At 56.8% G+C, this 57,671-nt stretch carries 51 protein-coding genes, 3 tRNA genes, 1 other RNA gene and 1 pseudogene (1 of these 56 running past the window's edge); 40 read left to right on the top strand and 16 right to left on the bottom strand.

All coding sequences use genetic code 11. The features are described from left to right. A protein-coding gene (locus VN577_11395) for a chemotaxis protein CheB (protein HWR15424.1) crosses the window boundary here: on the top strand, nt 1-1,354 show its end. Its footprint begins 2,360 nt before the window's first position; only the last 1,354 of its 3,714 coding nucleotides appear in the window; its start codon lies beyond the left edge, outside the window; the stop codon is at nt 1,352-1,354. 518 nt (nt 1,355-1,872) lie between these two features. On the opposite strand, the gene VN577_11390 is transcribed toward VN577_11395, so the two are convergent. Further along, the gene (locus VN577_11390; GenBank protein HWR15423.1) at nt 1,873-2,730 is read right to left on the bottom strand and encodes a vanadium-dependent haloperoxidase; all 858 of its coding nucleotides are present in this window, start codon (nt 2,728-2,730) and stop codon (nt 1,873-1,875) included. Between VN577_11390 and VN577_11385 the strand changes: the two genes are divergently transcribed. Beyond that, nucleotides 2,724-3,107 (top strand): hypothetical protein, encoded by a 384-nt coding sequence (locus VN577_11385; GenBank protein ID HWR15422.1) that lies wholly within the window; start codon nt 2,724-2,726, stop codon nt 3,105-3,107. The genes VN577_11390 and VN577_11385 overlap by 7 nt on opposite strands. A gap of 766 nt (nt 3,108-3,873) precedes the next feature. On the opposite strand, the gene VN577_11380 is transcribed toward VN577_11385, so the two are convergent. After that, a complete protein-coding gene (locus tag VN577_11380) occupies nt 3,874-4,470 on the bottom strand; it encodes an ABATE domain-containing protein (GenBank protein ID HWR15421.1) in 597 nt (198 codons plus the stop codon). 97 nt (nt 4,471-4,567) lie between these two features. Here VN577_11380 and VN577_11375 point away from each other — a divergent pair, with 97 nt between their 5' ends. The 6 genes from VN577_11375 (at nt 4,568) to rph (ending at nt 10,894) form a co-directional block, all read left to right on the top strand. Further along, nucleotides 4,568-5,842, top strand: coding sequence for a hypothetical protein (locus tag VN577_11375; GenBank protein HWR15420.1), 1,275 nt, complete (start codon nt 4,568-4,570; stop codon nt 5,840-5,842). A 271-nt stretch (nt 5,843-6,113) separates the two neighbouring features. Next, complete coding sequence (locus VN577_11370) at nt 6,114-7,157, top strand: ABC transporter substrate-binding protein (protein HWR15419.1); 1,044 nt, start codon at nt 6,114-6,116, stop codon at nt 7,155-7,157. Beyond that, on the top strand, nt 7,129-8,358 hold the full coding sequence (locus VN577_11365; GenBank protein ID HWR15418.1) for an STAS domain-containing protein: 1,230 nt from the start codon (nt 7,129-7,131) through the stop codon (nt 8,356-8,358). The genes VN577_11370 and VN577_11365 overlap by 29 nt, the downstream gene beginning before the upstream one ends. Beyond that, nucleotides 8,355-9,293 carry a hypothetical protein gene (locus VN577_11360; GenBank protein ID HWR15417.1) on the top strand — a complete coding sequence of 313 codons (939 nt, stop codon included), beginning with the start codon at nt 8,355-8,357 and terminating at the stop codon, nt 9,291-9,293. Before VN577_11365 ends, VN577_11360 begins: the two co-directional genes overlap by 4 nt. Continuing rightward, on the top strand, nt 9,286-10,098 hold the full coding sequence (locus VN577_11355) for an ATP-binding cassette domain-containing protein (protein HWR15416.1): 813 nt from the start codon (nt 9,286-9,288) through the stop codon (nt 10,096-10,098). The genes VN577_11360 and VN577_11355 overlap by 8 nt, the downstream gene beginning before the upstream one ends. A 58-nt stretch (nt 10,099-10,156) precedes the next feature. Next, nucleotides 10,157-10,894, top strand: a complete 738-nt coding sequence (gene rph, locus VN577_11350) for a ribonuclease PH (GenBank protein ID HWR15415.1) — start codon at nt 10,157-10,159, stop codon at nt 10,892-10,894. A gap of 52 nt (nt 10,895-10,946) precedes the next feature. Here rph and fba read toward each other — a convergent pair whose 3' ends face one another. Then, entirely contained in the window at nt 10,947-11,975 is a 1,029-nt protein-coding gene (fba, locus tag VN577_11345; GenBank protein ID HWR15414.1) for a class II fructose-bisphosphate aldolase, read from the bottom strand. 775 nt (nt 11,976-12,750) lie between these two features. Here fba and VN577_11340 point away from each other — a divergent pair. Together VN577_11340 and VN577_11335 are read left to right on the top strand one after the other, a co-directional pair. Beyond that, complete coding sequence (locus VN577_11340) at nt 12,751-13,077, top strand: antibiotic biosynthesis monooxygenase (GenBank protein ID HWR15413.1); 327 nt, start codon at nt 12,751-12,753, stop codon at nt 13,075-13,077. A 25-nt stretch (nt 13,078-13,102) separates the two neighbouring features. After that, entirely contained in the window at nt 13,103-13,753 is a 651-nt protein-coding gene (locus VN577_11335) for a DUF1287 domain-containing protein (protein ID HWR15412.1), read from the top strand. Here the strand turns inward: VN577_11335 and VN577_11330 are convergent. From VN577_11330 to VN577_11315, 4 genes are all read right to left on the bottom strand, one after another. Then, complete coding sequence (locus tag VN577_11330) at nt 13,750-14,529, bottom strand: ATP-binding cassette domain-containing protein (GenBank protein HWR15411.1); 780 nt, start codon at nt 14,527-14,529, stop codon at nt 13,750-13,752. The two genes, VN577_11335 and VN577_11330, sit on opposite strands and share 4 nt — an antisense overlap. Next, nucleotides 14,529-15,131, bottom strand: a complete 603-nt coding sequence (locus tag VN577_11325) for a molybdenum cofactor guanylyltransferase (GenBank protein HWR15410.1) — start codon at nt 15,129-15,131, stop codon at nt 14,529-14,531. The genes VN577_11330 and VN577_11325 overlap by 1 nt, the downstream gene beginning before the upstream one ends. A gap of 33 nt (nt 15,132-15,164) precedes the next feature. Then, entirely contained in the window at nt 15,165-16,070 is a 906-nt protein-coding gene (murQ, locus tag VN577_11320) for an N-acetylmuramic acid 6-phosphate etherase (protein HWR15409.1), read from the bottom strand. A 97-nt stretch (nt 16,071-16,167) separates the two neighbouring features. Continuing rightward, nucleotides 16,168-17,355 carry a serine hydrolase domain-containing protein gene (locus tag VN577_11315; protein ID HWR15408.1) on the bottom strand — a complete coding sequence of 396 codons (1,188 nt, stop codon included), beginning with the start codon at nt 17,353-17,355 and terminating at the stop codon, nt 16,168-16,170. Between the two features lie 8 nt (nt 17,356-17,363). Between VN577_11315 and VN577_11310 the strand changes: the two genes are divergently transcribed. The 5 genes from VN577_11310 to VN577_11290 all read left to right on the top strand — a co-directional run bounded on the left by VN577_11310 (nt 17,364) and on the right by VN577_11290 (nt 24,518). Next, nucleotides 17,364-19,778 (top strand): exo-beta-N-acetylmuramidase NamZ domain-containing protein, encoded by a 2,415-nt coding sequence (locus VN577_11310; GenBank protein ID HWR15407.1) that lies wholly within the window; start codon nt 17,364-17,366, stop codon nt 19,776-19,778. A 121-nt stretch (nt 19,779-19,899) separates the two neighbouring features. Then, complete coding sequence (locus VN577_11305; protein HWR15406.1) at nt 19,900-20,601, top strand: TrbI/VirB10 family protein; 702 nt, start codon at nt 19,900-19,902, stop codon at nt 20,599-20,601. Between the two features lie 73 nt (nt 20,602-20,674). Further along, entirely contained in the window at nt 20,675-21,901 is a 1,227-nt protein-coding gene (locus VN577_11300) for a threonine synthase (protein ID HWR15405.1), read from the top strand. Between the two features lie 18 nt (nt 21,902-21,919). Next, nucleotides 21,920-23,131: an alanine--tRNA ligase-related protein gene (locus tag VN577_11295; GenBank protein ID HWR15404.1), complete on the top strand. Its 1,212-nt coding sequence runs from the start codon at nt 21,920-21,922 to the stop codon at nt 23,129-23,131. Between the two features lie 22 nt (nt 23,132-23,153). Beyond that, the gene (locus VN577_11290) at nt 23,154-24,518 is read left to right on the top strand and encodes a histidine kinase (protein ID HWR15403.1); all 1,365 of its coding nucleotides are present in this window, start codon (nt 23,154-23,156) and stop codon (nt 24,516-24,518) included. Here VN577_11290 and bshA read toward each other — a convergent pair. From bshA to VN577_11275, 3 genes are all read right to left on the bottom strand, one after another. Next, nucleotides 24,488-25,633 carry an N-acetyl-alpha-D-glucosaminyl L-malate synthase BshA gene (bshA, locus tag VN577_11285; GenBank protein HWR15402.1) on the bottom strand — a complete coding sequence of 382 codons (1,146 nt, stop codon included), beginning with the start codon at nt 25,631-25,633 and terminating at the stop codon, nt 24,488-24,490. The two genes, VN577_11290 and bshA, sit on opposite strands and share 31 nt — an antisense overlap. A 183-nt stretch (nt 25,634-25,816) precedes the next feature. Next, nucleotides 25,817-26,758: a ChbG/HpnK family deacetylase gene (locus tag VN577_11280; GenBank protein ID HWR15401.1), complete on the bottom strand. Its 942-nt coding sequence runs from the start codon at nt 26,756-26,758 to the stop codon at nt 25,817-25,819. A 43-nt stretch (nt 26,759-26,801) separates the two neighbouring features. Continuing rightward, the gene (locus VN577_11275; GenBank protein ID HWR15400.1) at nt 26,802-27,188 is read right to left on the bottom strand and encodes a response regulator; all 387 of its coding nucleotides are present in this window, start codon (nt 27,186-27,188) and stop codon (nt 26,802-26,804) included. Nucleotides 27,189-27,413: 225 nt separating this feature from the next. On the opposite strand from VN577_11275, the gene VN577_11270 reads away from it, so the two are divergent. The 8 genes from VN577_11270 to VN577_11235 all read left to right on the top strand — a co-directional run bounded on the left by VN577_11270 (nt 27,414) and on the right by VN577_11235 (nt 32,711). Then, nucleotides 27,414-27,490: transfer RNA gene (locus VN577_11270), tRNA-Val, on the top strand. 28 nt (nt 27,491-27,518) lie between these two features. After that, nucleotides 27,519-27,595, top strand: a tRNA-Asp gene (locus VN577_11265). Between the two features lie 124 nt (nt 27,596-27,719). Further along, complete coding sequence (locus tag VN577_11260) at nt 27,720-27,968, top strand: hypothetical protein (protein HWR15399.1); 249 nt, start codon at nt 27,720-27,722, stop codon at nt 27,966-27,968. 85 nt (nt 27,969-28,053) lie between these two features. Further along, the gene (locus VN577_11255; GenBank protein HWR15398.1) at nt 28,054-28,575 is read left to right on the top strand and encodes an Lrp/AsnC family transcriptional regulator; all 522 of its coding nucleotides are present in this window, start codon (nt 28,054-28,056) and stop codon (nt 28,573-28,575) included. A 111-nt stretch (nt 28,576-28,686) separates the two neighbouring features. Continuing rightward, nucleotides 28,687-29,895, top strand: a complete 1,209-nt coding sequence (locus tag VN577_11250; GenBank protein ID HWR15397.1) for an aminotransferase class V-fold PLP-dependent enzyme — start codon at nt 28,687-28,689, stop codon at nt 29,893-29,895. A 4-nt stretch (nt 29,896-29,899) separates the two neighbouring features. After that, on the top strand, nt 29,900-30,769 hold the full coding sequence (locus VN577_11245) for a respiratory nitrate reductase subunit gamma (protein HWR15396.1): 870 nt from the start codon (nt 29,900-29,902) through the stop codon (nt 30,767-30,769). Then, the gene (locus VN577_11240; protein HWR15395.1) at nt 30,766-32,370 is read left to right on the top strand and encodes a (Fe-S)-binding protein; all 1,605 of its coding nucleotides are present in this window, start codon (nt 30,766-30,768) and stop codon (nt 32,368-32,370) included. Before VN577_11245 ends, VN577_11240 begins: the two co-directional genes overlap by 4 nt. Continuing rightward, complete coding sequence (locus VN577_11235; protein ID HWR15394.1) at nt 32,361-32,711, top strand: TusE/DsrC/DsvC family sulfur relay protein; 351 nt, start codon at nt 32,361-32,363, stop codon at nt 32,709-32,711. The genes VN577_11240 and VN577_11235 overlap by 10 nt, the downstream gene beginning before the upstream one ends. Nucleotides 32,712-32,786: 75 nt before the next feature. Here the strand turns inward: VN577_11235 and VN577_11230 are convergent, their stop codons facing one another. Further along, complete coding sequence (locus VN577_11230) at nt 32,787-34,469, bottom strand: 30S ribosomal protein S1 (protein ID HWR15393.1); 1,683 nt, start codon at nt 34,467-34,469, stop codon at nt 32,787-32,789. Nucleotides 34,470-34,602: 133 nt separating this feature from the next. Here VN577_11230 and VN577_11225 point away from each other — a divergent pair, with 133 nt between their 5' ends. From VN577_11225 to VN577_11210, 4 genes are all read left to right on the top strand, one after another. Beyond that, nucleotides 34,603-36,060 carry an aldehyde dehydrogenase family protein gene (locus VN577_11225; protein ID HWR15392.1) on the top strand — a complete coding sequence of 486 codons (1,458 nt, stop codon included), beginning with the start codon at nt 34,603-34,605 and terminating at the stop codon, nt 36,058-36,060. Between the two features lie 87 nt (nt 36,061-36,147). Next, nucleotides 36,148-37,152, top strand: coding sequence for a radical SAM protein (locus tag VN577_11220; protein HWR15391.1), 1,005 nt, complete (start codon nt 36,148-36,150; stop codon nt 37,150-37,152). A 256-nt stretch (nt 37,153-37,408) separates the two neighbouring features. Next, a complete protein-coding gene (locus VN577_11215) occupies nt 37,409-38,839 on the top strand; it encodes a glutamine synthetase family protein (protein ID HWR15390.1) in 1,431 nt (476 codons plus the stop codon). Between the two features lie 128 nt (nt 38,840-38,967). Beyond that, nucleotides 38,968-40,203: a PQQ-dependent sugar dehydrogenase gene (locus VN577_11210; GenBank protein HWR15389.1), complete on the top strand. Its 1,236-nt coding sequence runs from the start codon at nt 38,968-38,970 to the stop codon at nt 40,201-40,203. 3 nt (nt 40,204-40,206) lie between these two features. On the opposite strand, the gene VN577_11205 is transcribed toward VN577_11210, so the two are convergent. Next, nucleotides 40,207-42,387: a DUF3488 and transglutaminase-like domain-containing protein gene (locus VN577_11205; protein HWR15388.1), complete on the bottom strand. Its 2,181-nt coding sequence runs from the start codon at nt 42,385-42,387 to the stop codon at nt 40,207-40,209. 117 nt (nt 42,388-42,504) lie between these two features. On the opposite strand from VN577_11205, the gene ffs reads away from it, so the two are divergent. The 4 genes from ffs to VN577_11185 all read left to right on the top strand — a co-directional run bounded on the left by ffs (nt 42,505) and on the right by VN577_11185 (nt 44,318). Further along, nucleotides 42,505-42,603: signal recognition particle sRNA small type (ffs, locus tag VN577_11200), an RNA gene on the top strand. A gap of 93 nt (nt 42,604-42,696) precedes the next feature. After that, complete coding sequence (locus VN577_11195; protein HWR15387.1) at nt 42,697-43,074, top strand: hypothetical protein; 378 nt, start codon at nt 42,697-42,699, stop codon at nt 43,072-43,074. 121 nt (nt 43,075-43,195) lie between these two features. Continuing rightward, complete coding sequence (locus VN577_11190) at nt 43,196-44,191, top strand: beta-ketoacyl-ACP synthase III (GenBank protein HWR15386.1); 996 nt, start codon at nt 43,196-43,198, stop codon at nt 44,189-44,191. Between the two features lie 38 nt (nt 44,192-44,229). After that, a tRNA-Leu gene (locus tag VN577_11185) sits at nt 44,230-44,318 on the top strand. 303 nt (nt 44,319-44,621) lie between these two features. Here VN577_11185 and VN577_11180 read toward each other — a convergent pair. Next, nucleotides 44,622-45,821 carry a hypothetical protein gene (locus tag VN577_11180; GenBank protein ID HWR15385.1) on the bottom strand — a complete coding sequence of 400 codons (1,200 nt, stop codon included), beginning with the start codon at nt 45,819-45,821 and terminating at the stop codon, nt 44,622-44,624. Nucleotides 45,822-46,025: 204 nt separating this feature from the next. Between VN577_11180 and VN577_11175 the strand changes: the two genes are divergently transcribed. The 6 genes and pseudogenes from VN577_11175 (at nt 46,026) to VN577_11150 (ending at nt 49,535) form a co-directional block, all read left to right on the top strand. Continuing rightward, entirely contained in the window at nt 46,026-46,805 is a 780-nt protein-coding gene (locus tag VN577_11175) for a hypothetical protein (protein HWR15384.1), read from the top strand. Between the two features lie 649 nt (nt 46,806-47,454). Further along, the gene (locus VN577_11170; protein HWR15383.1) at nt 47,455-47,628 is read left to right on the top strand and encodes a hypothetical protein; all 174 of its coding nucleotides are present in this window, start codon (nt 47,455-47,457) and stop codon (nt 47,626-47,628) included. A 139-nt stretch (nt 47,629-47,767) separates the two neighbouring features. Continuing rightward, nucleotides 47,768-48,139: a LysM peptidoglycan-binding domain-containing protein gene (locus VN577_11165; protein HWR15382.1), complete on the top strand. Its 372-nt coding sequence runs from the start codon at nt 47,768-47,770 to the stop codon at nt 48,137-48,139. A gap of 153 nt (nt 48,140-48,292) precedes the next feature. Next, nucleotides 48,293-48,439, top strand: coding sequence for a hypothetical protein (locus VN577_11160; protein HWR15381.1), 147 nt, complete (start codon nt 48,293-48,295; stop codon nt 48,437-48,439). Between the two features lie 12 nt (nt 48,440-48,451). Then, nucleotides 48,452-48,796: pseudogene (locus VN577_11155) on the top strand (redoxin family protein). Between the two features lie 25 nt (nt 48,797-48,821). Then, nucleotides 48,822-49,535 (top strand): hypothetical protein, encoded by a 714-nt coding sequence (locus VN577_11150; GenBank protein HWR15380.1) that lies wholly within the window; start codon nt 48,822-48,824, stop codon nt 49,533-49,535. A gap of 57 nt (nt 49,536-49,592) precedes the next feature. Here the strand turns inward: VN577_11150 and VN577_11145 are convergent, their stop codons facing one another. Then, nucleotides 49,593-51,812, bottom strand: a complete 2,220-nt coding sequence (locus VN577_11145) for a glycoside hydrolase family 57 protein (GenBank protein HWR15379.1) — start codon at nt 51,810-51,812, stop codon at nt 49,593-49,595. Between the two features lie 210 nt (nt 51,813-52,022). Here VN577_11145 and VN577_11140 point away from each other — a divergent pair, with 210 nt between their 5' ends. Next, complete coding sequence (locus VN577_11140) at nt 52,023-52,700, top strand: PilZ domain-containing protein (GenBank protein ID HWR15378.1); 678 nt, start codon at nt 52,023-52,025, stop codon at nt 52,698-52,700. A gap of 70 nt (nt 52,701-52,770) precedes the next feature. On the opposite strand, the gene VN577_11135 is transcribed toward VN577_11140, so the two are convergent. Further along, nucleotides 52,771-53,898: a M48 family metallopeptidase gene (locus tag VN577_11135; GenBank protein ID HWR15377.1), complete on the bottom strand. Its 1,128-nt coding sequence runs from the start codon at nt 53,896-53,898 to the stop codon at nt 52,771-52,773. A 333-nt stretch (nt 53,899-54,231) separates the two neighbouring features. On the opposite strand from VN577_11135, the gene VN577_11130 reads away from it, so the two are divergent. Next, complete coding sequence (locus VN577_11130; GenBank protein ID HWR15376.1) at nt 54,232-55,527, top strand: divalent metal cation transporter; 1,296 nt, start codon at nt 54,232-54,234, stop codon at nt 55,525-55,527. 20 nt (nt 55,528-55,547) lie between these two features. Here the strand turns inward: VN577_11130 and VN577_11125 are convergent, their stop codons facing one another. Continuing rightward, entirely contained in the window at nt 55,548-56,312 is a 765-nt protein-coding gene (locus tag VN577_11125) for a response regulator (GenBank protein ID HWR15375.1), read from the bottom strand. Between the two features lie 216 nt (nt 56,313-56,528). Here VN577_11125 and VN577_11120 point away from each other — a divergent pair, with 216 nt between their 5' ends. After that, a complete protein-coding gene (locus VN577_11120) occupies nt 56,529-56,774 on the top strand; it encodes a helix-turn-helix transcriptional regulator (GenBank protein ID HWR15374.1) in 246 nt (81 codons plus the stop codon). Nucleotides 56,775-57,671 lie beyond the last annotated feature (897 nt).

Below are 57,671 nucleotides of genomic sequence, written 5' to 3'. Positions count from 1 at the left end.
AATTGCTCCCAGCGATGTGGGGCGGCAAGTTTCAGACATCCGGCTGAACATTAGAGTCCCCGATCTGGACCAAATGATCCGTGTCGTCCTCGATAAATTGCAGCCTGCAGAACGCGAAGTTGAAGACGAGGAAGGACGCTGGCATGCATTGCAAATTCATCCTTACAGGACGCTGGAGAACAAAATTGACGGAGTGGTGCTCGTTTTAATGGATATCGACATAGCCAAGAAAGCAAACGAGCAGCTCAAGCAATCAGGTGCTTTTCTCCGGGAAGTTATGGACACAATACGGGAACCGTTGTTAGTACTTGATTCTAATTTTCGAGTCGTCGACGCAAACCACTCGTATATAAAGGTATTCGATTTGTCGACTGAGAAGGTTATCGGTGCCTCGCTGTACAGTCTGAGCAGTGGTTTGTGGAACACTCCTGAACTGCGAACAGCGCTCGAAGAGCTGCTGCACAGCAAGAGCGAGATAAGCGACTTTCTAGTGGAGTCGAATCGGCCCAACGTCGGCCGGAGGTCAATGCTGCTCAATGCTCGCATGCTACTTGGGTCTCATGATCGTTCACCGATGATCCTGCTAGCAATAGAGGACATTTCGGAGCGCAAGCGAGCAGAAGCGGCCTTAATTAAATCGGAAAAGTTAGCGGTCGCCGGACGAATGGCGGCATCTTTGGCCCACGAGATTAATAATCCCTTGCAGGCGATGTCGAATCTGCTGATGTTAATGTCGTCTTCGACAGAACTCAACGAGCAAAACCGGCAGCACATCCTGGAAGCCGAGAAGCTGCTCTCACGCGTTGTTTATCTGACCAAACAGTCCTTGAGCTTCTATCGTGACTCAGACAAACCACTGGAGGTTGGTGTCAGAGAAGTGCTGGATGGAGTATCGGAACTCTACGCCGGGCTGATCCGGACAAAGCACATCACTTTGACCAAGCAGTACCTGTTCGATGGTACCTTGCAGAGTTATCCGGGCGAACTCCGTCAGGTATTTGCAACTTTACTCATCAACGCAATTGACTCCATTGAAGATCATGGAACAATCACCGTGCGTATTAGCAGTTCGCAAGCTTGGAGTGACTTTTCGTTATACGGCATTCGCGTTACCGTCGCTGATAATGGCAGAGGGATGGCTCCCCATCATCTTTCTCACATCTTCGATCCATTCTTTACGACAAAAGGGGAACAGGGTGTGGGACTCGGTCTGTGGATAACCAACGTGATCGTTAGCCGCCTTCGAGGGACGATTCGCGTTCGCAGCAAGACACACGGCAACAGCGGAACGTGTTTTTCAGTATTTTTTCCAAACAACATTTTCCACACACAACCACCCAAAGAAGCCCCGTAGATAGACCTGATCTGGTCCGGTCCAACGACGTTATGACCCGCTCCATCTCATCCGTTAGCATCTTCTCGCGTAAAGCCGTTGATATCCAGTTTCGGATTCAAACAAATGCCCGTGGTAGAGACGCGAAGTCCAGTGTGTCGCACTGCCCAAAACCGTCCCTGGCCACCGTTACTCCTAAATATTTTCTCCATGGGATATCTACTCGCATCTTCCTTGAGTTCCCAGACCTCAAGTAGAGTTGGCGCCCTGGGGGACAATGTTAGAAATTTGCTTTGTCTCTAAACTCGTCACAGTTATCTTCTCCATACTTGCTTGCACGAAACAATACCGACAGCGATCGAATAATGGCATTGGAGTTGTAGGCCGCACTCCGCGAGCCTCTCCCCTCACGTGTTGGGGTTACGAGGCGATCACGGTCGTAGGTAAATGTGACAGGCGAATCAGGGGCATGAGCGTTCTGTTGATGTTACGAGACTAAGGGTGCGTGGCTGGACTGCTGCACTGCAGGGATCAACGCACTAGCGACCACCTTCATCCTTTACTATGTTGCCGCGAGTCATTAGTTGTTGCTGGACGAGTGGTTTTGCTGTTCCGTCGAAATAGCTCGGTGCTCGCGTCCAGGCTTTTCCCGCCACCAGTCGTCCCAGTTGGCGACCGGCAAGATCGGCACGCCGAAAGTGAATGCCGCCATAGCGGCGCGACATGCCGGCTTCATCCGCTGCCGCGGTGAAGGCGCGCCATTCGAGGGTGATTGGACGCGCAGGTGTTACCCCTGGTTCTATTATTGAACTGCCGGAGGGTAGGGTTACCGAATAACCGAAACGGTCACTGCCGGTCCAAGCATTGAGAACATACGCAGCGGCGGCGCTGTAAGTGCTATGCCCAGAAACGTAGTCAGGGAATGGCGGAGTCGGAAATGTTGCCAGTTGATAAGGAAGCCATTGCGAGCCGTCCATCTCGACCGTTCCTTTGCCCGGCCCTCCCCAAGCGCGAATGGTCTTGCCTTTATACAATAATGGAATGGCGGTAATCGGGCGTATTGAATCGTAGGCTCGCTTCATATCCCATGCGGCTATGCCGGCGTCGAACATTGCGTTCGAAAGGGCGAAGAACATCTTCACATCATCATCGAGTGTGTGATGATCACGGGCAGAAACCCACTCGGCCAGTCGAATCCAGTGTCCGGGCGGTTGTTCGGTGTAGGGGCCGTCGGACCAATATTCGACAATCATCTTCTGCTGGTCGGTCAGGTTTGCGCTCAAATCCACAAGTTCCTGCGCCTGCGCGACGTATTCTGGGGCGCAATAAACCGCCGGAGGCAGACCCTCCGCTACTTTGCGAAATTCATCTCCTGCAGAAAGTGCAAACGGTGTCACAAAGCACCAATGCGGCGCCACTACTCGGCGTTAATCCGGTTATTGTCGGTAAGGTCCGAACTTCATGGCTCAGTGGTGGTGCCGAGGTGGAGGCGGTGCAGGTAGAGTCTCCGCCATATGAGGCGGTTATGTTATGCACGCCAATCGTCAAGGCACTGATCACGAGTGTGGCGGTACCGTTGCTTACACTTCCAGTTCCCAGGGACGCGGCTCCATCTCTAAATGTCACTGGACCGGTACACATTATCGGGGTGATCGTGGCAGTAAAAGTCGCAGGACTACCAACACCTGAAGGATTTGGGTTCGATGTAAGAGATATCGACGAACTTGCCAACACAAACGTGAATGTCGGAGATGTCGCTTGGGCGAGGCACTAGCTTCTCAAATCCTGCCATTGTGGCGTGACTCGATTCGCATAGCTCAAGAGAATTTGAGTTTCGATCGAATAGACAAGTCGCATTTCGAGAGCTTGAAATCGGCTGCGGGAGCTTAGGGACCTAAGAGCTCATTGGGAGGGGCAGCGGGATCGCGAACAGTTTCACGATTGCTCTGTCCGCCTGTGTGGCAAGCCCGTAACAAAGGAATCCACAATGCGGCACAAAAGAAAAGCGCCTGGCCAGAAAAGCTGGCGATGAGAAGTTAGAAAACCAGGCGTTATTGTCGCGACCACCCGCTGAGCCTCGAATTCGGGGCAGTTCGCATCACTCGCTTCGAGGAACATAACAAGACTTCGGAATCTCAAGCAGAGGCGTTGCTGCTGTACGCGGACTGTAGCGTTGAACTAGATGACAAGAAATTTGAGCTCGTAAGTTACTTGGCTTGCAGAGCCCCCGCCCATGCAGCCCGCATTCATCTCACGTTTTAGATTTGGCCGGAAATTGGCCGGAAATACCGCCGAATATACCGGTTTCCGGCCAATCCTCCAGTTGCTAACCACTTGAAAATAAACCCCCGGCTGCCTTTCCGACGCCATGGCATGGAAGAGGTCGTCGGTTCGATCCCGACCAGGTCCACCATTTCTTTTCTGTGGCTTACCCAGCCTGACCTTCTCGGCAGTTATTCTTCCAGTGCTCTCTGCCTCCTGGCGGCAGTTGCCAATTTGGCGAACTACTCTGCCGATCCCTACTCCGATGATCTGGACCGCTAGATCAAACCAGCCTCGCGCCGGTAGTGTTTTCGTGCCTTATTACGGTTCCCGCAGTCAGCCATGCTGCACCACCGCCTTTTGCGGGCGTTGGAACGGTCCAAAAACAGCCAGCCGCAACCTGCGTCCTCGCACTGACGAACCAGACCGCGCGCATCCGAGATGAGAAGATCGGTTGCTGCCGTGAGGACGGGATAGAGCAAATAGTCCGTGCCGCGCGCACTAGGTCGCCAGGTCCAGCGAACCTCCGCCCCCTCAATGGACAAACATCGTCTGGCGCAACAATCGCGTAAGGCATCACCAACCCGGGCAAGTATGTCCGCCGGGATCGGGTCATTGCTCGCCACTGCATGGAAAACTGCAAAAAGCTGTTCGCGGACGGCGCGGATGCGCCGCAATTCCCTAGGCGCAAGGGGACCGGAGGTGATTGCATCCCGGTCTGGTAACCGAGCCTGATTAGCCCACCGTCGCACATCCTCGCTATGTTGCAGGCGGTCCTTTTTCTTCACGGGATCCGCTCGATATGCGACTGTGTTGACGAAATCGAGCGCAAGGTTTCCGGCGACAAATTGATATTGGTAGTTTCCGCTGTCCATGGCGGCCGTCCAACATAACCCTAAGATTGTATTTTATGCGGTTATGAAGTCTAACCGTATAATACGACGTCATATGGTTATAACGACAGCGACCTCCATGGACACAACACAGCGCAAACTGATTTTCGGCATCGTTGCAGCGACGTTATTGGCATTGGCCATCGTGATTGCCGCGTTGGCGAGCGGTGGCCGCCCTGATCCGCCGGCGCTCCGCGCCACAGCTACTCTGCTCGATGGCCCTTGGCGCTTTCATACGGGCGATGACCCACACTGGGCGGACGTCAACGCAGACGATAGCGCTTGGCAGACAATTGATATGACCGCCTCGCCGGGCAGCCACGATGGCGACGTGGGTCTGCCCGATTACGTCGGTGGGTGGATGGCGGAGGGTCATCCCGGCTACCAAGGCTACGCTTGGTACCGGCGCACCGTGACAGTACCGGCCGGCCGCGAGTCGTGGGAGATCCTCGGGCCGACGCTCGTCGAGGACGGCTACGAACTGTATTGGAATGGCCAATTGCTGGGCGGATCGGGCAGGCTCGGCCCGGACCCGCGCCTGGTCGGCACACGGCCGCTGAGGTTCGCCCTACCCGCCGATGCGGCCGGTACTCGTGGCGTTCTCGCCGTCCGCGCGTACATGCTTCCCGGTTCCGGGCGCAGTGCAGACAGTGGCGGCATGCACAGCCCGCCCATACTGGCTCCGCGGCCACTAGGCGAGGCACTTCACCGCGTGCAATGGAACAGAACCATCGCCGGTTACATCGTCGATCTGATCGAGCCGATCGCCATGTTGGCGGTCATCGGCTTGGCACTCTGGTGCAGGTCCCGCAGCAGCCAAAAGAGTTTCCTGATCTTTGCCAGCATCGCGCTTGCACTCATGGCAGCCAGGAGGCTCAACAACGCGATCGTCGCATGGACTGACCTGATGGATATTGTTACCTATAGCTGGCTGGCGACAGTGATGTGGGTGCCTGCGGTGGCTGCCTGGACGCTAGCCTGGAACCGATGGCCCCTGCGTCCGTGGCGAACTGTCGATGTGACGGCTGTGCTGCTGGCGGTGGTCGGGGCTATCGGCGCCACGATTGAATCGGCGACTTTCACAAGCGCCAGTCGGATCGGGTCGATCATGCTGTTTGTCGTGATAGCCGCGCGCATTATTCGCAGCGGACCGATGCGGACTCTGGCGCTCCTTACGTTAGCCTCGATCACGACGGCATTATTCGGCGGCGAACTCGACCCGATCGGCGTGCCGGGCATCTGGTTTCCATTCGGCATTGGCGTCTCGCGTACACAGTACATTTACGCGATTGCTGTCCCGCTCGTGGCCTTGTTGATCGTACGAACCTTGCCTTCAAAGACAACGCGTCCCTAGGTGATGCTCTGATTTTGCGCAGGTGATCACTGCTCAACCCGATCAGCACGAGGCAATGATGGACGGAGTTGCGCGTCCCATTTCGGGACTCCACTCCTGCCAAAGCAACGCTCTTGTGCTGCACACGGCTGAGATATCGCTACAATCGTGCTGATTTGCAGAGTGCGAAGGCGAGTCCCGTTTCTCGCACGCCTGCGCGCAGTTCCGGCCCATTTTTCTACCCCTCAAGTTTTCGGGACCTCGTGTTTCGCACATACGGCGAGGAGGGACCGTGGCGGCAAAGCTGCACCGCAATCTACTACTCGGCACCGTTCTCATCCTGGCTGCGTCCACCGTCTTGCTTCTATCGGATATGGGCCAGCGCACACGCACTTCTTCCGGGCCCGGCAAACGCTGGAAGATTTTCCTGATCCAGTACAACAACGTGGTGGATGTGCAGGAGTCGGAAGACGGTGTGCTTGAAGGTCTGCGCAATAGCGGACTCACGGAAGGCCGTGATTACGAAGCCCGGGTCGTCAATGCGCAGGGCGATATGGCAACCGTAAGCGCTTTAGTCGACGCCGCAGTCAACGACCATGCCGACCTGTTAGTTACGTTCTCAACTCCTACCTTGCAGGCCGCCATTCGGCGCGCACCCTCGTCGACACCGATTGTCTTCACATACGTTGCCAGTGCTGTTGCTGCCGGCGCAGGCCGTAGCGAGAAAGACCATTTGCCCAACGTGACCGGCGTCAGCACGGGCGCCGCATACGACGACCTCATTGCAGCGATCAAGCGTTGGTTTCCGCACGTCCGCACTCTTGGAACGCTGTTCGTGCCGGCGGAGTCGAACATGGTGTTCCACACCACCAACTTGGAGGCCGCGGCGCGCCGGGCCGGATACAAGTTAGAGGTGGTACCGGTGAGCACAGCGACTGAGATTGCGGACGCGGCCACGGCTTTGACGGCCAGGGATGTGGATGCGATCTGCCAGGTGCCCGGAAACCTAACCGCGGCTGGTTTTGGAAGTATCAGCCGGGCGGCGCAGCGGGCGCACATTCCCGTGTTCGCTTTCCAGCAGGCACAGGCCAAAGATGGCGCTCTGCTCGTCGCTGCCCGCGATTACCGCGATGCGGGTCGTGAGGCCGCACGCCTCGCGGTTGCCATCGTTCGTGGCGATACGCCTGCGAAGACCCCGTTCCAAAATTTCAACCGGACGAAGTTCGTCGTCAATCTGGATGCGGCGCGTGCATTGGATCTGAGTTTGCCGCCGGATCTGGTGCAATCGGCACAGGAGCTAATCGAAGATGGAGTTATCCGTTCATCCTCTCGGTGACACCATCGGTGTTCACGTAAGTGGACGTCTCGACAACAACTGGTCTGGTCTTTTTGCCCAGAATCTGGACCAGATCGTCGCAGACGGAGCGCGCGACCTGCGGATGGATTTGGCGGACGTGAACTACATCAGTTCCGCCGGCATCGGCGTATTGGTGCGCTGCTACAACCAACTGCGCTCGATTGGTGGATCTTTCGTTGTAGTGCGCATGTCGCGGCGCGTGACCGACGTACTCAGGCAGGTAAATCTGGTGCCGGTACTATGCGCTGAGAGTACTCTCGCAGTGCCAGTCAGCGCTGTTGTCCCGCGACGCGTGGAAACCGAAGTTGCAGATTACGAGATATACGACGTGGCCTCCGTCGCGAATCTGCAATGCCGTTTGTATGGTGAGACCGACCCGCTTTTCGCATCCGCTTTCTCAAGCCGCCAATGCCGGCCTTTAGCACCTTGCCGGTTTGCGCTTGGCCTCGGCGCTTTGGGCAGCGATTTCGATGATTGTCATGACCGTTTCGGGGAATTCATCGCTGTCGGCCACGGGGCAGCGTACCAGCCCACCGAAGCCGCGAGCGCTCCCGACTATCTGATTTGTACCCATGAGGATCGACCCGAAGTACAGGTCCTCTACGGAATTTCCTGCGAAGGGGACTTTGGCCACCTGCTCCGGTTTGAAGCGCGACGCAACCGGGGACCGCTTCCTCTGGCAGAACTTGTCCGTTATGTCGTGTCACTGAACCAGGACCGGTTGGTCGGGATGGTAATGATCGCCGAGGTAGCCGGAATTGTTGGTGCTGCTTTGAGGCAATCCCCGGTCAATGCAGGTGCGAACAGGTTCAGGTATCCGGAGATCGGGGATTGGCTGTCGTTCACACCGGAACGCGCATTCAACCGTACTGTCGCTATCGTTGCCGGTGTGGCGTGCGCTCAAGAGTGCTCTAAGTTGGAGCCAATGCTTCGCGCGCTGAGCAGTGACTCCGACTTGTTCGGTCACTTTCACGCGGCGGTGTTCTCATATCGGCCGATGCAACGCGGCCACTTATCGCTGAACGAGGCCATCAGTCACGTCTTTGAAACCCAAACTTTACTTGCTGTTGCGCACTTGTTGAACGACACGCGACCCATGATGGGTGCCGGACAGAGTGAATTTGAACGAGGCGCCTGTTGGGTATCTCCGATTTCCGACGTCGGAGGTGACGCCTTATGACTTTGCTGATCGCTGCCTGGACCATCGGCTTGATTCTGTCGTTGCTGGCATTGGGCGTGTACATAAGCTTTCGCTTATTTCACTTTCCCGATATCACGGTGGATGGTTCTGTAACGTTGGGCGCAGCGGTGGCAGCCGTGCTCATCGTAGGTGGCACAGGCGCTGGCTGGGCCATCGCGGTGGCGTTTGTGGCGGGTTGTGTTGCCGGTGCGGTTACGGGCATCGTGCATACGAAGTTTGGCGTACACAAACTGCTGTCGGGCATTCTGGTGATGACGGCGCTCTATTCCATCAACCTGCACCTGATGGGGAAGAGCAACGTGCCGCTACTCTCGGAGCGAACGCTGCCCATCTGGGCGGAAGGTTTGGCCCGACGCTGGTGGGCAACGGACTCGCTGAATGTGGCCGGATGGAGAATCAATATCGGCGATCTGGCAACCCTGCTTGTGAGTGGAATCGTTGTTGCAGCTGTGTGTGTGGCCATGTTCTGGTTCTTCCGTACGAATCTAGGCACGGCGATGCGCGCTACCGGCGACAACGATCAGATGATGCGGGCACTCGCAGTCAACACCAAGAACATGACGATCTTGGGCCTGGCTTTGTCGAATGGACTGGTCGCGATCTCCGGAGCATTGCTGGCGCAATATCAGGGATTCGCGGACGTACAGATGGGCATTGGCATGATCGTGTGGGGATTGGCCAGTGTCATCATCGGGCAGGCTTTGGTCGGCCCAGGATCGTTAGGTCTTGCGATCGTGGGCACGGTGATGGGTTCCGTTCTCTTTCGGTTGATCGTCGCACTCGCGTTGCGGTGGGGTTTGAACCCGAACGACCTGAAATTGGTGACCGCGACGTTTGTGTTCGTCGCGCTGGTTCTGCCTGGCGTTCTGAAGCGCGTGCGCCTCGGCAAGAAAGTCCAGGTTGCTCATGCTTGAACTCCTCGGAGTCACGAAGGAGTTCTGCGGCGACACGACCGATCGTGTCCGCGCGCTCGATGAGATCACCTTGCGGGTCGAGGAAGGCTCCTTCGTGACGACGATAGGCACGAATGGGTCCGGAAAGTCCACCTTGCTGAATGCCATTGCCGGCGCCATGGAAATCGATGCCGGACAGATTCGCATTGCAGAGCAGGATGTAACACGCTGGCCGGAACATGCGCGCGCCCGACTCGTTGGGCGGGTGTTCCAGAATCCATTTTCGGGCACAGCGCCCAATATGACCCTGGTGGAAAATCTCTCACTTGCTGCGCGTCGCGGTCAGCGACGCGGGCTTGGTTGGGCAGTTGGCGGACACTTGCGGGATGAGTTACGCGACCGAGTTGCTTCGCTCGGCATGGGCCTCGAAGACCGAATGGACACGCCGATTGGTTTGCTGTCCGGCGGTCAGCGACAGGCGTTGACCTTGTTGATGGCAACGTGGAATAGGCCTGAACTCCTTTTGCTGGATGAGCACACGGCTGCGCTGGACCCGAAAACGGCTGACCTGGTGATGCGTCTTACGCAGCAGATCGTCGCCAGCGAACGGCTTACGACCTTAATGGTGACTCATTCCATGCAGCAGGCCGCAAGCGTGGGCGACCGCTTATTGATGATGCATAGAGGCCGCATCGTCTACGACATCGCCGGCGCGGACAAACGGCGCGTGCGTAGCGACGAACTGTTGCGGCGGTTTGAGGAACTGCGCCGTTCCGAACTGCTGGATGCAACCGCAGCAGAGATGTTGCTCTCAACTTACGTGTAGCGGCGCATCGTTCGTAAGGATGGTGCATCGCTACCTGTTACACTTGCACACTCAAACCATGTTCTATCGTTCTGATAATCGCGCTCCGGAGCAGATGCGTCCGGTGAATATCGTCAAGGACTTCATTTCAACCGCGGAAGGTTCCGCGCTCATCGAGATCGGCAATACTCGCGTGATTTGCACGGCTTCGGTGGAAGATTCCGTTCCGGCGTGGATGCGCAACCTCGGCAAAGGCTGGGTGACTTGCGAATACGGGATGATTCCGCGCTCGACGCTGACGCGAACTCCGCGTGAGGCGGCGAGAGGGAAGCAGACCGGACGCACACAAGAGATCCAGCGATTGATCGGCCGCGCGCTGCGCGCCGTGATTGACCTGAAGCGTCTCGGCGAACGCACGATCTGGATCGACTGCGACGTGATCCAAGCTGACGGCGGAACTCGAACCGCTTCGATTACCGGTGCTTTCGTTGCACTTGGCGTGGCGCTGCAAAAGCTGGTCGAAGCCGGAACGCTGACTTCGGTCCCGATCCGCGAATACGTCGCCGCAACCAGCGTCGGAATCGTGGACGGCGAAATCCTGCTCGACCTCGCGTACGAAGAAGATTCGCGAGCCGAGGTGGACATGAATTTCGTCATGACCGGAAGCAAGAAGATGATCGAGATCCAGGCGACAGCCGAACAGGTTCCGTTTGATGACGCTCAGTTGCAGCGCATGCTGGAACTGGCGCGAAAGGGAGTCGCTGAGCTTATCGCTAAGCAGCAGGCGGCGCTCGGAACGATGATGCTTCGCCAGTAAAAGAAAAACGGCCACGAAGTCGAAAGACTCGTGGCCGTCCTGCCTTGCAAAGCTAAACAGTTACTGCATTCTTCTCGTACATTTTTGCCATTTCGCTGAGCGAAATTGGCTTGTAGTCGCCAGCGTGTCCGGCCTGGCCGAACTGGGTCATGCGCAGGGCGACGACCTTCTTCATGGCGTCGCGTGCCGGCTTCAGGTAATCGCGAGGATCGAACTTCTCCGGGGTCTCGGCGAATACCTTGCGGATGGCGCCGGTGATCGCGAGGCGATTATCGGTGTCCACGTTGATCTTGCGAACGCCATTGCGGATGCCGAGCTGAATTTCTTCGACGGGCACGCCCCAGGTCTGCTTCAGTTTTCCACCGAACTGGTTGATGACGTCCTGAAGATCCTTCGGAACGCTCGAGGAACCGTGCATGACGAGGTGCGTCTTCGGTAAGCGCTTGTGAATCTCGATGAGGCGGTCCATCTTCAGAACGGACCCATCGGGCTTTTTGGTGAACTTGTACGCGCCGTGGCTGGTGCCGATGGCAATGGCGAGGGCGTCGACGCCGGTTTTCTCGACAAACTCGACGGCCTGGTCGGGATCGGTGACGTGCTCGAGGCCGGTGCCGCCAGCGCCGTGACCATCTTCGATGCCGCCTAGAACGCCGATTTCGCCTTCGACGGTCACGCCGCGCGAGTGGGCGAGTTCCACAACCTTGCGGGTGACTTCGACGTTGTACTCGAAGCTGGAGGGCGTTTTGCCGTCTTCCATAAGAGAGCCGTCCATCATGACGGAGGTAAATCCGAGTTCGATGGCCGACTTACAGGTTTCGAAGCTGTTGCCGTGGTCCTGATGAAGGGCCATGGGGATTTCGGGGTACAGGTCGGCCGCTGCGAGCATCAGGTGGTACAGGAACTTGTCTTGCGAGTAGCTGCGAGCGCCACGGCTGGCCTGGACGATCACGGGCGACTTGGTTTCGCGTGCGGCTTCCATGATCGACTGGATCTGTTCCATGTTGTTGACGTTGAAAGCACCAACGCCATAGCCGCCTTTGGCTGCTTCGTCGAGCAGTTGGCGCATTGAAACTAGTGGCATGATTTCTATCCTCCGAAAGCTCTTTAAATTATCCCATAAGGATGATATCGAAGCTTGCCATCGAGGGTTGTGACGGGCCGCACGACGGGCGGTTTGAGAGGTTGCACTATTTGAGTTGCTTCAGGGTGATATCGATCATCCGAGGTAGAGACAAGATTCGTTCCATCCGAGTGCCCATCATGCGTTTTCATGAACCACAGGCTTAGTGCTGTTTACCCCCCTCCCCATGGCTCCAATGGAATCAATGAGTTATCTCCTGGGATCTCTCGATCGGCGTTGCAAACAAAGGTATTTAGATCAAAAGATCACAAAATTTGTCAGTTGCTGGTGAAAGCAAGTTCAAAAGCACAGAAAAAGAGAAGGTGGTGAGACGGATTTCTCGTCTTCACCACCTACATTTTTAGAGTAGCAAATTGGCAGGTAGGAACATGCCAACAATTTGCAAAGTATATTTCGAGTTAAATCAGGAACTTACGTTGGCAAGAGGACGACGACCCACTTGACATGGAATTTCCCGAAATGGGAAGCAGATTCTACGTAGAGACCGCGAAGGAAACGGAGATGCGAAGTTTCGGGGTGATCATGGCCGAGTTGACGCGAGCAGACAGGGATGCCTGCGCCACCGTTACGTCTGAAAGTTTTGAACATCGATGAGGTGTTTGTTGACACGTTCTAAGGAATCGCACGTCACATCAAAGTCCGCACTGGTCGACATAAGCTGCGTCACGCAGTTACGGCGCAAGTGAATCGGCGTCGGTCGAAAAAGGAGTGAAGCGTGTTCGCCAGGATGGTGTCACTGGTTACGTTGCCCGCTAAACAAGCCGAATTGACCGACATTATCGAGCGCAAAGTCGCCCCCTTGATTAACCGCCGTAAAGGATTCGTCGATTATCTGACGCTTATCTCGGACGCCGAACCCCGCCTGGTAGTAGCGATTTCGATATGGAGAGACAGGGAATCGGCGGAGAGCTTCGGAAATGAAACGGCGCCGACCATCTACGAGTACCTGAAGCCCCTTTTACAGGACGAACCGCAGATCAGAACTTTCGAGTGCTTCTCCATCCATTCGCATAAAGCCAAAAAAGCCACGACTAGAGCCTAGAGCCGGAGCATAAACGGCAATCCCGGTGTCTAAGAAGGATATGCAGCGCTGTGCGCATTGTTTGAGTGTGCTGTTGTGTGCCGCACTATATGTGGCGGCACAGTCGCCGGCGACGGACAGTTTTGTCTCGCGGCTGGTAGCGGCGGCGAATGACAGGCCGAACCATCCGGTCCGGTACGATCCCGGCTATGTGAGGTTGGAGTATCCGAATGGAGACGTTCCGGCCGACACGGGTGTCTGCACGGACGAGATCATCCGCATCTATCGCGCCGTCGGAGTGGACTTGCAGAAGGAAGTTCATGAGGACATGACGGGGAACCCGTCGGCATATCCGCATAAACGAAAGTGGGGGCAGACGCGGCTGGACCGGAACATCGATCATCGGCGAGTGCCAAATTTGGCGGTGTTCTTCGCGAGAAAAGGGAAGAAATTGGCGGTGACGAATGCGGCTTCTGATTTTTCCCCCGGAGACATTGTGGTGTGGCTGCTGCCGAGTGGGCGAGACCATATCGGCATGGTGGTCGATAAAAGGGGAGCATCAGGCGCATACATGATCGAGCACAACATCGGTGAGGGGCCGAAGATCGAAGACGTGCTCTTTGAGTGGAAGGTGATGGGGCACTATCGTTACAGACCGGCAACCAGTGCCCAAGCCCAAAGCGCTCCGCGGTCTTAAGCCGATTCACGGAAGCGGTCGAGGCCGTTTTCGTCGAGCAGCATAAATTCGCGAACGATCTCGATGTCGCTGTTCAGCATGTCCGTGGGCTTGCCGAAGAAGACGACTTTGGCTTCGTGCAGGAATACGACGCGGTCGGCGACCTTCTGGGCCAGGTGCATATCGTGAGTGACCACGATGCTGGTCAACTTCAACTGGTACTTTAACTTCTTAATCAAATCCCCTAGCAATTGCGCCATCAAGGGGTCGACGTTCGTCGTCGGCTCGTCATAGAGGACCGCTTCCGGTTGGGCGGCGAGGGCGCGGGCGATGGCGACGGACCGCTTCATTCCCGTAGAGAGATCAGATGGAACCAGCTCTCGCATGGCGCGGACGCCGACCATTTCGAGCAGGCCATCTACGATCTGGTAAATCTGGACTTCGTCGAGATCGCCGCGCTCGCGGAGGGGGAAGGCGACGTTTTCGCCGACGCTGAGCGAGTCAAAGAGGGCGCCGCTCTGGAACACCATGGTTACTTTTTTACGGATACGCTCGAGTTCATTTTCCGGGTAATCGGTGATGTCTTCATTGGCGACGATGACGCGCCCGGAGTCGGCCTTGAGGAAGCCCATGATGTGGTAGAGGGACACGGATTTGCCCACGCCGCTGCGTCCTAGGATTGCGACAGTCTCGCCGGGCATGACATCGAAGCTGACGTCGTCAAGGACGACGCGGGTGCCGAACGCCTTATGGACGTGCTGGAACTCGATATAAGGTTTGGTTGCGCCGTCGCTCATCAGTGAGTCGCCCCGAGTTTTTGTCGCATGCGCTGCCAGTCCTCCGGCGTGTTCACATTATCAAAGATGTCGTCGTTGAAGCCCAGATGTTTCCACTGGGCAGGCTCGATGAAGGTAGTGGGGACTTCGTCGAAGACGCGATCAATCTTATTGCGCCCGGCCTCAAGGGCCCTAGCGGCGTGACTGGCGAATTCGGAGCGGTAGACGGCACAGAGAGACTGGGTGAATCCCCCGACGCGGGGAACAGTCACCGATGCTCTTGAGCTCTCGGCGGCAGAGACAAGGAAATCGAGAAATTCCGCGGGAAGCGCGGGAGTGTCCACGGCCAGCATGAGATTTAGCTCCCGGCACGCCGTGGAGGTAAGAGCCGCATGGATGCCCGCGAGAGGGCCGTGGCCGGGGAAAGTGTCCTGAACGACGGAACCGTAAGGGCTGAGGCGCTGCTTATCTCCGATGAGAACGACGGCTTCGCAGACTCCTTTGGCAGTGGCGATCATGTGCTCGAGGAGAGTGAGGCGTCCGAGGCGAAGGAAGGCTTTGTCTTCGCCCATGCGGGAGGAGCGGCCTCCGGCGAGGATGAACGCTGTGGTGTTGCGGTGCAAGCCACAGATGATATCGGGAAAGTATTGCGTTCGCTACTTTGCGTTCATGGCCTTGCGAACGTTGCCGTTGGATTTCTTCAGGCGCTTTTCAGCTTCCCGGCGCGAAACTTCGGCCTTGAGCATTACGAGGGCGACGGGGACACGATTGCTCGATTCTTTCAGGGCTGCCATGGCATCTTCGCGGGAGGCGCCGGTGGCTTTCTGGACGATGCCGATTCCGCGCTCGACCAACTTCTCATTCTTCAGGTGAACGTTGACCATCAGGTTGCCATAGACATAACCGAGACGTGTCATGGCTCCGGTGGTGATCATGTTGAGGACGAGCTTTTGGGCCGTTCCGGCCTTGAGGCGCGTGGATCCGGCGAGGACTTCGGGTCCGACATTCACTTCGATCGGGATGTCGACGGCGGCAGCGAGAGGAGAGCTGATATTGCAGACGACGCAGGCGGTGCGAGCGCCTTTCTTGCGAGCGTACTCGCAGGCCGCAATGGTGTAGGGAGTGCGTCCGCTGGCGGCGATGCCGATGACCACGTCACGTTTGCCGGGCTTGAGTTTGGCGATATCGCGCCGACCGAGGACGGGAGAGTCTTCGTTGGCTTCCGCGGCGGAGGCAAGAGCCTTGGGACCTCCGGCGATGACGTACTGGACGGACCTGGGGTCGGTGTTGAAGGTCGGAGGGCACTCGGAGGAGTCGAGCGCGCCGAGGCGTCCGCTGGTTCCGGCACCGACATAGATGAGGCGTCCCTTGCGGGAGAGGGCGTCGGCAACCGCGTCGATGGCCTTGGCGATCTGCGGAAGGGCTTCGGAAACAGCAGCGGGGACCTTGGCGTCCTCGGCGTTCATGATGCGAGCGATCTCGAGGGCAGAGCGGGTATCGAGATCGAGAGAAGAGACGTTCTGCTGTTCGGTGCCGAGGCGATGGATGTTTTCGGTGGTCATATGCGGTCCAGTTCACGATAGAGAAACGAACGTGTGGAGAGCAAGTATGTTTGGGGCGCAGGCGGTCCGTCTTCGCACTGCTGGCAAGATGAACGCGCTACAAAGATTCAACGATAGCGTCGTGAAATCGAGGGCGGATTTGCTTGATGGCCTGGTTGGAGGAGTCGGGCCAGACGCGGTTGGTGAGAAGGACGATGGCAAGTTGGCGTGAAGGGTCGCACCAGAGGGAAGTTCCGGTGAAGCCGAGGTGTCCGAAGGATAAGGGCGAGAAGTGCTGTCCGGCTTGAGAGGGCGGAGAGGGGCGATCCCAGCCGAGGGCGCGTGTAGTGCCGGGTTGCTGACGAGTGAACTCCGCGATGGTAGCGGCATTCAGGATGGGAGCGCCTCCTGAGAGCCAGCACTGGGCGAAGCGCGCGAGGTCGGAGCCGGTGGAGAAAAGTCCAGCGTGTCCGGCGACACCGCGCATGACCCAGGTGTTCTCGTCGTGGACTTCTCCTTGCACGAGTTTATGACGGAACTTGCGGTCATCGGCGGTGGGGACAATGTCTTTCCTCAACGCGGACGGCGGATTGAATGTGGTGTGGTTCAGTTCGAGCGGTTTGAAGATTTCGCGCCGGCAGAAGGTGTCGAGCGGTTCTTCGGCGAGTCGCTCGAGGATGACGCCGAGCATGATGAAGCCGATATCGCTGTAGGAAGTGCGGGTGCCGGGGTCGGCTTCGAGTGGTGTTCCGATGGCGAGGCGAATCAGTTCGTCGCGATCGCGCGTCTGCTCGAAGAGCTTGATGTAGGCCGGGAGTCCGGATGTGTGGGTGAGGAGCGCGCGGACGCTGACGTCAGAACGGCGAAGATCGTCGGAGCGGAACTCGGGGACGATGTCGGCGACGAGAGCGTCCAGTTGGAGGAGTCCGCGTTCGTACAGTAGCGCCGCCATGGTAGTGGTGGCGACGACCTTGGAGACGGAGGCGATGTCAAAAACGGAGTCGGCGGTAACGGCCGGAGAAGCGGCGTCGAAGGTGTGATGGCCGAGTCCGTGGAGGGCGACCAGTTTTCCGCGATAAACGATGGCAGTTGCGGCGGAAGGGAACGCGCGCGCGGAGATGACATCTTCGAGAATGCGGAAGGCGGCGGCGAAGCGGTGGTGCTGGCCGGTAGTATCGATGGTGAGCAAGAGACTGGTATAGCACGCGGCAGGATGCGCGTGTAGTGGTTCCTTATTGGGACTGGTGGCACGAAGGGTTCTCAATAACTTGTGCAGCACCGCCGGTTTTCGATAGAGTTCGGGCATCGATCGCCATGATGAAACGTACTTCTTCTCTCTGGCTGTGCCTTGTCCTTCTCACAACAATTGTCTTCAACCAGTCCCTATTCGCGCAGGCGAAGAAAGCCACGCCGTCAAAAAAGTCAGTAGCGGCTGCTTCCTCGCGGTTTGCGGCGGTGGACGCCATTCTGAAAGCGGCGGTGGCGGAGAAAGCACCTCCCGGCGCGGTGGTGGTTGTCGGTCATAACGGCAGAATCGTGTATCGGAAGGCGTTTGGATATCGGAGCCTGGAGCCAACGCAGGAACCGATGACACTGGATACAGTGTTTGACATGGCGTCGCTGACGAAGTGCGTGGCTACGGCAACGGCGATTACACGAATGTTTGAGTTGGGCCAGATCCGGCTGAACGACCCGGTTTCGAAATATCTGCCGGAGTTCGCCCAGAACGGGAAGAAGGACATCACGATCCGTCAACTGGTTACGCACTACAGCGGACTGAGGCCGGACCTTGACTTGAAGGAGCCGTGGACGGGGTACGAGACGGCGATCCGTATGGCGATGGCCGAGCAGTTGCAGGATGTACCGGGCTCGCGGTTTGTTTACAGCGACATCAATTACATCGTGCTGGGAGAGTTGATTCATAAGATCTCCGGCATGTCGCTCGACAAATACACGGAGGCGCACATCTTTAAGCCGCTCAAGATGACACGGACGACGTTCAACCCGCCGATTGCATGGCGTCCGAAGATTGCGGCGACCGAATACGACGAGAATGGCGTGATGCTGAAGGGAATTGTGCATGATCCGACGGCGCGGAGAATGGGAGGAGTGGCCGGGCATGCCGGGCTGTTCTCGACGGGCGACGATGTGGCGAAGTATGCCTTCGCAATGCTCAAGGGCGGAGCCCCGGTGCTGAATGAACTCAGCGTCGAAAAGATGAGCACACCGCAGAATGCACCGATTGGACCGTCGCTGCGGGGGATCGGTTGGGACATCGATTCGCCATTTGCAAGCAACCGCGGCGAACTGCTTCCTGTGGGATCGTATGGACACACGGGGTTCACGGGGACGTCGCTGTGGATCGATCCGGTGACGAATACGTTTGTCGTGGTGCTGGGAAATGGGGTTCATCCGCGAGGTGGTGCGGCGCTGGTGGCGCTGCGGACGAAGGTCGCGACCGCCGTGGCGGCAGCATTAAAGTTGACCGTCAGCCAGAAACAGAAGATGCAGGTGGCGCGGATTACCGGCTACAACGAAACGATGGCGGCTGCCCGGAGATTCGTTTCGCGGAATGGACAGGTGAAGACAGGAATCGACGTGCTGCAGGCGCGGAACTTCGACGTTCTGAAGGCTCCGGCAGGACGCAAACTGAAGGTGGGGATCATCACGAATCACTCTGGATTGGATTCACAGGGACGTCGGACTATCGATGTTCTTGCGCAAGCTCCCGGAGTGGAGTTGTCGGCGATCTTCAGTCCGGAGCACGGCATTTTTGGAATGCTGGATACGGAGAACATCACGGAAGTGAAGGATCCAGCGACGGGCGTGCCCGTTTACAGCGTTTACGGCAACACGGATGCGAAGCGGCGTCCGTCGCAGGACGTGCTGAAAGATCTGGACGCGGTGGTGTACGACATCCAGGATGCCGGGGTTCGGTTCTATACGTACGAAACGACGCTGGGGTATTTCCTCGAGGAATGCGCGAAAGCAGGGAAGGAAGTCATCGTGCTGGATCGTCCGAACCCGATCACGGGCATCTTTCTGCAAGGGCCGGTGATGGATGCGAGCCGGTCAACGTTTGTCGGATATCATCCGACGCCGGTACGCCACGCAATGACCATCGGCGAATTGGGCCAGATGTATAACGCCGAGCGGAAGATCAACGCCAAGCTGACGGTCGTAAAGATGGAAGGCTGGCAGCGCGGCGACTGGTACGACGCAACCGGGTTGATGTGGATCAATCCTTCGCCGAACCTGAGGAGTTTGACCGAAGCCGCGCTCTACCCGGGCGTGGGGATGATAGAAGGAACGAATATCTCGGTTGGCCGCGGTACCGACACGCCGTTCGAAGTGGTGGGCGCGCCGTGGATCAAGCCCAAGGAATTTGCCGATTACCTGAATGCACGGCAGATCCAGGGGGTGCGGTTCGTGCCGATTACCTTCAAGCCCAACGCCAGCAAGTACAAGGACCAGTCATGCGGGGGCATCAACATCATCCTCACGGAGCGGAACTTCACTGATTCGACGCTGGTCGGACTGGAGTTGGCGGCGGCGCTGATGAAGCTCTACCCGAACGATTACAAATCGGACAAGTTGGTCGATCTGGTAGGGAATCAGGCGGTGGTCAAGGCACTGACAGAAGGTGTGGACCCAAGACGGATTGCGCAGGATATCCAGGAAGACATCGACAAGTTCGTGGATGTTCGCAAGAAGTACCTGTTGTATTGAGCGAAATTCCGGCACGGCATTGCCCGGTGGCGACGAAACTCTGAATTGCCACCGGGGTTTTATACTCCCGGACGGTGGTGTGGGTTGGCGTGGCGGCAGGCCAACCCAGACGGAGATCCGTATGCGCAAACTCTCGATCTTTGCAGTGATTTTGCTGTTGCCCTTGCTGGTGGCGATGGCTCAGGAAAGCCCCCAACCCGCAGAAAACCAACAGCAGCAGACTGCGCCGGCCGCAACTACCGGCAGAATCACAATCCCGGCAGGAACGCAGATTCCGCTGGTGCTGAAACAGGCGATCTCGACCAAGAGCGCGAAGGTTGGCGACGCCGTATATGCCGAGACGGCATTCCCGATCACGCAAGACGATAAGGTCGTCATCCCGGCCGGGACATACGTGCAAGGCCGGATCAGCGACGTAAAGCGTGCCGGCCGCGTGAAAGGGCGCGCCGAGTTGCTTATGCACTTCACCACGCTGGTTTATCCGAACGGCTACACCGCGTTGCTTCCCGGCGGGGTGGAGAACCTCCCGGGCGCGGAGAAACAGAGCGTGAAGGGTGACGAAGGGAAGATCAAACAGGAAGGTCAAAAGATGGAAGACGCTGTCAACGTTGGCAAGGCTGCCGGCGCTGGCGCCACCGTGGGCGCGATTGCATCGCGGACCGGCAAGGGCGCTGGTATTGGTGGGCTGACGGGCGCCGCGGCTGGACTGGGGTACGCACTGCTGACGCGCGGGGCTGACGTGAACCTTCCGGTTGGGACATCGGTGCAGATGGTTTTGCAGCGTCCTCTCACGCTTGAAGAGAAGAAGCTGAGCAGGCGCTAGCCATGGTACGAATTCCAGAAAGCCGGGGCTATTCCGGCTTTTTTCTTTGCGCGTTGATTTAGACTTTTGGGACATGGCAAGAATCGCCTACCTTGAATGCACGAAGTGCGGCGAACGGGTAACCGCGGATTTACCGCGCACATTGTGCCCGAAAGACGCGGGTTCGCTCTACGTGCGGTACGACCTGGAACCCATTCGGAAATCCTTTACGAGGGAGTCGCTCGCTAACGCTCCGAAGACGATGTGGCGTTATGCGCCGGTACTGCCGAATGTGGAGCCGGTCACTCTGGGTGAAGGCCTAACGCCACTATTGCAGAGCCGGCGCGAGTCAAATGTCTACATCAAGGACGAAGGGCTGAATCCGACTGGATCATTCAAGGCAAGGGGACTCTGCGCGGCTGTCACCATGGCCAAGGCGTATGGCGTCCAAAAACTGGCGATTCCATCCGCGGGCAATGCGGCCGGAGCATTGGCAGCATACGCGGCAGCGGCCGGAATTGAAGCGCACATTTTCATGCCCAAAGATGTGCCGCAAGCGAACCTGATCGAGTGCGAAGCGTTCGGCGCGAAGGTGACGCTGGTCAATGGGTTGATCTCGGATTGTGCGCGGATTGTCGCAGAGCGCAAGCAGGCGCAGGGCTGGTTCGATGTGTCCACGTTAAAGGAGCCGTTCCGCGTGGAAGGCAAAAAAACGATGGGCTACGAGATCGTCGAACAGCTTGGATGGAAGATGCCTGACGCGGTTATCTACCCGACCGGGGGCGGCGTGGGCTTGATCGGCATGTGGAAGGCGTTCGATGAGATGGAATGCCTGGGCTGGGTCGGCAAAGAGCGTCCGAAGATGATTACGGTACAGGCGGCAGGGTGCGCACCGGTCTCCAAGGCCTGGGAAGAAGGAACGCCGGTTACGGAGATGTGGCCGGACGCACAGACGATTGCGGCGGGTTTGCGCGTTCCAAAGCCATACGCCGACTACATCATTCTCGACATCCTGAAGCAGAGTGGCGGAACGGCCGTGACGGTCACTGACGACGAAATGATGGACGCGTGCTTCGAGTGGGCATCGGAGGAAGGTGTGTTTGCGGCTCCGGAAGGTGCGGCATCGTTATTCGCCTATCGCAAATTGCGTGCGAACGGATTTCTGAAAGAGAGCGACACTGTAGTGTTGTTCAATACGGGATCCGGTTACAAGTACATCGATGTGATCGCACATTACATGGGCAAGCACTCCCCATCGGCGAACCAGGGCATGGCGAAGCCGAAGCGACACAACGTGGGTGGGATCATCAGTCCGTTTTGATCCAACGAGGGTTTTAATTTGACCAAGCGCCTTTATTACAACGACACATTTCTGCATGAGTTCGACGCGAATATTGCGCGGGTGATCGAGGGAGATCGTCCAGGCGTGGTATTGGACCAGACAGCGTTTTATCCGACGAGCGGCGGGCAGGTGTTCGACCGCGGAACGATGGTGTCGAACGGTTCCGAAGCAACCGTCGAACAGGTAGAAGAAACAGAGTCCGGTGAAATCGTTCATTACATTAATCCGGCCGATGTTTCGAAGCTGCGTGCGGGAGAGAAAATTCGCGGCATCGTCGATGCGGAACGCCGTCGCGACCACATGCAGCAGCATTCGGGTCAGCACGTGCTGTCGGCAGCGTTCGAGCGGCTATATAACATGCCGACTGTCTCGTTCCATATGGGCGACGAGTCGTGCACGATCGATCTAGCCACAAACGGGTTGAAGGCGGAGCAAATCATTGCCGCCGAGAAGCTCGCCAACGACGTGGTATTTGAGAACCGTCCGGTACAGATCCGGTTCGTGCCATTCGACGAGGCGAAGAGCCTCGGGCTACGGAAGTTGCCGGACGTCGGTAAAGAAGAGTTGCGGTTGATCGATATCGCCGATTTCGATCTGTGCGCCTGTGGCGGCACCCACGTACAAGGAACAGCGCAGATCGGCATGGTACTGGTGAGGAAGTTTGAGAAGGTGAAGCAGGGATTCCGTGTGGAATTCGTTTGCGGCTTACGGGCCTTGCACACCGCGCGCAGAGACTTCGAAACCCTGACGCAAGCGGCGGGATTGTATTCGGCACATATCTACGAAGTGCCGAAGCAGATCGCGAAATCGCTGGATGAGATCAAGTCGGCGCAGAAGGCACAGCATAAGTTAGTGGAAGAATTGGCGGAGTTCTGGGCGGGAGATCTGGCGGCAAACTCGCCCGGTGCAGAGAAATTCACGCTGGTGAAGCAGGTGTTTGCGGACAGGGATCTGGCGTTCGTAAAGATGCTGGCGCAAAAATTGTCGCGTCAGCCGGGAGTGCTGGCAATTCTGGGAACCACCATGGGGCAGCCCTCGATTGTGCTCTCGCGTTCAGAGGATGTGGACGTAGATGTTTCCGCACTCATGAAAGAAGCGATGGCGTCAGTAGGCGGACGTGGCGGCGGTACAAAGGATTTGGCGCAGGGCGGTGTTCCTGACGGAAAAGTCTCTGAACTGGTAGACGGGATTGCGAGTCGGCTGAGCTGATTCGGGTGTAGATTAAGTTCGCATGATGCCGATGGACAAACTCGTGCTGATCACGTTGCTGGTGAAGCTCGGCGTGGCAGCGGCGATCGCCAGCGCCCTGGTGCGCGCACGGGAGTTCCAAAAGCTTCTCTACATAGAGGACAGGACGCTTCGCCAGAAGATTTACCTTGTTCTGTTCATGTGCCTGCCATTTGCGCTGGGCGTGGAAGTTCGCTCGGCGGCGCGCAACTTTCTTGCCGCAGACCTGACCTTCGAAGCCATTCTGCTGATGGGTGTCATGGGCGGGCAATTTGCCGGCGTTGCGGGCGGCGTGATCTGCGCGATTCCAGCCGTGCTTCATGGCGAATACCTGACCTTACCCTTCAATGTGCTTGCCGGCCTTATCGCAGGAACACTGCGCAATTACGCGCGCGATCCGGAGTTGATCTGGTCGTTCTCTCCGTTCGTTGATCTGAGCCTCTATCGTTGGATACGGAAGGTGGTGCCACGTCCGAAGATCGACTGGCAGATCATGTTCTTCGGCGCGATCGTACTGCTGCAGCTTCTGCGATGGGAACTGGGGCGGCTGTTCCCAGGCTACATCTTTTCACTCGACAGCCATAACCCGTGGATCGTAATCGCAATCTTCGCGACGGTGCTGATGTGCGTGGGAATCCCGATGAAGATCTGGAACAACACGCGCATCGAGCTCAAGCTCGAAGAGCAGGAACGCCTGTTGCTCCAGGCACGCATGGAAGCGCTGCAGAACCAGATTAACCCGCACTTCCTGTTCAATACTCTCAATTCAATTTCGTCCCTGGTGAGATTCGATCCGGACACGGCACGCGAGCTCATCGTGAAGCTGGCGAGCATTCTCCGCAGGCTGTTGCGGAAGACAGAGTCATTCGTTCCGCTACGCGAAGAGATCGACTTTATCGACGACTACCTCGACATTGAAGTGGTGCGCTTCGGACGCGATAAGCTCCGGGTGATGAAAGAGCTGGATCCGAGTTCTCTCGACGTCATGGTGCCAAGCATGATGCTGCAGCCGCTGGTTGAGAACTCGATCAAGCATGGGTTGAGTCCGAAGGTGGAAGGCGGCTCAATCATCCTGAGAAGTCGCATTCAGGATGATCGCTTGATCGTCGAGGTGGAAGATGACGGCGTGGGAATCGGCGGCGACGGCTTCCTGGAAAGGCCGAGCGGTGTGGGCGGTACTGGAATCGGCATGGCGAATGTCGCAGAACGGCTGAAGGTGCTGTTTGGCGAGACGTCGCGGCTAGTAGTCAACAACAGTGCCACTGGCGGCACACTGGTGCAAATCTCACTGCCTATCTACCAAATACATGACGTGGCACAAGGGGTATCCGGCATCCTTCAGGAAGCGCGCTCCAACACCTTGCGGTAGAAATCCTCGTATTGCGGAATGATCTTGCTGGTGCAGTAACGCGACTGGGCGGCAACGCGCGCGCGGTATGCGGTCTCCTTGAGCTTGGTTTCGTCGGATAGAAGCTCGATGGCATAGCGCGACATCGATTCCACATCTCCGACGCGGGCGAGAAATCCGGTACGCCCGTGCTCGATCACTTCGGGGAGTCCACCTACGTCGGTCGAGATAGGAACAACTTCGCAGGCCATGGCTTCCAGCGCGGCGAGACCGAAAGACTCGAGTTCGCTGGGCAGCAACATGACGTCGGCGAGCGCGAGCTTTTCGTGAACCAAGTCCTGCTTGCCGAGGAAGAGTACCTTGTCGTGAATGCCTTTTTCCATGGCGAGCCATTCGGCGCGGGAACGATCGGGGCCGTCACCGATCAGAATGAGCCTGGATGGAATTTCCTTCTGGACGCGGTCGAAGACCTCGACGACATCCCAGACGCGCTTCACGGGGCGGAAGTTCGAAAGGTGGACGAGGATCTTCTCGTCGTCCTTCGCAAACTCGTGGCGCTTACTGCGGATTTCGTCGGTGCGCTTGTAGATGTCGCAATTGACGAAGTTTGAAATGACCTGGATTTCGTTGCGAACGTTGAATTCCTGATATGTCTTGTCGCGCAGATATTTCGAGATGGCGGTAACGCCGTCACTTTGCTCAATCGAGAAGCGCGTGATCGGAAGATAAGAGCGGTCGAGACCGATCAGGGTGATGTCGGTCCCGTGAAGCGTGGTCACAAAGGGAAGCCGCCAAGATCCTTTGGGAAGGGAACCGATCATCTGCTTCGCAAGCAAAGCGCTGACGGAGTGTGGAATCGCGTAATGAACGTGCAGAAGATCGAGAGCATAGAACTGGGCCACTTCGGCCATGCGTGTGGCGAGGGCCAGGTCGTAAGGTGGATAGTCGAACAACGGATAATGCGAGACCTCGACTTCGTGGAAGAAGATGTTCTGTTGATCTTCGCGAAGCCGGAATGGCTGCGAGTAAGTGATGAAATGGACTTCGTGTCCACGCTCGGCAAGTTCCATGCCGAGTTCCGTCGCGACGACGCCACTGCCGCCGTATGTGGGATAGCAGGTGATCCCGATCTTCATGAGGCCTCGTTAAAGTGATTGCTAGATTCGATTCCAGAAAGCGGCGTGAGATGCAGAAAGGCGCCTCTCCACACATCGCGGGCCCGCAGTGGTGTCTGTGAGCCCGGGAGAGGACCAGTACCGTAAGGGGCGTTGATTGGGACTGGGTACTGGCCCTTCTGATTCATTGGACGCGAGCTGCTTTCATTGGTTAGCGACGAGGTCGCGATACGAGACAAGTTTGACTTTGTGCTCATCGAGAATTTGCTTTGCCCACGGTGAGGTCAGCAGATTGAATTCCTTCACACGCGAGTCGCGAAGGCGAGTGCGAACGTGCGACAGTTCGTCGTCGTTGTAGCCGGGATGGCAAACGAATTCCCATGTGCCTTCGGGAATGGAATCGACCACGGCGCGGAAGATGTCTTCGTTCAGGGCACCGGTACTGATGACACCAAAGCTGCCATTCGGCGTAGCCAGTCCAGCAGCTTCGGCACGGTGCCGGAAGTCGTAGTTGTATCCGCGCAGGAACGAGAAGCCGACGAAGCGCTTCCAAAGTATGGGCCGTCGGATGATATGGCTTAAAACCAAACCAGTGTTCGGCACGAAAGGATTGCGGATGGCGCGGACACCGCTGGCGCGTGCGCCACGGAAAACGGCATCGGCAACACGCGGCAACATGTGCGTGTGCTTGTGGGTGTCGATGTGGGTGACGTCGATCCCGGCGCCCTGCAATCGCTGGACTTGAGAAATGACTTCCTGCTCAATCTGGTCGGCGCGAAGCTGGCCGCGCATGCTGCGCTTCGCGATGTCGCCGAAGCCGTCGTAGAAACTGTTCCGCGGAGCCATGGTGGCGGCAACACGGCGGACTGCCCCTCGGCGAAAAACTGACGGCGGTTTTTCGGCGGGCGCGAGCAAACTGTGGACCTGTTCGGGCCGCGAAACAGGCTGGCCATCCACCAAAACAACATGGCAGCCGACGCTTAGATTGGGGTTCGTGCGTGCGAGGCGAGCAGCGTCGGCGAAGGCGCGTCCGTTCGCCATCAAGGTGGTGGAGGTCACGATGCCGCGCTGATGTGCCTCGGCGATGGCCTGATTCACTCCAGACGTTAGACCGAAATCGTCGGCGTTTACGATGAGGCGGCGCACGCCGTCAGTCTAACAGCTGGCGTCAAGTCTGGTTGTGACGAGCTTAAGCGGAGTCGCGGGCGCCCACTTCTTCTTCGCGGGCCTCCGCCTGGTCGAGGTAGAACTTGATCTTGTCGAGCAGATCAGGGAAGAGCTCTTCCTTTTGCAGGACGGTATCGACCTCTTTGCCGGCGTCGATGGGACCGTAGCCGGTGACGATGATGACCGGCACGTCGGGATACTTGTCGTGGACCTTGCGGGCGAGCTCGAGACCGTTCATGCCTTCCATGCGGAAATCGGTGACCATGAGATCGAACTTCTGGTTCTCGAACTTGTTGAGGGCGTCCTGGGCGCTGTAGGCGGAGACGGCTCGGTATCCCTGCATTTCGAGGATCTCGCAACTGAGGCGAGCGAGTACTTCGTGGTCATCGACGAACAAAATGGCTTTCATGAACGCTCCCAAACAGCGGAGGGGTTGAAGCTAGCAGCGGAGCCACCAAGCATTTACTTGGTTTCCAATTGCAGGTAAAAAGATGCCCGTCAGCAGAAGAATGAGTCGGAGTGTCGCAGTTTGATGCATGAACGGGTAAAGGTTTGACCGAAAATTGAGTGACCTGTATTATGGAACTCGGAAGCGGGAAGTTCCCCTCTGACACCCACCACGAGGGAAATCAGAGGGCGGTTAGCTCAGCTGGTTAGAGCGCCTGCCTTACAAGCAGGAGGTCGCAGGTTCGAGTCCTGCACTGCCCACCAATCACCGAAAGCTTCCATCCGCGAAAGCGGGGTCGTAGTTCAGTTGGTTAGAACGCTGCCCTGTCACGGCAGAGGCCGCGGGTTCGAGTCCCGTCGACCCCGCCATTAAGTTTCAACAACTTACTGGCAAAAGTTAAGGTAAACTGCAAGCTGGGCGTAGAGCCCTGTCCTGCCGTTGCTCCATTCCTCACAGCAAAGCTGACCGCCCAAATCCTATAATCGCGCTGCTATGGAAGATAGAGTTCTTTTCGCGCTGATTTGGCGTTTAGCGATGCGGGAACACGAGATGCTGCACGCTGTGCTTCCTATTGCTCAGGAGATGGGCGCTTGTCTTCGTGACAACGTGAAACCGGATCCCGAACTGTTGGATCGGTGGGTTGCTGTTGAGAAGGAAGTCCATCGAAATTTCGGGCAGCTTACGGAACAGATTGCCGGAATCCAACAGATGGTGAGTAAGTTGCCATATAACCTCGCCTAACTTCCAGGCGCCGGATAAGTCTGCTGGTTTCGGGTACCCACAGGCACGTGCACTACAATTCCTAAAACTTCTAACAGGTGCCCTCATGCAACGTAGCCGGGAGCATTTACTCGACCAGATCGGGTGGAACATTCTTCAGGAACTGCAACAGAACGCTCGCATCCCGTTCGCGGAACTGGGTCGGCGCGTGGGTCTTTCGACGCCGGCGGTTGCTGAGCGGGTGCGCAATATGGAGGATGCCGGCATCATTCTGGGATACCGGACGGAAGTGGATCCGATGGCGTGCGGCTACAACGTAAAGGCATTCATTCGCGTGAACGTGGCCGGCGACAAATTGCAGCACTTCGTGGAACTGGCGAAGTCGCGCCCGGAGGTGCTGGAATGCCACCGCGTGACCGGCGCGGAGTCGTTCATCGTAAAGATGGCAGTCGCAGACATGGAGCATTTGGAACGCGCCATCGATTCGCTGATGCCCTATGTGGCGACGACGACGTCGATGATCCTTTCATCGGCGATCACCTGGGGGCCGGTGCAGCCGCGAGTGCAGGCAGAGCCCTTGCCGGAACCACGAAAGAAAGTGGCTTCGAGCGCGACGAAAAAGTCTTAAGGCCAATGGCTCAGATTTCCATCAATCTGAAGGCGATCTGTCTCCAATACCTATCAACCTCGCTGTACCTTCACCCGCCATGCGCCATACGATTTTCGCGAGGCGCAACTGATGGACGGAAAGCTTATTTATCTGGATAACGCGGCAACGGTTTGGCCGAAGCCCGAGATTGTTTACGACTTCATGATGAAGTTTTACCGCGAAACCGGAGTGAATCCGGGACGTAGCGGCTTCGACCTGGCCATTGAGGCCGGTTCACTTCTGGATAAACTCCGCAAGCGGCTGACGAAATTATTCGGCGGCGACCTGGATGCTCCCGAGCGCGTGTGCTTCGGTTACAACGCGACCGACGCGCTGAACCTGATCATCTTCGGCCTGCTGCGGCCTGGCGACCACGTGATCACCACCTGCCTTGAGCACAACTCGGTGATCCGTCCCATCAATCACCTGGTTCGCGACAGCAATGTGCAAGCCACCTACGTTCGTTTCAACGCGCAGGGGTTCGTTGAACCTGAGGCAATCCTGCATGCAATCCGGCCCAACACGCGACTCGTGATCATGAATCATGGTTCGAACGTTCTCGGTACGGTTCAGCCGGTGAAAGAAGTGGGCAAGATCTGCCGTGAGCACGGCATCTACTTTGCGATTGATACAGCCCAGACTGCCGGCGTCATCCCCATCAACATGCAGGAAATGAACATCGATGTGTTGGCCTTCACCGGACACAAAGGATTGATGGGAACCACGGGTATCGGCGGATTGTGTGTTCGCAAGCACGTGGAATTGAAGCAGACGCGAGGAGGCGGAACTGGTGTGCGCTCTGCGTATCCGTATCACCTGGAGGAGTACCCGTGGCGCATGGAGTTCGGCACTCCGAATATGGTGGGTGTCGCGTCTCTGTGGGCAGGGCAGGATTGGCTCGATGAGCATGGAGTACAGCAGACGCATGCGCGCGAGATGAGGCTTGCTCAACGCCTGGTGGACGGCTTAAAGCCAATCGACGGCGTAAAGATCTACTGCTGCGGCAGCCTTGAAAACCATCTGTCCACAATCACGATGAACGTCGAGGGACTCGAGGCAGGCGACGTAGGCACCATGCTGGACGTGGATCACAACGTTGCGACGCGCACCGGCTTGCACTGCGCTCCACTTGTCCACGAACAGCTCGGAACGGTTCCACTTCACGGTGGAGTGCGGTTCTCCATCGGTGCCTTCAACACCGAGTCGGATATCGACGCTGCTATAGAAGGCGTGAAGCAGATCGCGAAGTGGGCAAAGGAACGGCGGGCGAAGAAGTCCACCGTGATGGCGAACGCGTAGCGACATGGCGGCACTGCTATACATTTCGCTATACGCCAGTCTGCTGCTGTTCGTCATAGGCTGCGTAAAGCGCGCGCACGAATACTCGCGGTTCCCGATGCACCTGCGCTGGGAACTGTATCCAGTTCCTCACGAAGACCCTGTACGCGCCGCATATGGCGGATCGTATTTCGAAGAAAGCGAGTGGTGGACGAAGTCTCGGCGCCGCAACCGGGTCGGCGAACTTCGGACGATGGTGGTCGAGATAATTCTGCTCGACACGGTTCGAAAAGCGAAACCCGACCTCTGGTGGCGGTCCCTTGTTTTTCACGGCGGAATCTTCGGTGTCGTGTTCGCGTTTCTATTGCAGGTGGTCGGCCTGGCAGTCCCGGCGGCCGTATGGATAAGCCGAGTCTCCCTGGCGCTTTGCATTATTGGGTCCGCGGCGTTGCTATCACGTCGCTGGTTCGACCGCGAACTGAAGAACTCAACGAATCCTGCTCACGCTATTCACCTCGTACTCATCATCTTTGCGGCGTCGTTGCTCTTGATCGGAAGCTTTCAGGCAGCAGTACCTTCAGTCCGCGACTTTGTTAGGGCGGCCCTGTTCTTCAATACAGATTTAGCCCTCCCCGCAACCCTGACGGTCGGGCTGTTTCTTTGTTGTGCGCTTCTGGCGTATATCCCGTTTTCTGCCATGGCCCATTTCATTGGTAAGTACTTCGGGTATCACTCGGTGCGATGGGATGACGAGCCGAATCGAGGCGAAAAGCTGGTGCGGCCGATTGCCCAGAACTTGTCATATCGGCCTACGTGGTCGGCCGGGCATATGCACGCGGGGAAGACCTGGGCAGAAATTGCGGCTGGCGCTCCCGAGGGCGAGGTGCAGAAGTGAGCGAATTTGTTCACCTCCAGGACTTGGGCCAGACTTCGGACAAGCCGCTGCTGAACCTGACGGAGCCCGATCTTTCGCCTTTGCCGAAAGCGTTCACGGAGTCGCTGGAGCCGATGTGGAAGCCGGTGAGCGACAACGTACGCCAGAGCTGCGAATGCGGACTTGATGACACTTGTGCTCTGAATCTTCCGAAACCGAAGTCGCGCGAAGAAGAATCGGAACTGGTCGAAAGATTTATCAACGGGCTGAAGAAGCTTTTTGAGGCGAACAACAACTGGACTTTCCTGCAACCGCTGTTGCTCACCATGGAGCAGTGTGTGGGATGTCAGACGTGCGCCGATGCTTGCCACGTCTTCGAAGCCAGCGGACGTGCGGAAATCTATCGCCCGACCTTCCGCAGCGAGATCCTTCGGCGTGCCTACTTCAAGCACGTGAAAGGTGGCGGCCTGATTTCGCGGCTGCAGCACGGCGACATCGAGCTCAACTGGCCGATGATTGCGAGACTGGCAGAGCTGGCCTATCGCTGTAACCTTTGCCGTCGGTGTGCACAGAGCTGTCCGATGGGTGCCGACAACGGACTGGTTACGCGCGAGTTGCGCAAGCTTTTCAGCCAGGAGATGGGCATCGCGCCGAAGGAACTGCATGAGCGCGGATCGATGGTTCAACTGGCTAAAGGTTCTTCAACTGGCATGACCGCCCGCACGGTTCGCGACAACATCGAGTTCATCGATGAAGATATTTCAGAGAAGACGGGCATCAACGTCGAGACGCCTTGGGATGTAGAAGGTGCCGATGTCCTGCTGATCCACAACGCAGGTGAAATTCTTGCTTGGCCGGAGAATCCGGGTGCCTTTGCGCTCATCTTGAACGCTGCCGGGATCAAGTGGACCATGTCCTCCGAAATCGCCGGGTACGACTCTGTCAATTACGGTGCATGGTACGACGACGCACAATTCGCTCGCGTCGCGCTTCACCATGTTGAAGCGGCGCGCAGGCTGAAGGTAAAGAAGATCGTCATCGGCGAATGCGGGCACGCGCACAAAGCGTTGGCTGTGGTTGGCGATCGGTTGTTGCTGGGCGAGCACAACATTCCGCGAGAAAGCTCCATGACGCTGTTGCGCGACATTGTCCTGAGCGGCAAGCTCGACCTCGATCCGACGCGCAACAATTTCCCGATCACGCTTCACGATCCCTGCAACCTTGTTCGCCTGATGGGCGTGGTCCAGCCGCAACGGGAGATCCTTCGCGCCATCGCGCCCCGCTTCCGCGAGATGACGCCACACGGCGTCGACAATTACTGCTGCGGCGGCGGAAGCGGATTTGCCATCATGTCGCCCAACAACTTCGGCGACTGGCGCGCCAATATTTCAGGTCGCAAGAAGCTTGAGCAAATCTTCAATGCTTTTTCCGATTGTCTGGCGTCGGAGGACCCGAAGTACGTCTGCGCGCCATGCAGCAACTGCAAAGGACAAATCCGCGATCTTTTCGTCTATCACGAGGTCTGGAAGCGCCACCACATCGGTTACGGCGGCCTTGCGGAACTAATCGTCAACGCGATGCGTAACGTCAAACCAGGTTTTGTGGATTGGGAATGGCATTAACAACAAATCAAGGAGAAGGTGTTTTGCCTGTACAGGAGATCAACGGAAAGAAGTACGAAGTGGATGAAGACGGATTCCTGCAGAGTCCGGCGATCTGGAACCGCGAAGTGGCGCTCGACTTTGCGACCACCGAAGGCCTGAAGGACCTGAGCGACGGCCATTGGGCGATCGTGAACTATATCCGCGAATACTGGCAGCAGAACGATATCGCACCGATGATCCGCCGCATCTGCAAGGACACCGGTTTCAAGCTGAGCGATATCTACGACATGTTCCCGTCTGGTCCCGCCAAGGGTGCCTGCAAGGTGGCAGGCCTGCCTAAGCCAACGGGGTGTGTGTAGACGAAGAGCAAAGTGGAGCCCGGCGAGGAAGCTTGCGCGCTTCTAATCGTCGCGGCTCCACCTCACTAGATGGACCTACGCGAATTCCACTTCCACTCGTTTGTTTTCGGCATCGAGTTTCGCGATCTTGAAACTGCGAATCTGTCCCGCCTGTGGAGGCTCCGGCTGGGAAGCGCCGGCACCAGCACCTTTCCACTTCGCCTGCAACATTGAACTGAGGGAAGACAGGTCTGCCTTTCCAACGCTTGCCGCTTGTGCGGGTTTCGCAAGATTTTCCGGAACTCGACCCATGGCATGAATACCCTCGCCCAATTCCACCCGTGCTTCGCGACCGGAGATGTCAAGAATTCGTCCCGTGACGGAATCGCCGACGCGATGCTCGGCGATGTATTCGTCCAGGCTGGTCGGGACCAGTTGCTTCATGCTGAGTCGAATGGTGCGCTTTTCGGTGTCGAGCGAAACAACCTGCGCCTTCACGATTTCGCCGACTTTCATCACATCCTGCGGATGATTGATACGTTTCTCGGCGCTGATCTCGCTGACGTGGATCATGCCTTCGACGCCCTCCGCCAGTTGCACAAAGGCCCCGAATTTCGCGATGCTCGTCACCGGTCCTTGCACGACGCTTCCGGCAGGGAACTTGCGTGACGCATCGGCCCACGGATCGCCCAACGTTTGCTTCAATCCGAGCGACATGCGCCGTTCGGCTTCGCTCACGCCGAGCACGACTGCCTCAAGGTTCTCTCCGGGTTTCAAGATGTCGGAGGGCTTGCGAACCTTCTTCGACCAGGACATTTCCGACAGGTGAACCAGGCCTTCCACGCCGGGCTCAAGTTCGACAAACGCGCCGAACTCGACGACGCGGGTTACTGTGCCGCGCACGCGGTCTCCAACTTTGTACTTCTGAGCGATCGCATCCCACGGATGTTCCTGAAGCTGCTTCATGCCGACGGAGATGCGGCGCTTTTCGGTGTCGACTTTCAGAACTCGTACTTCCACCTGTTGTCCCACGCTGAGCACATCTGACGGCTTGCCAACGCGTCCCCAAGCCAGGTCAGCGACGTGCAGCAATGCGTCTACTCCGCCGATGTCTACGAAGGCACCGTAATCGGTGAGGCTGCGAACTTCTCCCTGGACCACGTCGCCTTCCTTTAACTCCGAATAGCGGCGCGCTTTAACTTCCTTTTCTTCTTCTTCCAGAACCACGCGACGATCGACCACCACATCTTCATCGGCAACATCGAGCTTGATAATGCGGCAGCGGATTTCCTGCTCGACCATCTTCTCCATCTCGGCAGCGTCGCCGCGAACGCCGCTCCGCGAGGCCGGCATAAATGCGCGTACGCCGATGTCGACGCTAAGTCCGCCCTTCACAACCCCTGTCACGGTGCCGATGATGGTGGCTTTTTCAGCAAAGGCACGTTCCAGCGCGGTCCAATCCTTCGGCCGGGCGACCTTGAAACGGGTGAGTTCGTAATAGCCCTCGGGGTCGCGTCCTTTGATGGTGACGGGAATCTTGTCGCCGGGTTTCAACTCTTCTCCGGCGGAGAGTGCGGATATCGGGAGAATGCCTTCCGTTTTGTAGCCGATGTCGAGGTACACGGATTCGGCGGAAACGGCGATCACCGTACCTTCGAGCTGTCGCTGGCCATCCTCGGTCTTCTTTCGGGCATGGCTCTTTTCAAATTGCGAAAGGATGTCTTTGAATGATTCCGTTGTTTCTGGCGTGGGCTGTTCTGGATGATCAGGATTAGACATGATGATGATTTGAACTGGGGAATTTATGCTCGTCTAGAATAGCACCCGCGCCCGGCGGTTATCACACTACAGGCGGGTAAATTGATTTAGTCTGGAGAAGCAATCATTTCATTCGAGACTGCTGAGGATGATCATGAGCCAGGTTTACAGGAACTACATTAACGGTCAGTGGGTCGAGTGCGGTTCGAAAAAGACTTTCCCGGATTTGAATCCAGCAAACACCGACGAAGTGGTGGCGCATTTCCAGGCCTCCGGTCCGGAGGAAGTGCGTGCTGCCTGTGATGCAGCCGTGAAAGCCAGGAAAGCTTGGGCGGAGATGCCCGCACCACGCCGTGGCGAGTACCTGTTCAAGGCTGCCGAGTTGCTGGAGGCTGATATCGACAAGATTTCGGCTGACATGACGCGCGAAGAAGGGAAGACTCTTCCCGAAGCTAAGGGTGAAGTTAAGCGCGCCATCAATATCTTTCGTTATTTCGGCGGAGAAGGCGCGCGGCAGTTCTCGTACCAGATCCCTTCCGAGCGGGAAAACGTCTTCTGCTTTACCATCCGCAAGCCGCTTGGCGTAGTGGCTCTCATCACGCCGTGGAATTTTCCGATTGCAATCCCCGCGTGGAAGATGGCGCCGGCATTGGTCGGCGGCAACACCGTTGTCATCAAGCCGGCGTCGCAGGCGCCGCTCAGCGCCTGGCACCTGGTGGATGCGCTCCATCGCGCAGGACTTCCCGCAGGCGTGTTGAACTACGTAACCGGCAGTGGCGGCACCGTTGGAAACCCATTGCTTGAGAACGAGGCGGTACGTGCGGTGTCGTTTACCGGATCGTGTCAGGTGGGCGCGGGCGTGCACGAGATCGCATATCGCCGCCGCATCCGCGTGCAGTTGGAAATGGGCGGCAAAAATCCAACCGTTGTCCTCAAAGACTCGGACCTCGATTACGCCGCGGATATCGTGGTGAACGGCGCCTTCTTCTCCACCGGACAGAAGTGCACTGCCACCAGCCGCGCGATTGTCGAGAAGGCGATCTACGAACCCTTCCTCGAGAAGCTCATTGCGAAAACTCGCGCGCTGAAAGTCGGCAACGGCATGGAGGCGGGTATCCACATCGGACCGGCCGTGGATTCCGGACAGCTCGAGACGAACCTGAAGTATGTCCAGGTCGCACTCGAAGATGGCGCGAGGCTAGCCTTCGGTGGCAAGCGCCTGACCGGTGGCATCTACGACAAGGGCTACTTCATGGAGCCCGCCATCTTCACTGGTGTTACTCCGAATATGCGAATAGCCCAGGAAGAGGTCTTCGGGCCTGTTCTGGCCGTAATGGTGGCGGAAGATTTCGGCGATGCCATGCGCATTGCCAACTCGGTGCCGTTCGGACTTTCGGCGGCGGTGGTGTCGCGCGACCTGACGCGAGTCCACCAGTTCATCAACGGGATCGAAGCTGGCCTGATTACCGTCAACCTGCCCAGCGCCGGAGTTGAATACCAGTTGCCATTCGGCGGAACCAAGGAATCGAGCTTCGGCATGAGGGAACAGGGCCCGGCGGCGCTTGATTTCTATACCGAGACGCGGACCGTTTACCTGAAGCACAACCAGTAACGAAGACAGGGGTGTCACGCTGATTACCCAGCCACCTGTGACCAGCGTCACACCCCTAAGTCAGTCCAGCCTTTAACCTGCTGTGTTATGCGTAAGGTTCCTTTTGTCGATTCGTTGCGGATCATCGCTCGTGGTTCGGCCAACTGGCCCGCCGGACGTCCCATCGTCGTCTCCTTCGAAGTCACCGATGCCTGCACCTGCTACTGCAAGCATTGCGATCATGGCGGCCCGCGCGACGAATCCAAAAACCTCAAGCCTGCCGACTACCGCCGCTACATGGAAGCGCTGCGTCCCTGCGTGGTCCAGGTTTCGGGCGGGGAACCGCTCATGCGCGAAGACGTGGTGGAGATTGTCAGGAATATTAAGGCCGGATCTACCGTTCCATATCTGATCCTGGTCTCGAACTGGTCGCACATGACGGAGCAGAAGTACCTGGATTTGCGCGCCGCAGGCGTGGATCAGTTCTCCGTCAGTCTCGATTTTCCGGATGATCGTCACGATACCTTCCGCGGATATCCCGGCCTATATGCGCAGCTCGAATCCCTCGTCCCGCGCCTTGCTGCCATAGGGCATGACGACATCGTGTTGAACTCCTGCATCCATGCGGAGAACGTGGCAGAGATCAACCGTCTGGGGGACAAGGCCAAAGAGTGGGGCGTGAACATCTGTTACAGCTCCTATTCAGCCCGGCGCACCGGATGCCGCGACTATTCGCTCACTTCGCCGGAACAACTCGCTCTGCTCAATTCCGAACTCGACAAGGTCGAGGCTCGGCGCGACGACACCAACTGGATCGTCAACGCTCCCAGCACCCTTCAAGCGACTCGCCAGTTCTTCCGCGACGGCAAAATGCCCGGATGCAAAGCCGGACACCGTTTCCTCGTTGTGACCAGTGACGGGTGGCTCCAACCGTGCTCGATGGTGTTCCAGCGGTTCCGTCTGGAAGAGCACGCACGCATGGTGGATGAATTCACGAAGACGAACACCTGCGACGAGTGTTATGTATCGATCCGCTCATACCTGGATAAAACATTCCCGCAATTACTTTGGGAAAACGTGAGCGGATTCCTTTCGATTAAGGCCAGTTCATAGGCCTTATCAGAGCGAAGCCGGGCCGCTACAATCACCCGCGGATGGCTTCATTGTGCGTCGGTACAACTGGCGCAGATGGCTGGGACAATCGCTCTGGGTGTTTGCGGCGAGAGCATTCCCATTTCGGCCATAAATTCCTTAAATATCCCTCATCACGGTTTTCAATTAGCCCTCCGCCGACCGCTAAGCGTAGTCTGGTACTCACACCAGCAATTCTTAATTGAAATTGGGGGTGGTAATCCCATCGAGGAGAGGCATGTTCACAGAACTTCGTAATTTCCTGGCGATTCCATACGACGAACTGGAAGAGCTGAATCTGCAGGCGAAAAAGGAGCGGAAAGACCGCGTCCCGATGCACCACCTGCAGGAGCAGCGCCTCAAGTACCTGGCAGACGAGAAGCGGATCAAGGCCGTGACCGTGCTGTTCAGCGACCTGGAAGGCCGCTTGCACATGCTCGACTACGACAAGAAATTCCTGCTGAAGAGCTATGACAACCTTACGTTCGATGGGTCTTCCATCCGCGGGTTCACGGCACAGCGGGAAAGTGACCTTCGCCTCGGCATCGACTGGAGCGCGTTCTACTGGGCGCCTGCCGATATCTTTGGACCCGGCAAAGTGCTGGTGTTCGGCGAAGTGACCGACAAGGACGGTTCACCGTATAGCGCCGACATGCGCAGCGTCCTCAAGCGGTTCGCGGAAGATCTGCATAAAAAGCAAGGCTACACACTCAACGCAGCGAATGAGATTGAGGGCTTCCTCTTCAAGGGCATCGACGCAGAGCGTCATTTTCACGAGACGACGAAGTTCGAATACGTGAACACCGGCGGATACTATCACTCGGTTCCGGGTGATCCGCTCCGCACCTTTATCGACGGAACGGCGGAAGTGCAGCGCGCCATGGGTTTCGAGAACGAGAAGGATCATCCGGAAGTCGCGCCTTCGCAGTTCGAAATCAACTACGCCTACAGCGAAGTGGTCGCCGCCGCGGATCAGATTCAGCTCTACAAGTTGGTCTGCCGCCAGATCGCGACCAAGATGGAATTGACGGCATGTTTTCTGCCGAAGCCGGTGGTCGGCGTAAACGGCAGCGGCATGCACACAAACGTCTCGATCAGCCAGAATGGCAAGAACCTCTTCTGGGATCCCAAAGGCGAGGAAAAGCTCAGCAAGTTTGGCTGGTCCTTCGTCGACAAGATCCTGACCAGCGCGAATGACATTTGCCTGGTGCTGAATGCCAGCGTCAATGCCTATCGTCGTCTTGACCCGCACTTTGAAGCTCCGAACCAGATCAAGGCATCGGCCGTGGACCGCGGGTCCATGGTGCGTATCCCGATCGGGAATGAGAAGAGCATGCGCGTGGAAGTCCGGTCGGTAGGCCCGGATGCAAACCCGTACATGGTGCTTTACTCGATCTTCCGGTCAGGCATCGACGGTGACACATCGAAGATCAAGAACCTGCGTCAGGCTGAGCGCTATCTGCCGGACAACATCTATCCGGCGATGGAAGCTTTCCGTAATTCCGCATGGGTGAACAAGCTGTTCGGCGAAGACGTGAAGGGCCGATACGCGGACCTGAAACAGGCTTCCGCCGACCGCTGCCCGCGCCTCTTGGGCACATTCGTGAAAGCGCCAGAGGTTCAGTACCATCACTACGTTTACAACCAGTATCTCTGGAACCGGTTTTAAAAAGCAGAGTGGGCGGGCAGTATTGCCCGCCCGCTTACCTTCCGAGTCTCACATAAATCCAGAGTTAAAGCTGGCTTAAGGGCAGAATACTGCGGATAAGCCTGCATCTTTACGTGCAGGTGAATTCCATGTATGTGCGGGTAAGTACCTTTCTCCTTCTTCTCTCGTTGTGTGTCTTCACAGCGTGCGGCGGCAGCAACAACTCGTCGGCTAACAACGGCAACAACCCGGGTACCAGCAATGGCGGAGGCGCCAATCCCGGCGGCAGTAACACTGGTGGCAACAACACCGGCGGTGGCAGTAACAGCGGGTCTGGTGTTGCTCCTGCTACCGAAGCACAGCTCACCATCGAAACGGTGGCACAGAACCTCCAGGAACCGTGGTCGCTTGCATTCGCCCCAGATGGAAGACTCTTCTTCACGGAAGCGCCCGGGCGGTTGCGAGTAGTTACGAACGGAAATCTCCAGGCAGAACCGGTTATCGATTTGACCGCGAATAATGCTGGCTTTCAGGGCGGACTGACCGGCATGGATCTCGACCGCAATTTCGCGTCGAACGGTTACATCTACGCTCATTACTGCACCACCGACAACAAGTGCCATCTGGTACGCATCGTCGCCAGCGGTGACTCGCCGACCACTGGGCGGCTCGATAAAGTTCTTCTGGATTATCCCGTGGCCGGTTTCGATCACACCGGAGGTCGCGTCAAGGTCGGTCCCGATAATCTGCTGTATCTGAGTACGGGCGATCACCGCCAGAACGCGTCGGCACAAGATCCCGCTTCATGGGACGGCAAGATTCTGCGCCTGAACCTCGACGGGACTCCGGCTTCGAATCCGTTCCCCCAGAATCCGTATGTATACGCGCTCGGGCTTCGCGATCCGCAGGGACTCGCGTTCAATGCCTTCGGCACTCTGTATGCGACGGACCACGGGCCAGAAGCGAATGACGAGGTTGACGTCATCACCGCAGGCGCGAACTTCGGGTGGCCGACGTGCATCGGGAGCTGCAACAATCCGAGCTTTGTCGATCCTGCCGTGAACCTCTCTCCGAACCAGCCTTCAATGCCGCCTTCAGGAGCGACTTTCTATTCGGGTTCAACGATCCCCGGCTGGAACGGCACGTTGTTGATTGCGATTCTTGGCCTCGATGACAATCCAAGCGCGCGTCATCTGCACCAGATCGTCTTCGACTCGTCCGGGAAGGTAGCGAGCCAACAGGCGTTGTTCGTCAATAAGTTCGGCAGGTTGCGCGACGTGGTTCAGGGGCCCGACGGCTTTGTTTACATCTCCACGAGCAATTACAAGCAAAGCAATCTCGCGGCGCCGGACGATGACCGCATCTTGCGCGTGAGGCCGAAATAGCAGCTAGCGCTTGATCTCTTCGTAAATGGAGGGAAGCTGCTCGGCATCGGTTGCGGAATGCCCAAACCGCGCGCGCTCGTAGTGCTCGGTAAATTTCGCAACCGATGCCCGCAGACTGTGTTCCGGAATCGTCTTCACAAACTCACTCGGAGTCTGAGTCGCGGGCTTGAGGTAGCCTCGACGCGCCACCGTCTTTAGCATTCGCGAATACCAGATGCTTGCGGCTGCCTGCGGTGACCGTCCGGGTCGTCGAGCAATACCAACTTGTTTCAATGTCCGAACCAGCCATCTCGAGTTCCACAACAGGAAGCCACCGACGACGACCAGCACCGCTAGCGCGGCCCATCCGCGGGGATCGTGACTGATCCGCACGGAGATTCCTCGTGCGTCATTAATCAGAGCCCGGTATTTCGCCCGAATCCAACGGCGAAAGTCGAACGCCGTACGTTGTGCTTTGGTTACCGTGGTGACGGTGAGTTCGCGTTGATGACTGAAGTCGTAGTTGATGACCCATTCACGCCAGAACGACTGCGCGGCGTCGAAGTAAAGGCGCAAGCGGCTGAACGTCGTAGGCGCGCCGAGAGTGTCCGCTGGTGTTGGGTCGAAGGAAATCCATCCGGCCTTCGTCGAATAGACCTCCACCCAGGTATGCGCGTTTTTCGCACGGACGATATAGCTCCCCGTGATGTCATTCAGTTCGCCATTCCGAAAGCCGTTTACGAGTCGCGAGGGTATTCCAATCGAGCGCAACATCACTGCCATGGCGGACGCGAAGTACTCGCAGTGTCCCCGCTTGCGTTCGAAAAGGAAGTGCGCGATGGGGTCCTTCGGAACCGCTTCGGGAAGCTGCAGAGTGTACGTAAAATTCTCGCGCAGATACTGCTCGATGGCCGCGGCTTTCTCCGTGTCCGAGCGAAGCCCCGCCGTAACCTGCCGCGCCAACTCCCGAACGCGTGGATCCACGGCCGGCAGTTGCAGGTACATCATGGTCACGTCGTTCGGGTAAGGACCGTTACCGGAAACCGCGGCCGGATCTAGTTCAGAAACCTGCGAAACAGCTTCGTAGCTCTCGGTCATGCGGCTGCGGTCGGTGTTCGTGATCGAACCTGCCTGGTCGATCCCGATTTCCCGAAAGCGTCCGCCAACCTCAACCGGCACAGGCGCAAGGAACAACACGTTTGTGCCAATCGGTTCCATGATCACCCGGTAACGCAGCAAACGGATGTGCCGCGGGTTCTCGGTCAGCGACGGCAGATTGCCGTTTCGCACCTGAATAGCCCGCATCGCATATCGCCCGGAAGGGGAGTCGTACGACTCCATTGCGTTTGCCTGATTGGTCCAGGTTCGTCCGTCGAAAACGGTCAGCGCAACACCTCGCCATTTCAAGTCGCGCGGAGGCGTACCGTAGATGTCCACGTGCATCACCACCTGGTCCGTCTGCTGGATTCGGCCGATGGCGCCGAGATTTACCTGGTCTCCGAAGCCGGTAACGAAGTCGCTCTTTGGGGCGTATGCGCTCAGATATCCGGCAGAGAACCGGGGAAGCACGAAGAAGAACCCGGCGGATGCGATCAGTATCCCCAGCACAATCAATCCGCCGCTGGACGCGAGCGACGCCCACAAGCGCTGGTCGCCTTTCGCAGTGGGAGGCGTGCTTCCACGGTGCCGCGCCTTCGAGAGCGACCGACGTATTTCCATGCTCACGAACGTGTTCACTGCAAGCAGGACAAACACGCAGAATGCGCCAAGGAAAGCGGTATCAACGGTGAGAACCGAAGCGGCCAGTACCGCCAGGAATGACAACAGCGCCAGATATACGTGATCGCGTTCGCGCTGCACCGAGAACAGTTTCACCACCATCGAGAACAGCACCAGGTGAACGCTCGCGGTTACGTAACTGCCCGAGATGACGAAGAGATCTACAACGAAGACAAGAACGTAAATGAGCGTGAAGTACGTGGTCCATCGTTCCGGGATCTTCAGTTCGGTTTTTCGCAGCAGCAGAAACCCGCGGAACAGGATGGCAAGCGTCACGACCAGTATGGAGAGGAAATCCAGGCGCCCGGTAGCGATCAGCGTCAGAAAACCGGTGGCGATCAGCAGGTAAAGCGAAACCTGAAAGTAGCGCTCCACCGCCATGTTGACGGTTGGAACCGGTCGACCCAATTGGGCGGAAGACGCCACCAGCACATTATCTATTGATTGAACGTGGCGGTCACGCTTTTCGGCGTAGTGCTCGTGTTGCGCCGATCCACGCCGGGCCTTACATCATCTGCGGCATGCTATATTTGAAAGTGTCGGGCATCGGTCCCACGCGAAGCATTCTCGCCAACCCCGCCAGGTCCGGAAGGAAGCAACGGTAACGAGCTCTTGCTTGTGCAGTGGGGTAGCCGGTGCCCGGCTATTTTTGTGTCCGCCAGCCTGGGCAACTCGTCCCTGTGTCCTTGAATTTGCGGAGAATGCGGAGCCATAATCCCGCCTGGGAGAAAAGCTATGCGGCTCCTGCCTGTGGTCCTCTCGCTCGCCTTTGCGCTACCCCTTGCGGCACAGAACGCCAACCCCGAAACCAAAAATACTGCGAGAACCGAGATGGCCGAGCTGCGCCTGCCTCAATTTCGACAGCGCCAGTTCACCTTGCCGCCTCAGGGGCTTCTCAGAAAGCACCTTCGTCTTCGCTCCGGTAGTGCGGGGCCCGGAACCCCTCTTGGCGGCAACGACACCTGTTACACCATGAACAGCATCGTCGTTAAGCGCCGCAGCCGTACTTCGGACGAAACCCGCACCGCGGGCCAACGGACTTGCACGGCAGCTTCGAATTTCCGCTTCCTCGATGTTGCACCCGATGTTTCAACCGAAGACGCGAAACCCTAGACTGAACGCCTTATCCATCAAAGTTACGCTTATACAATCCGGCACTCCTGTTCATACTTCATAGACATTTCTGCTCTGAATCACGCACAATAACGAATTACGTCATACAGGAGTCATCCCATTGAGTAATGTCCGCGTGAAGATTTCTTCGCTGGGGACCTTTGTTCCTCCGCGCATCCTTTCGAATTACGACCTTGAAAAGATGGTGGATACCACCAACGAGTGGATCCTTGAGCGCACCGGTATCCGCGAACGGCATCTCGTGGATAAAGGCATGGCCACCAGCCACATGGCTACCGAAGCTGCCAAGATTGCGCTCGCGAAGCGCGGTATCGAGGCGAGCGATCTCGACGCCATCATCGTCGCCACGGTCACGCCGGACATGATGTTTCCTTCCACCGCCTGCCTCGTGCAGGACCGGCTGGGCGCGAAGAATATTTGGGGCTTCGATCTCATCGCCGCCTGTTCGTCTTTCGTTTATGCCCTGCAAGTGGGGACCCAGTTCGTGAAAGCGGGCACACATAAGAAGGTGATGGTGATCGGTTCCGACACCATGTCGTCGGTCATCGACTACACCGATCGCGCCACCTGTGTCATCTTTGGTGACGGAGCCGGTGCCGTAATCCTCGAACCGAGCGAAGAGGAAAGCGTCGATATCTTCGACTTCATTCACGAAGTGGACGGATCAGGCGCATGCTCGCTCTTCATGCCGGGCGGCGGAAGCCTGAATCCGCCGACCCACGAAACGGTCGACAAGAAGATGCATTACGTCCATCAGGACGGTCAGGCTGTCTTTAAGTTTGCAGTTCGCAAGATGGCCGAAGTCTGCGAGAACCTGCTGAAGCGGAATGGTCTCAGTGGCAAGGACGTCGATTGCTTCATCCCGCACCAGGCGAACTTGCGCATCATCAAGGCCACGGCCGACCGCGTTGGACTGGCGAAGGAAAAAGTGATCGTAAACATAGATCGCTTCGGCAACACGACCTCCGGTACGATTCCACTGGCCATGAACACGGCAATCGAAGAAGGGAAGTTGAAGAAGGGCGATTTAGTGCTGGTGGCCGCAGTCGGAGCAGGATTTACCGTCGGTGCGACGTTGCTTCGCTGGGCAATCTAGCTGTCGCTCTATGCGATACTAAACATACGCCTGTTCCCGCCCGGATGGCGAAATTGGCAGACGCAGCGGACTTAAAATCCGCAGGACCGAAAGGTCTGTGGGGGTTCAAGTCCCCCTCCGGGCACCAGCCACGCCGATGCGTTCAGGCCGGTAAGTTCACAGGGGTTGGTTGGCCGACGCTCACTGCTACTTCCTTGAACTGCTCGACCATGCCCAAGCTGATGTTCCGCCTCAGCTTGTTATGCTGAACCTAATTCCTGAAAGCCGAGACGGCACTCGCAGAGGAAATTGAGGAACTGTGTCTTCGCGCACGGACCAAACTACAGCGGCTTCTTGAAGCTGCCAAACCGGGAAACGAAGCACCACCCGGCGACCGCGCCTACAGAATCAGTGATCACACATACCGAGCTCTCGCGCAACCACAGGTTGGCTAGCTGTTCTTCTGACCTGATCTTTCAATCTTGCCGCTAAGATGCACCCGAGCATCATCGTTCCAATGAAGTCCCGAGGTCGATGATAAGCGTTTTTGTCGTGAGAGCACTGCCATACCGCCAGCACCAAGCATCGGCGTTCCAATAACGAGAGACAATAGTGTTGAATCCATCTCAACCGTAGGGAAATAGTGCCTGCCAAGCAACACTGCTCCAATAACTAGGAAACTCAGGAATATCACCCAGACGAGGTAGCACACGAACAAATTTGAGTGTGCAAAGACTCCCGTGAAAGCAGCCAAACGAGCGGTGACTTTCGACGTGATCTTCTCCTTAGCTGTGGCTGGCAGAAGCTCACGGGAGTAAGGAGGCAATAACTCGAGTGTGTGTGAAAGCTTGAGTAATGCCGATTTCCCGATTGCAGCGGAGTTGTTAGGTAAATTGGGATCGTTGTCCTGCTTCTCAGGAATTTCGGAAAAAAAGTACAATGCCAGGTTCTGAAAGGCTTCAACGACCGTGCCTAAGTCTTTCTTATCTGCTATTCGGTCTCGGGTCTTGCTATGAAATTCTGCGAGAGCCGTCATTATCTTCTCGGTGTCCGGGTCGAGCCTGAACCAAGCGAAGCGTCTGTAGCTAGCCAGAAAAAGAGAAGGAAAGCGTTGTGCACTGTACTCCAAAACCGAATCCAATGCCGCTTCGTCGTGACGCTCGGGATGAAACAAGTGCGGCCATACGTTATAAAGGCGCCGCTCGTACTTCAGCGCGCGCTGAACGTGCGATTCCCTGCGATTCTTCTGATAATCCGACAGTTCGTCGGCACATGCAAATGATAGGGCAAAACGCATCTGAGGCAGGGAAAGATCATCTTCAGAGGGCCGCCTGGAATTTGAGAGTTTGCTCAAAACGAAAACCCCAACTCCAGCTAGCACGACAAAAGTAACCCACCAGAAAAAGAAGGAGCGAACTGGGAGAGTCCAGCCAGCTATGGTGAGTGACAACAACCGTTTGGAGCAAAGCCACCATACCGGGATTGGAGAAATAGGGATAATCGAGAAGACCAAGCAGAAATCGAAAAAGATTAAGATCCTGCTGAAGGGATTCGGGCGCAACTGAGCGTCGTAGGTTGATTTGAACTCGTCTTTAATCGAGGCGAAGTACTCCGACAATGCGAGAATTTCCTGGCTAACGTTGGAGGTCATTTCGCCCGCATTATATGCCCAAAGATAAGGAATCAATACCGGACGGCCCGAAAGGAAGGCGGTGCTGTTCCAGAATGGAACTGTTGTTGTCCCGGTGTACCGCTATTAGCTGTTGGAATTGAGTTGTGAGTTCTTTCCGTGGCTGCTAACGTTAGCGGTGTCTCCCTCCCCGAGAACTCCAGAAATGTGAACTGGAGAACGTCCATGCATCGAAGAGTTCTGGTGTCCTCTGTAGTACTTCTCCTTACTTTCGTTCTCGTAGATTCATTACATGCCGATAGTCTGGAATTTCCCGGAGCCATTCCGGGAACGACCGTCGTAACGGCAATTAGCGGGAGATATAGCGTTGGAACGTACAGTCACCAGTTTACCGAGGAAGAGTGCATATTTATCCGTTGTAGTCTCTACACCTTCGAACATGACAGGATGACAATGTGGGGATTTCTTTACGACGGGGAACAATACATCGATCTCAAGCCTGTCAGCCAGTTCGGCTACGACCCAGATGTTCAGATACATCCCACGTCTGTTAATTCAAAAGGTGAATACGTTGGGTATAGCCGTCTGAACCGGTCAGCAGAGCCGATTCAGAATGGATTTTCATCGACCCTAGGGGTTCCGCAAGACCTAAATTCTTTACTTGAGCAGGTGCGGTACGCGTTTTGGCGATACGGTGATCCATATCCCGGGATGGGGGTTGGAATAATGGGCACAGTTCCGCTCAAGATTAACAATGAAAGTCAGGTCTACGGAACGGTGATATGTCTTTATGAAGGGTGCGTGGGCGAGTTTTTGTTGGACGGAGCCAATGTGTACGCCAATTACGGGTCACACACAGAATTTGTGGAGTTGCCGAGCGGGATTTACAGAGCCATTCCAGAACCTAACAGCATTGCGGTGCTTGTGCTAAGCCTGTTGGCGTTTGGTTCCTGTCGACTTCTTCACAGAACGAAAAACAAATCAGGCCTAAGAAGCTTCTCATGAACTCTCTCTGCTTCGACAAAGTCGAGCACGCCCTCGATAGTCTCGGAAATGCAAGGTTGATCGCGAAACAGTTTCCGCTTCTCATTTTTATTCTTTGTGCTGGCGAAGGTGGCACTGGAAAACGCAGGGGCTGTTTGCGGGACGGGGGTGGAGGGCAGTCTATAACGAGCAGCTCCGGCTAAATTCTGCCTAATGGCCTCTGACAGGTGCATACGGAACGTGACATAGGGATGCTCTTCACAGGCATAAGCACCTGACCCTCTCCCTTGCACAGCCAGCCGAAACGTTTCCAGCGTTACTTGCGCTTTCTAAGTTGCAGGGACTTCCGTAGATCCGCCATCAGGTCGCTTCTCTCCGAAGCGATTTGTGCTGGAGCAGCAAGATGAGCCTCACGACCCAACCATTGGCTTAGCTCAGCCGAGTCAGCAACCACGTAGCGACCCTCCCGGCGAGTCGGCATTCCTGAACGTCCCCATCGTTGGGCCACCTCGACTGGCTGCCCAAGGAATGCCGCAATTTCCTGCCAGCCGCGGAGTCGGCGAGATGCCTCATTAGCTCGCTTTTCCTTCACCCTTACAGATATGCACCGATCAATTTGTAAGTTGCTCGTCTTCGAATGTGCATCCAACTGGTAAGATCAGTTCAGGATATGGATCCCGAAAAGACCATCGCCGAAATAGAGTGGCTGGAGCGCATTTTCGCACTGCCCGACGGCAGACCGTCTTCTCCTGCCGACCGGGAAGCTGCCAATCGCCGGCACGATCAGGCGCTGGCCTCCAGTCCGTGGTTCAAACTCTGGCAATCCTACGGCTTACCGCGTTAAGGCTTCTCTAAGAATCTCTTCGCCTGTGCAAAACCTCGCGCATCCTTGTGCGATCTGGGGCGATCTCAGGTAATGTAAGTCCGTCTCAGTTCCGAAACTCCAAAAACATCTCACATCCACCCAGAGAAGGAGCCGAGCAATGACTGATCAGGAACTCAAGAACAAATACCAGCCCGTAGCGGACTTCATGTCCGGTCACGGATTCCAGGTTCAGCACTTTCACGTCGAGAATGGAAAAGCCGTGCTCTCGGCGACAGCGCCCACCGAGCACCTGAAAAATCAAGCGTGGGACGAGATCAAGAAGATCGATTCAAACTTCGCCGACCTGAAGCACGACATCAGCGTGGGGCAGGGAACCATGTACGTTGTTAAATCCGGTGATAGCCTCTCCAAGATCAGCAAGTCGTTCTACGGAAACACGAACGACTACATGAAAATCGCCAAGGCAAACAACATCGCCGATCCCGATAAGATTCGCGCCGGACAGGAATTGAAAATTCCGGCCGCCTAGCAAACCGCATCTCTCAGCAGCCGCCGAACTATCGGCGGCTTTACTCTTTTTCGAGCCCTCTCGTCCCACTCATCCGTCCCGCTGCTGCTTCTTTTGGTTCCCCAGTTTCTTCCGGTATTGTCCGGTTTTCTCCCCTGTTTTACAGTCCACTGGATGGCAAGAGAAAGTAGCACGTTGAAGGTGGGTGATCGTGCTCCGGAATTCATGCTGTTGGCGGCGAATATGCCTCAGGCGATTTCGCTGCGGACAGTTCTGGAGTCAGGCCCCGTTGTCGTCGAGTTCTTGCGCGGTACCTGGTGACCGAACTGCGTAAAGCGCATGGCTCAGTTGGAGCCCTGGAAAAAGACCATTGAAGAAATTGGCGGCGCGCTCGTCTACATCGCAGCGGAGAAGAAGGATGGCATGTTTAATCCAACGAAATTCCTGGATGAACATCCGGCCTCATTTCCTTTTCTACTCGACGAAGACCGTGCTGTAACCAAGGCCTATGGCGTTTACCACCGGTTGGGAGTGGATGCCATTAACATCGCGCGTCCTGCAACGTTTGTCATCGGGCGCGACCAGAAGGTTCGTTACTTGTATGTCGGCGCCAGTCAGACCGACCGTGCGCCGGTGGAAGAAGTCTTAGACGCTTTGAAACGGGCTGCGAACGAATGATTCCCCCGCTTCGAAAGGAGCCTGCATGAAGAAGTACGCTGCACTGCTTACGTTGGCGCTGGTTTCCGGTGCCATGGCTCAACAGCAGATTGCGGACAACAAGCCGTCCGCTGCCGTTCCTCACAAGTCGCAAACCACGCAACAGGCGTTAACGCCGACTGCACGATCCAATGGCGAATGGGCACTTCCGGTCGGCACTGCCATCAAGATGAAGCTCGAAACCACGCTCGCCTCTTTCACCAGCAAACGCGGAGATCGCTTCGGCGGCCGTGTGGTGGAACCAGTCAGGCTGAATGGCAAGATCGTAATTCCGGTGGGTTCCGCCGTCGAAGGTGATGTTGCGAAGGCCGAAGAGTCGCGCCGCATCCGGGGAACAGGAACGCTAGATCTGCTCCCGCGCCTTGTGACGTTACCCGACGGCAAGCAGTATCGGTTGACGGCCGTCGTCGTGGATACCTCGAACCGTCCGGCGGTTGACGTAAATGACGAAGGCGAGATCAAGGCCGACGGTTTCGATCGCACTGACAAGATCGAAACGGCTGCGGCTGCCGGCGTCGGCGCGGGCATTGGCGTAGCGGCCGGTGGTGGCAAGGGGATGCTGATTGGCGCGACGATTGGCGCCGGCGCAGCCGTTGTCCATTGGCTCACGAAAACCAAATCGGCCATCCTGCCCTCCGGAACGGAGATCGTCCTGGAGTTGAGCCGTCCGATGCAGTTAAGCCAGGTAGAAGGTGATTAAGCAGGTCGGAAAATCGGCCTGAAAAGTAAGGCGGGCGTTCGGCGCCCGCCTTTATCTTTAGCTGCTCACGCTGTAGTTGTAGAGTTCGCTCTGCAGCTCTTCTTCACTGACGACATGCAGTTGCACCGCGCCCTCCACAGGCAGGGCATCGATCGGTAGCCCTTCCCGCCACAAGCTGAACCGCAAATGGATGCTGCTTCCTTGCTCCGCGCGTAAGGCCGTCAGCGGCATCTTGAATTCGAATGTCCGCGTCATCGTGACCTGCATCCCATTCGGTTGATCTTCGGACTTCAAAACGATCTTGTCCGAATCCGTATCCCGGAGCTCCCAGCGTTGCACCGACTTGTCCAGCTCCGCCATCAGACGCCAGCCGCTGTGTACCTGCCCTTTCGACTGGATATCAATGTTCACATTCAACTGCACCGGCCCGGTTGGCATTTCGCAGAAGTCCAGCCGTCCATATAGGTTGTTCTCATCCACGCCCGCGTAGAGTGCGTCCAGCAGGAATTGTTTTCCGTGCATGGCGCTGGTATGGCGATCGGCGTTGTAGATCGCGGCTCCCAGCCAGTCGAAATACCGGATCACTCCCGTCCCAATCCGCGGACGAATATACGCTGTCTGCGGCGAGTACACCGGACGCACCGCTCCTGCCGCAATCGGTTGCGCAAGGTAAAGTGGAACCTCCGCCCCCAGCAACTGATATACGTTCGACAAATGCTTGCGGTAAAGCTCGTCGAAGTCACGGTCGTTCGCCGAATGATGTTCCGGCCCGTACCACCAGTTCCAATCAGACCCCTCGGCGATTAGCAACTCCTCAAACGCCAGCTTCGCCTTCTCCGGATCCGCATTCGCGGCGGCGCGGTCATAGAACGCTCGCGCCTCATTCAGGTAGTCCCAGGCCTTGTTATCTTCCGGAGCGCCGATCCAGACATTGAAGTTCGCATTGATCCACGATCCCGGAACCAGATTCTCCAGCACCGGAGGCGATTTGTGCTCCTTCAGCGCTTCGCTCATCGTCAACGCTTGCATCGATGGATCATGCTGGATCGCGTCGTACACCCGCCGCAGGAACTCCCGCCCTGACTCGTGGTAGAACTCCCATGCATTCTCGCCGTCGAGGATGATCGGGATGAATGCATCATGTCCCTTATCCAGAACAGGTTTGGCGCAATCCTTGATGCTGCGGATGAAGTGATTCGCCGCTTCCACCGCCGGCATGCCCGAGTACACGAACCCGATCAGGTCGCTCAGCGTATGGTCACGGAAGATCATCTTCATCTTCGTGCTGCCCTTGCGGTACTGATACGGCGTGTAGAGTTGAACCGCCTGCTCAGGACGCAGCCTCCCCTCGTTCGACCGGTCAAAAGCCACGTCGATCGTCCGCCCAAGCACGCCTTCATCCGTCGCCATCCACTTCAGGCCGAGTTCCGCCGCGATAGCCACCGCCTCTTCGGACACGCTTCCTTCCGACGGCCACAATCCCACCGGACGCTTCCCAAACACTTTCTCGTGCAGATCGAGTCCACGCTTGATCTGTTCACGCGCGTCGTCCGGACGGCGAAACCTCGTGGGCAACGGCAGTCCGGGAACCGATACTGCTCCCTGGTTCGAATCGCAAATCAACGGGAGGATCGGGTGATAGAACGGGGAAGTCGAGAGTTCGATCGAACCTTTGCTTGCCGCCTGCTCGTGTGCCGGCAACACCGCCGCCAGGATTCGCCGCTGCCATTCAAGAACCATCTGCTGGTCTTCGGGCGAATAATCCCGGCCTTTCGCGATGAGCCTCGCTACCTCCGGTTCTTTCAAAAAGTATTCGTCGAACCACGCGATCTGCGACAACACCTGCAGGTCGGCAATATCTTGCGTCTGGAAAGAATCCAGCGCTTTCTCCGGGTTGTGTCCCGCGACCTCAAAGCGATGAAACAGCTCCTGGTATCGCGGATAGCGCCCGATCATTCGGCTCGGATTCGCCTGGAAAAGATATGCCAGTGCGAAGCGCCTTTGTTCCATGTTCAGGTCCGCAGCCGCTTTCGACGCCACCGTCAGGAACGGATCGCGCGCATTCCCCGACACATACTCCTGAATCTGCCAGATCAGAGACGGCACAAGGTTGAAGGTCTGATGAACTCCCGGAAACTCATCAAGCAACTTCACCATCCCGTAGTAGTCCTTCAATGCGTGCAGACGAACCCACGGAAGACGGTACTCACCTGTGATCAGGTCTTTGTAGAACGGCTGGTGCTGGTGCCACAGGAATGCGATTCGAATAATAGGCATGTCAGCTTACTTGTTTGACCTTTGAACGAATCATCAGTTTCGACTCTCAGGGCCACAATTGGCAAGCGCCAACGAGGGCCGCTCGCAGGATCTGTGCCCGCTTCTGTAAGTTCCCAATTCGGTTCACATATTGGAATGTACCTTGCTATTCATTGACACGAACGCTCTCCGCGATAGACTACGCGCCAGAGTTAAAGCGGAGAATCACCGTTGAATGAGAACAACCATCTGAGCTTCGAAGCAGGATTAAAAGAAACGATCGCCCGCATGGCCAGCCTTGAACGGTGGGAGTGGTGGCGATGGAGCACCGTTCTCATCATCAGCCTCGCCCTCACTGCGGGCCTGTTTTCGCTTGCGTATCCCGCCATGCGTCCGGATGTGGTTTCCATCAACCAACTCGACCTGACGCTTCAGGCGCTACTGGGGATGGTCCTTCTTTTCGACGCTTTCGCCTTCTACCAGCAGTTCAAGATCACGCGCATGCGCAGGGAACTAGCCAGCCAGATCGGCATGCTCTCCACCCTGGAAGCGCTCCGTCCACGGAACGCGGTCGAAGAGGTGCAGCGTCAGAATCGACGCAAGCTTCCGCGCTTCCTCTTTGACAAGCGCGTCATAGTCGCACTCGAGGACGGCAGCCGGAAGCTCATCTACGGACGTACTCGTGACATTTCAGAAGGTGGACTCGGCGCCGTTCTTGCCGAGCCGCTACCACCCGAAACCAAGGTCGTCCTTGAGATCCCGGTTGATTTCCAGTCAGACAAGCCGCTCAAACTGCACGCGGTCGTTTGCTATCGCCGGGGCTTCAGTCACGGCTTTGAGTATCAGTCGCCAGATCCGGCCGATGTCGCTATCATCCGCAGAATTTGCAGCACTTGCCAGCGTATTTAGCTTTTGTTGATCTGCACCCGCACAAAAGAAAACCGGCAGCCGAAGCCGCCGGTCTTTTCAACCTGATGATTTAGTCGCGACGCTTTAACGTCGGGCGATCATCGTCCTGCTTGTCGCCTGATTTTTTGTCGTCTCCCTGCGCCGTGCGACGCAACGTCGGAGCCTTGTCACCCTTATCGTCCACCACCTTGCGACGGTTCTCCAATTGGGCGAGTCGTGCTTTTACCTGGTCGAACTCAGAGGTACTCACGACGTACGTGTCCTTGCCCGGTAAAATGCTGGCGATCTCTTTCTGGCTTTCCTCGATGCGGTCTGGCGTTTGCGGATGCGTCGAGAAGGCCTTGGCCAGCGTGCCCGGTTTCTTCTTCTCTTTCGCCTGCAGTTTTTCAAAGAACGACACGAATCCGTTCGGATCGTAGCCAGTCTTGTACAGGTACTGCAGTCCGAGATAATCCGCTTCGCGCTCGAATCCGCGCGAGAACGTCAGGAAGGTCATCGGCAGGGCGAAGCCTGCTGCATTCCGAATGGCAAATCCGGTCCAGCCGCCAACGAAGATCAGCGGGATGCTGGCGAAGTTTGCCAACTGCGAACGCGTCATCTGGCGCATATGGTGGCGGGCTGCCACGTGAGCAATCTCATGGGCCATCACGCCGGCCAGTTCGGACTCGTCATCCGCTGCCAGGATCAGTCCCGAGTTCACGTAGAAAAAGCCGCCCGGCAGTGCCATGGCGTTCACTTCGTCGGAATCGATCACTTTGATGGTGAAGGGAACCTTCGCATCCGAATTGCGCACAAGGTTCTGGCCGATCCGGTTCACGTACTCGTTCACGACCGGGTCCTGCACCAGTTTTACGCTCGCTTCGATTTCCTGGGCGTACTGCTTGCCGATCCCAATCTCTTTCTCCAGCGAGTACCAGTTGCCGAGACCTTTTCCGCCGATGTTACGGTTTCCGATGGCGTCGATGTCGTCCTTGCCACCGCTCTTTTTTTCTTTCTTCTCTTTGTCTTTGTCGTCCTGCTGCTGGACGTTTTTATCGTCCTGCTGCTTTTGGACGCTCTGATCGGTGGAGGTCTTGTCGTCTTGTGCGAAGGCCTGGGGTCCTAGGCAGGAGAGAAACAGGGCCGCCACGAGTGTGAATGCGCGGAACTTCATACGCTTATACCCTCGCAGGCTCATCGTGATTTTTGGTGCTCTCACGGATGACTCCATTATAAGGCGGGTTTCCATGGTGCGATGAGCTGCTCTAACTATTGGACGCGCAAACCTACCACTTCGATACCGATATTTTGCGTTTCAGCCCGCCTCTCATCTGGTAACCCGATCATTGTAGAAAAGTCGCACCTTGAGGACGCCCGAATCCTGGGAATTTGGGGCAGGCCAACAGCTACATAGGACAGGAGTTAAATGGCGGACTCTTGCAGTACCTCCAACCTGGAATAACCCGTTCCGTGCTCCTGCACAACCTCAGGCCACAAACTGCCCATCACACGAAAGGAGCCACAATCTTCCTGCTCTAAGGTCTTTATCTGCATGCAGTTTCAGCTATTTGGCAACCGGGGCGGTTCTGGTTCTCCCCGGCCCCGCCGAGGTTCACCCGCTGACCGGGGCAAGGTAGTCCCCATTGCTGGCGAGGGAGGAGATCGCCAGGGAGCCATCAGCCGGATCATCCCCGGTATCATCGCCGGCGCGGCTGATCTCGATCCCGCCGCGGTCCTTACGGCCACGGTCGCTGGAGCCAGCTTTGGACTTTCACTCGGGTGGGTGGTTCTCCTTTGCATCCCCATCCTGATGTCCGTCTTTGGTGTCTCCGCACGCATCGGCCACCAGACTCGCCTCGGACTCTTCAAGATTGTCCGCGAGCACTTCGGTCAACGATACGCCGTCACCCTCGCTTCTATGGTGGTTGCCGTCAACGTGCTCATGATCATTGCCGACATCATGGCAGTGAGTGAAGCCCTCTCCATCATCCTGAACCTGCCTCCTGTTTATTTCCCGGCCTTCCTCGCCTTCACCGTCTGGTACATCCTTACGCTCGCCGGATACGAACGTGTGAACAGCACGCTCTCTCTGCTTGCGCTGTTCCTCTTTGCTTACGTCGGCGCGGCGGCGCTTTCCAATCACTCCATTACTCACATCGCGAAGGGGATTCTCCTTCCGCAGTTGAGCCCCGGTACTGGATATGTCATGGCCGTCGTGGCTCTCTTTGGATCGTTGCTTACCCCCGACGTCATCGTCTGGCAGACCAGCACCAAGCGCGAGCACGGCGCCACCTTCCATGAAGTTGAATCCAAGGTCGGATGTTTCGTTGCTGCCATGGTCTCTCTCTGCGCTGTAATCGCGGCCTCTACCATGAATGTCGCGGATCCCACTTCCATGACCACTCGCCAGGCCGCAACCGCGCTCGCCCCCCTCGGGGATCTCGGTCCTATTCTTTTTGCCCTTGGCATTATCGGTTCCGGGATGGTCGCATTGCCCATCCTCGTGGCGTCACTTTGCTTTAGCGTGGCCGAAGCGGCCGACTGGCGTTACGGACTCAGCCGTCGCCCTTGGGAGGCGCGTCGCTTCTTCATGATGATCTGTGCCGTCTTGTTCATGGCCGTGGTCGTCAACTATCTCGGCATCAATACGGTCCGTACGTTGTATTGGTCGCAGGTCATGGCTGGCATTTTTATCGTGCCAATACTCTTCTTCATCCTCTGGATATCGAATGATCGCCGGATCATGCGCACTACCAATTCAATCTGGCAAAACTTTTGGCTTGGCGCTGCCGTGGGTGGAATGATTGTGGCGAATCTGATCTTCTTCGGACTGGAATTGTTTACCTGATCTGGACGAATACTTCTTGGCTACGAGGAAGGCGAATCACTCTCCAGGTACTTCATTTGGAGTAACTCGCGGATTCTATGCACCAGTCGCTTCGGTACGATCGGGTGTGTCAGGTACTCATCTGCTCCAACATTCGCGGAACGCATCGCCGCTTCGGCACTCTTGTCGGATGCGGTGATGTGCACCACAGCGATGCGTGCCGTCTCTGGCATCCGCCGCAGTTCTTTGCAGACGTCGTACCCATTGACGTCGGGCAAGTGAATGTCCAGCAAGATTAGGTCCGGCTGTATCTCCAGCGCCTTGGTCAATGCTTCCTTGCCTGTCTCAGCCTCTGACACCTCGAAACCTGCTCGCGCTAACACTCGGCTGATCGAGTACCGATGCTGTTCAACGTCGTCAACGTTCAGAATGCGAGGTTGCTTGTTGACGGACTCGTCAATTACCACGTCCTCACAACGCACCTTATCAACTAGATCTCCAGGATGAATTGGCTTGGATAGCAGCAGGAAGTTGAATCCCTTCAGTCGAAACGGCGCGAACTCCTCCCCCAGCATCTGCCCCGAGAGCATGATGATCCGGACTCCAGGAAACATCTTCTTGATGGCGACGGAGGCTTCAATTCCATTCAACCCCGGCGGCATGTGGTAATCCGCAATCACTACGTCCGGACGGAACGTTCTCGCTAGCGCCACACCTTCTTCCCCGGAATACGTGGCCCGCGCTTTATACCCGGCGTGTCCCAGGATCGCCTCCAGGGTATCGGCGATCATTCGCTCATCGTCCATGATAAGGAATCGTGTTGGATTCGTTTCGGCCATTTTGTGTTTTATTCGGCGCGCTGGACGGATTGTCCTGGCCGACGTGCGACTCCTGAGGTTGTGCCCCTTTTGCGGCTGGCTTGTTGGCGTGTAAGAGTCTTTTCCAGTAACAGATTGCAGTCTGTGATATATGTCACAGAGTAAGCGAAGGCGTCTGTGGACAATGCGATCAAAGGGGACAACATGGGTGTTAGCAGATTATCGAAAGCGGTATACGAACTTCGCCAGAAATTGAACCTCAGTCAAACCGAACTAGGCGCCAAGCTCGGTGTCAGCGCCATGGCCATCTCGCGGTGGGAAACCGGGAGGAATGATCCTCCAGCGGATGCCATGGCAAAGATGGCGAAACTCTCGGGCGACCCGAAAACATTCTGGTTCTTCCTTGGCCAGGCAGGATTAACCAAGAGAGACTTCACAGGACGGCTTTGAACTGTTAGCCCGCAGTGCGGGTTTAAATCGTAGGGTAATCTGATTCCGGGTGGCGTGCTCTGTTTTTACCAGCAGCACGCCCCGGGAGATTTTGCCTGAATTGCCACTGCAGATTTTTTCGTGTCTCGGCCACTTCACGCTTCAGGTACCCCTGTTCCTCTCGCTGCAGCATCATCATAAGCATATGCAACCTTAGAGATTGACGCAGATGCTTTGCTATTGCCGCGTTCCTGGTCGCACGCTCTGTCTGATACCTTACGAAAGCTGTCACATTGTGAGTACCGTGCTCCATCCCTCTTACGATGCACTCAGAGCTCTATCGGTCACTCTCTCGGGCTCACCACGCCACCCGAATTCTTACCTGGCTCCGCTTCGTTCCTCCCGAGATCGTGAAGGCGCGCGATGAAAAGGCGGAAAAACATGGCCTCAAGGGCCGGCATGAATGCAAAAGAATCGGCCCCTCGCCCCCTGTTTCTTTCACTATGGGAAAAAAGTATCTTTGACACCGGCCGACGACGTTTTTGTGTCAAGGGGGTCACCGCGCCCTTTTTCCCGCAAAGTCCTGAAAACACTCGCAAAATAAATTTCAAAACCGTGGCATGATGCCCCCACCCAAATTGCTATCCTGAAAATGTAGGTGGTGAAGACGAATTTTCCGTCTCACCACCGTTTGTTTTTTCTTTTTTGTCATTCTGACCCTGACGCTGAAACGAAGTGAAGCGGAAGGGGAAGAATCCCTATAGCTACCACCGACTCTTCAGGGAGGAGAGCTTTTGCCGACGACCAACGACTAATGACTAACGACTTGCTTCTTCTAACTCCTTTGTTTTCATATATGCGCTGTCTAACTCCTTTGCTTTCATATACAGATTCTCCATATATGAAAACAAAGGACTT

The sequence above is a fragment of the Terriglobales bacterium genome, assembly GCA_035561515.1.
Lineage (GTDB): Bacteria > Acidobacteriota > Terriglobia > Terriglobales > Acidobacteriaceae > DATMXP01.
This window is presented reverse-complemented; position numbering and strand designations above follow the sequence as displayed.

Coding starts and splice junctions, on each gene's coding strand:
- VN577_11225 (HWR15392.1), top strand. CDS start 34,603: ATGAGCCAGGTTTACAGGAACTACATTAACGGTCAGTGGGTCGAGTGC.
- VN577_11230 (HWR15393.1), bottom strand. CDS start 34,469: ATGTCTAATCCTGATCATCCAGAACAGCCCACGCCAGAAACAACGGAA.
- VN577_11380 (HWR15421.1), bottom strand. CDS start 4,470: ATGGACAGCGGAAACTACCAATATCAATTTGTCGCCGGAAACCTTGCG.
- VN577_11220 (HWR15391.1), top strand. CDS start 36,148: ATGCGTAAGGTTCCTTTTGTCGATTCGTTGCGGATCATCGCTCGTGGT.
- VN577_11160 (HWR15381.1), top strand. CDS start 48,293: ATGGCAAGAGAAAGTAGCACGTTGAAGGTGGGTGATCGTGCTCCGGAA.
- murQ (HWR15409.1), bottom strand. CDS start 16,070: ATGACCACCGAAAACATCCATCGCCTCGGCACCGAACAGCAGAACGTC.
- VN577_11245 (HWR15396.1), top strand. CDS start 29,900: ATGGCGGCACTGCTATACATTTCGCTATACGCCAGTCTGCTGCTGTTC.
- VN577_11150 (HWR15380.1), top strand. CDS start 48,822: ATGAAGAAGTACGCTGCACTGCTTACGTTGGCGCTGGTTTCCGGTGCC.
- VN577_11360 (HWR15417.1), top strand. CDS start 8,355: ATGACTTTGCTGATCGCTGCCTGGACCATCGGCTTGATTCTGTCGTTG.
- VN577_11355 (HWR15416.1), top strand. CDS start 9,286: ATGCTTGAACTCCTCGGAGTCACGAAGGAGTTCTGCGGCGACACGACC.
- fba (HWR15414.1), bottom strand. CDS start 11,975: ATGCCACTAGTTTCAATGCGCCAACTGCTCGACGAAGCAGCCAAAGGC.
- VN577_11180 (HWR15385.1), bottom strand. CDS start 45,821: ATGACCTCCAACGTTAGCCAGGAAATTCTCGCATTGTCGGAGTACTTC.
- VN577_11310 (HWR15407.1), top strand. CDS start 17,364: ATGATGAAACGTACTTCTTCTCTCTGGCTGTGCCTTGTCCTTCTCACA.
- VN577_11215 (HWR15390.1), top strand. CDS start 37,409: ATGTTCACAGAACTTCGTAATTTCCTGGCGATTCCATACGACGAACTG.
- VN577_11365 (HWR15418.1), top strand. CDS start 7,129: ATGGAGTTATCCGTTCATCCTCTCGGTGACACCATCGGTGTTCACGTA.
- VN577_11165 (HWR15382.1), top strand. CDS start 47,768: ATGACTGATCAGGAACTCAAGAACAAATACCAGCCCGTAGCGGACTTC.
- VN577_11330 (HWR15411.1), bottom strand. CDS start 14,529: ATGAGCGACGGCGCAACCAAACCTTATATCGAGTTCCAGCACGTCCAT.
- rph (HWR15415.1), top strand. CDS start 10,157: ATGTTCTATCGTTCTGATAATCGCGCTCCGGAGCAGATGCGTCCGGTG.
- VN577_11125 (HWR15375.1), bottom strand. CDS start 56,312: ATGGACGATGAGCGAATGATCGCCGATACCCTGGAGGCGATCCTGGGA.
- VN577_11300 (HWR15405.1), top strand. CDS start 20,675: ATGGCAAGAATCGCCTACCTTGAATGCACGAAGTGCGGCGAACGGGTA.
- VN577_11260 (HWR15399.1), top strand. CDS start 27,720: ATGGAAGATAGAGTTCTTTTCGCGCTGATTTGGCGTTTAGCGATGCGG.
- VN577_11235 (HWR15394.1), top strand. CDS start 32,361: ATGGCATTAACAACAAATCAAGGAGAAGGTGTTTTGCCTGTACAGGAG.
- VN577_11145 (HWR15379.1), bottom strand. CDS start 51,812: ATGCCTATTATTCGAATCGCATTCCTGTGGCACCAGCACCAGCCGTTC.
- VN577_11290 (HWR15403.1), top strand. CDS start 23,154: ATGATGCCGATGGACAAACTCGTGCTGATCACGTTGCTGGTGAAGCTC.
- VN577_11120 (HWR15374.1), top strand. CDS start 56,529: ATGGGTGTTAGCAGATTATCGAAAGCGGTATACGAACTTCGCCAGAAA.
- VN577_11315 (HWR15408.1), bottom strand. CDS start 17,355: ATGCCCGAACTCTATCGAAAACCGGCGGTGCTGCACAAGTTATTGAGA.
- VN577_11195 (HWR15387.1), top strand. CDS start 42,697: ATGCGGCTCCTGCCTGTGGTCCTCTCGCTCGCCTTTGCGCTACCCCTT.
- VN577_11170 (HWR15383.1), top strand. CDS start 47,455: ATGGATCCCGAAAAGACCATCGCCGAAATAGAGTGGCTGGAGCGCATT.
- VN577_11275 (HWR15400.1), bottom strand. CDS start 27,188: ATGAAAGCCATTTTGTTCGTCGATGACCACGAAGTACTCGCTCGCCTC.
- bshA (HWR15402.1), bottom strand. CDS start 25,633: ATGAAGATCGGGATCACCTGCTATCCCACATACGGCGGCAGTGGCGTC.
- VN577_11130 (HWR15376.1), top strand. CDS start 54,232: ATGCAGTTTCAGCTATTTGGCAACCGGGGCGGTTCTGGTTCTCCCCGG.
- VN577_11305 (HWR15406.1), top strand. CDS start 19,900: ATGCGCAAACTCTCGATCTTTGCAGTGATTTTGCTGTTGCCCTTGCTG.
- VN577_11175 (HWR15384.1), top strand. CDS start 46,026: ATGCATCGAAGAGTTCTGGTGTCCTCTGTAGTACTTCTCCTTACTTTC.
- VN577_11210 (HWR15389.1), top strand. CDS start 38,968: ATGTATGTGCGGGTAAGTACCTTTCTCCTTCTTCTCTCGTTGTGTGTC.
- VN577_11375 (HWR15420.1), top strand. CDS start 4,568: ATGGACACAACACAGCGCAAACTGATTTTCGGCATCGTTGCAGCGACG.
- VN577_11255 (HWR15398.1), top strand. CDS start 28,054: ATGCAACGTAGCCGGGAGCATTTACTCGACCAGATCGGGTGGAACATT.
- VN577_11250 (HWR15397.1), top strand. CDS start 28,687: ATGGACGGAAAGCTTATTTATCTGGATAACGCGGCAACGGTTTGGCCG.